Annotated in this window: 50 protein-coding genes and 1 pseudogene (1 of these 51 running past the window's edge); 26 read left to right on the top strand and 25 right to left on the bottom strand. The window is 71.5% G+C overall.

The genetic code is table 11. From position 1 onward, the window contains the following. The 3 genes in view from ID574_RS15720 to ID574_RS15710 are tightly spaced (at most 27 nt apart) and all read right to left on the bottom strand, a layout consistent with a single transcriptional unit that may run on beyond the window. On the bottom strand, positions 1-562 hold the 5' end (the start) of the coding sequence (locus tag ID574_RS15720) for a bis-aminopropyl spermidine synthase family protein (protein WP_223166728.1). 1,010 nt of this gene lie to the left of the window's left edge; the window shows 562 of its 1,572 coding nt (coding positions 1-562); its start codon is at positions 560-562; the stop codon falls past the left edge of the window. A 27-nt stretch (positions 563-589) separates the two neighbouring features. Continuing rightward, complete coding sequence (locus ID574_RS15715) at positions 590-1,846, bottom strand: aminotransferase class III-fold pyridoxal phosphate-dependent enzyme (RefSeq protein ID WP_188189646.1); 1,257 nt, start codon at positions 1,844-1,846, stop codon at positions 590-592. A gap of 14 nt (positions 1,847-1,860) precedes the next feature. Continuing rightward, a complete protein-coding gene (locus ID574_RS15710) occupies positions 1,861-3,402 on the bottom strand; it encodes an FAD-dependent oxidoreductase (protein ID WP_188189645.1) in 1,542 nt (513 codons plus the stop codon). Positions 3,403-3,717: 315 nt separating this feature from the next. On the opposite strand from ID574_RS15710, the gene ID574_RS15705 reads away from it, so the two are divergent. Genes ID574_RS15705 through ID574_RS15655 form a run of 11 tightly spaced genes read left to right on the top strand, consistent with a single transcriptional unit; the run spans position 3,718 to position 14,583 of the window. Beyond that, a complete protein-coding gene (locus ID574_RS15705; protein ID WP_223166727.1) occupies positions 3,718-4,686 on the top strand; it encodes a ParB N-terminal domain-containing protein in 969 nt (322 codons plus the stop codon). Then, on the top strand, positions 4,674-6,101 hold the full coding sequence (locus ID574_RS15700; protein ID WP_188189643.1) for a condensation domain-containing protein: 1,428 nt from the start codon (positions 4,674-4,676) through the stop codon (positions 6,099-6,101). Before ID574_RS15705 ends, ID574_RS15700 begins: the two co-directional genes overlap by 13 nt. Further along, positions 6,098-6,973, top strand: a complete 876-nt coding sequence (locus ID574_RS15695) for a hypothetical protein (RefSeq protein ID WP_188189642.1) — start codon at positions 6,098-6,100, stop codon at positions 6,971-6,973. The genes ID574_RS15700 and ID574_RS15695 overlap by 4 nt, the downstream gene beginning before the upstream one ends. Before the next feature lie 5 nt (positions 6,974-6,978). After that, positions 6,979-7,266 carry an acyl carrier protein gene (locus tag ID574_RS15690; protein ID WP_223166726.1) on the top strand — a complete coding sequence of 96 codons (288 nt, stop codon included), beginning with the start codon at positions 6,979-6,981 and terminating at the stop codon, positions 7,264-7,266. After that, positions 7,263-8,396 (top strand): acyl-CoA dehydrogenase family protein, encoded by a 1,134-nt coding sequence (locus ID574_RS15685; RefSeq protein ID WP_188189640.1) that lies wholly within the window; start codon positions 7,263-7,265, stop codon positions 8,394-8,396. The genes ID574_RS15690 and ID574_RS15685 overlap by 4 nt, the downstream gene beginning before the upstream one ends. Beyond that, entirely contained in the window at positions 8,396-9,547 is a 1,152-nt protein-coding gene (locus tag ID574_RS15680; protein ID WP_188189639.1) for a glycosyltransferase family 4 protein, read from the top strand. Before ID574_RS15685 ends, ID574_RS15680 begins: the two co-directional genes overlap by 1 nt. Then, entirely contained in the window at positions 9,544-10,350 is an 807-nt protein-coding gene (locus tag ID574_RS15675; protein ID WP_188189638.1) for a PIG-L deacetylase family protein, read from the top strand. Before ID574_RS15680 ends, ID574_RS15675 begins: the two co-directional genes overlap by 4 nt. Before the next feature lies 1 nt (position 10,351). Next, positions 10,352-11,248, top strand: a complete 897-nt coding sequence (locus ID574_RS15670) for a phytanoyl-CoA dioxygenase family protein (protein ID WP_188189637.1) — start codon at positions 10,352-10,354, stop codon at positions 11,246-11,248. After that, complete coding sequence (locus ID574_RS15665) at positions 11,245-11,817, top strand: GNAT family N-acetyltransferase (protein WP_188189636.1); 573 nt, start codon at positions 11,245-11,247, stop codon at positions 11,815-11,817. Before ID574_RS15670 ends, ID574_RS15665 begins: the two co-directional genes overlap by 4 nt. 31 nt (positions 11,818-11,848) lie before the next feature. After that, complete coding sequence (locus tag ID574_RS15660) at positions 11,849-12,796, top strand: phytanoyl-CoA dioxygenase family protein (protein WP_188189635.1); 948 nt, start codon at positions 11,849-11,851, stop codon at positions 12,794-12,796. Further along, positions 12,793-14,583, top strand: a complete 1,791-nt coding sequence (locus ID574_RS15655; protein WP_188189634.1) for an ABC transporter ATP-binding protein — start codon at positions 12,793-12,795, stop codon at positions 14,581-14,583. The genes ID574_RS15660 and ID574_RS15655 overlap by 4 nt, the downstream gene beginning before the upstream one ends. A gap of 28 nt (positions 14,584-14,611) precedes the next feature. On the opposite strand, the gene speB is transcribed toward ID574_RS15655, so the two are convergent. Continuing rightward, positions 14,612-15,457 carry an agmatinase gene (gene speB / locus ID574_RS15650; protein WP_188189633.1) on the bottom strand — a complete coding sequence of 282 codons (846 nt, stop codon included), beginning with the start codon at positions 15,455-15,457 and terminating at the stop codon, positions 14,612-14,614. A 272-nt stretch (positions 15,458-15,729) separates the two neighbouring features. Here speB and ID574_RS15645 point away from each other — a divergent pair, with 272 nt between their 5' ends. Both ID574_RS15645 and ID574_RS15640 read left to right on the top strand, forming a co-directional pair. Then, complete coding sequence (locus ID574_RS15645; protein ID WP_188189632.1) at positions 15,730-16,860, top strand: YcaO-like family protein; 1,131 nt, start codon at positions 15,730-15,732, stop codon at positions 16,858-16,860. Next, positions 16,848-18,587 (top strand): TfuA-like protein, encoded by a 1,740-nt coding sequence (locus ID574_RS15640; RefSeq protein ID WP_188189631.1) that lies wholly within the window; start codon positions 16,848-16,850, stop codon positions 18,585-18,587. Before ID574_RS15645 ends, ID574_RS15640 begins: the two co-directional genes overlap by 13 nt. Here the strand turns inward: ID574_RS15640 and ID574_RS15635 are convergent. From ID574_RS15635 to ID574_RS15615, 5 genes are read right to left on the bottom strand one after another with little or no spacing between them, the layout of a single operon-like run. Next, on the bottom strand, positions 18,559-19,929 hold the full coding sequence (locus ID574_RS15635) for a hypothetical protein (RefSeq protein ID WP_188189630.1): 1,371 nt from the start codon (positions 19,927-19,929) through the stop codon (positions 18,559-18,561). The genes ID574_RS15640 and ID574_RS15635 overlap by 29 nt on opposite strands. Continuing rightward, positions 19,926-21,359, bottom strand: a complete 1,434-nt coding sequence (locus tag ID574_RS15630) for an asparagine synthase-related protein (RefSeq protein ID WP_188189629.1) — start codon at positions 21,357-21,359, stop codon at positions 19,926-19,928. The genes ID574_RS15635 and ID574_RS15630 overlap by 4 nt, the downstream gene beginning before the upstream one ends. After that, positions 21,356-23,164, bottom strand: coding sequence for a S9 family peptidase (locus tag ID574_RS15625; protein WP_188189628.1), 1,809 nt, complete (start codon positions 23,162-23,164; stop codon positions 21,356-21,358). The genes ID574_RS15630 and ID574_RS15625 overlap by 4 nt, the downstream gene beginning before the upstream one ends. A gap of 1 nt (position 23,165) precedes the next feature. After that, the gene (locus ID574_RS15620; protein WP_188189627.1) at positions 23,166-24,578 is read right to left on the bottom strand and encodes an asparagine synthase-related protein; all 1,413 of its coding nucleotides are present in this window, start codon (positions 24,576-24,578) and stop codon (positions 23,166-23,168) included. Positions 24,579-24,585: 7 nt separating this feature from the next. Continuing rightward, positions 24,586-24,765 carry a hypothetical protein gene (locus ID574_RS15615; RefSeq protein ID WP_188189626.1) on the bottom strand — a complete coding sequence of 60 codons (180 nt, stop codon included), beginning with the start codon at positions 24,763-24,765 and terminating at the stop codon, positions 24,586-24,588. Positions 24,766-24,908: 143 nt separating this feature from the next. Here ID574_RS15615 and ID574_RS15610 point away from each other — a divergent pair, with 143 nt between their 5' ends. Beyond that, on the top strand, positions 24,909-26,714 hold the full coding sequence (locus tag ID574_RS15610) for an AMP-binding protein (RefSeq protein WP_223166725.1): 1,806 nt from the start codon (positions 24,909-24,911) through the stop codon (positions 26,712-26,714). A gap of 429 nt (positions 26,715-27,143) precedes the next feature. Further along, complete coding sequence (locus tag ID574_RS15605; protein WP_188189624.1) at positions 27,144-27,920, top strand: hypothetical protein; 777 nt, start codon at positions 27,144-27,146, stop codon at positions 27,918-27,920. A 12-nt stretch (positions 27,921-27,932) separates the two neighbouring features. On the opposite strand, the gene ID574_RS15600 is transcribed toward ID574_RS15605, so the two are convergent. After that, positions 27,933-28,751 carry an aminoglycoside phosphotransferase family protein gene (locus tag ID574_RS15600; protein ID WP_188189623.1) on the bottom strand — a complete coding sequence of 273 codons (819 nt, stop codon included), beginning with the start codon at positions 28,749-28,751 and terminating at the stop codon, positions 27,933-27,935. 350 nt (positions 28,752-29,101) lie between these two features. Here ID574_RS15600 and ID574_RS15595 point away from each other — a divergent pair, with 350 nt between their 5' ends. Next, the gene (locus ID574_RS15595) at positions 29,102-29,419 is read left to right on the top strand and encodes a cytochrome P450 (RefSeq protein WP_223166724.1); all 318 of its coding nucleotides are present in this window, start codon (positions 29,102-29,104) and stop codon (positions 29,417-29,419) included. Here the strand turns inward: ID574_RS15595 and ID574_RS15590 are convergent. After that, on the bottom strand, positions 29,375-30,400 hold the full coding sequence (locus ID574_RS15590) for a TolB-like translocation protein (protein ID WP_188189622.1): 1,026 nt from the start codon (positions 30,398-30,400) through the stop codon (positions 29,375-29,377). The two genes, ID574_RS15595 and ID574_RS15590, sit on opposite strands and share 45 nt — an antisense overlap. Before the next feature lie 537 nt (positions 30,401-30,937). Between ID574_RS15590 and ID574_RS15585 the strand changes: the two genes are divergently transcribed. Next, positions 30,938-33,991, top strand: a complete 3,054-nt coding sequence (locus tag ID574_RS15585; protein WP_188189621.1) for a tetratricopeptide repeat protein — start codon at positions 30,938-30,940, stop codon at positions 33,989-33,991. 104 nt (positions 33,992-34,095) lie between these two features. Here ID574_RS15585 and ID574_RS15580 read toward each other — a convergent pair whose 3' ends face one another. The 5 genes from ID574_RS15580 to ID574_RS15560 all read right to left on the bottom strand — a co-directional run bounded on the left by ID574_RS15580 (position 34,096) and on the right by ID574_RS15560 (position 38,504). Continuing rightward, entirely contained in the window at positions 34,096-35,046 is a 951-nt protein-coding gene (locus ID574_RS15580; protein WP_188189620.1) for a hypothetical protein, read from the bottom strand. Then, positions 35,043-35,495, bottom strand: coding sequence for an RNA polymerase sigma factor (locus ID574_RS15575; protein WP_223166843.1), 453 nt, complete (start codon positions 35,493-35,495; stop codon positions 35,043-35,045). Before ID574_RS15575 ends, ID574_RS15580 begins: the two co-directional genes overlap by 4 nt. A 358-nt stretch (positions 35,496-35,853) precedes the next feature. Next, positions 35,854-36,363 carry a GerMN domain-containing protein gene (locus ID574_RS15570; RefSeq protein ID WP_188189619.1) on the bottom strand — a complete coding sequence of 170 codons (510 nt, stop codon included), beginning with the start codon at positions 36,361-36,363 and terminating at the stop codon, positions 35,854-35,856. Beyond that, a complete protein-coding gene (locus tag ID574_RS15565; protein WP_188189618.1) occupies positions 36,360-37,823 on the bottom strand; it encodes a sensor histidine kinase in 1,464 nt (487 codons plus the stop codon). Before ID574_RS15565 ends, ID574_RS15570 begins: the two co-directional genes overlap by 4 nt. 6 nt (positions 37,824-37,829) lie before the next feature. After that, the gene (locus tag ID574_RS15560) at positions 37,830-38,504 is read right to left on the bottom strand and encodes a response regulator transcription factor (protein WP_188189617.1); all 675 of its coding nucleotides are present in this window, start codon (positions 38,502-38,504) and stop codon (positions 37,830-37,832) included. A 190-nt stretch (positions 38,505-38,694) separates the two neighbouring features. Here ID574_RS15560 and vanY-N point away from each other — a divergent pair, with 190 nt between their 5' ends. Further along, the gene (gene vanY-N / locus ID574_RS15555; protein WP_188189616.1) at positions 38,695-39,267 is read left to right on the top strand and encodes a D,D-peptidase/D,D-carboxypeptidase VanY-N; all 573 of its coding nucleotides are present in this window, start codon (positions 38,695-38,697) and stop codon (positions 39,265-39,267) included. 215 nt (positions 39,268-39,482) lie between these two features. Then, positions 39,483-41,483 (top strand): ATP-binding protein, encoded by a 2,001-nt coding sequence (locus ID574_RS15550; protein ID WP_188189615.1) that lies wholly within the window; start codon positions 39,483-39,485, stop codon positions 41,481-41,483. A gap of 186 nt (positions 41,484-41,669) precedes the next feature. Here the strand turns inward: ID574_RS15550 and ID574_RS15545 are convergent, their stop codons facing one another. After that, on the bottom strand, positions 41,670-43,049 hold the full coding sequence (locus ID574_RS15545; protein WP_188189614.1) for a UDP-N-acetylmuramoyl-tripeptide--D-alanyl-D-alanine ligase: 1,380 nt from the start codon (positions 43,047-43,049) through the stop codon (positions 41,670-41,672). Further along, entirely contained in the window at positions 43,046-44,002 is a 957-nt protein-coding gene (locus ID574_RS15540; RefSeq protein WP_188189613.1) for a D-alanine--D-alanine ligase family protein, read from the bottom strand. The genes ID574_RS15545 and ID574_RS15540 overlap by 4 nt, the downstream gene beginning before the upstream one ends. Positions 44,003-44,738: 736 nt before the next feature. Between ID574_RS15540 and ID574_RS15535 the strand changes: the two genes are divergently transcribed. Then, positions 44,739-44,972 (top strand): hypothetical protein, encoded by a 234-nt coding sequence (locus ID574_RS15535; protein ID WP_188189612.1) that lies wholly within the window; start codon positions 44,739-44,741, stop codon positions 44,970-44,972. A 1,084-nt stretch (positions 44,973-46,056) separates the two neighbouring features. Here the strand turns inward: ID574_RS15535 and ID574_RS62775 are convergent. Both ID574_RS62775 and ID574_RS62255 read right to left on the bottom strand, forming a co-directional pair. Beyond that, positions 46,057-46,285, bottom strand: a pseudogene (locus ID574_RS62775) (IS982 family transposase); the annotation flags it as partial. 121 nt (positions 46,286-46,406) lie between these two features. Continuing rightward, a complete protein-coding gene (locus ID574_RS62255) occupies positions 46,407-47,369 on the bottom strand; it encodes a golvesin C-terminal-like domain-containing protein (RefSeq protein WP_270094301.1) in 963 nt (320 codons plus the stop codon). Positions 47,370-47,730: 361 nt separating this feature from the next. On the opposite strand from ID574_RS62255, the gene ID574_RS15520 reads away from it, so the two are divergent. Then, positions 47,731-48,981 (top strand): vanadium-dependent haloperoxidase, encoded by a 1,251-nt coding sequence (locus ID574_RS15520; RefSeq protein ID WP_188189610.1) that lies wholly within the window; start codon positions 47,731-47,733, stop codon positions 48,979-48,981. A gap of 224 nt (positions 48,982-49,205) precedes the next feature. On the opposite strand, the gene ID574_RS15515 is transcribed toward ID574_RS15520, so the two are convergent. Then, positions 49,206-50,204: an SDR family NAD(P)-dependent oxidoreductase gene (locus ID574_RS15515; RefSeq protein ID WP_188189609.1), complete on the bottom strand. Its 999-nt coding sequence runs from the start codon at positions 50,202-50,204 to the stop codon at positions 49,206-49,208. Between the two features lie 83 nt (positions 50,205-50,287). Between ID574_RS15515 and ID574_RS15510 the strand changes: the two genes are divergently transcribed. The 3 genes from ID574_RS15510 to ID574_RS15500 all read left to right on the top strand — a co-directional run bounded on the left by ID574_RS15510 (position 50,288) and on the right by ID574_RS15500 (position 53,619). Beyond that, a complete protein-coding gene (locus ID574_RS15510) occupies positions 50,288-50,890 on the top strand; it encodes a TetR/AcrR family transcriptional regulator (RefSeq protein ID WP_188189608.1) in 603 nt (200 codons plus the stop codon). A gap of 716 nt (positions 50,891-51,606) precedes the next feature. Further along, positions 51,607-52,518 carry a hypothetical protein gene (locus tag ID574_RS15505; protein WP_188189607.1) on the top strand — a complete coding sequence of 304 codons (912 nt, stop codon included), beginning with the start codon at positions 51,607-51,609 and terminating at the stop codon, positions 52,516-52,518. Between the two features lie 834 nt (positions 52,519-53,352). Continuing rightward, positions 53,353-53,619: a helix-turn-helix domain-containing protein gene (locus tag ID574_RS15500; protein WP_188190248.1), complete on the top strand. Its 267-nt coding sequence runs from the start codon at positions 53,353-53,355 to the stop codon at positions 53,617-53,619. Positions 53,620-53,632: 13 nt separating this feature from the next. Here the strand turns inward: ID574_RS15500 and ID574_RS15495 are convergent, their stop codons facing one another. Then, positions 53,633-53,869: a hypothetical protein gene (locus ID574_RS15495; protein WP_188189606.1), complete on the bottom strand. Its 237-nt coding sequence runs from the start codon at positions 53,867-53,869 to the stop codon at positions 53,633-53,635. Between the two features lie 250 nt (positions 53,870-54,119). Between ID574_RS15495 and ID574_RS59695 the strand changes: the two genes are divergently transcribed. Further along, positions 54,120-54,545 carry an aminotransferase-like domain-containing protein gene (locus ID574_RS59695; protein WP_223166723.1) on the top strand — a complete coding sequence of 142 codons (426 nt, stop codon included), beginning with the start codon at positions 54,120-54,122 and terminating at the stop codon, positions 54,543-54,545. 90 nt (positions 54,546-54,635) lie between these two features. Here ID574_RS59695 and ID574_RS15485 read toward each other — a convergent pair whose 3' ends face one another. From ID574_RS15485 to ID574_RS15475, 3 genes are all read right to left on the bottom strand, one after another. Then, positions 54,636-54,953 (bottom strand): hypothetical protein, encoded by a 318-nt coding sequence (locus ID574_RS15485; protein ID WP_188189605.1) that lies wholly within the window; start codon positions 54,951-54,953, stop codon positions 54,636-54,638. Between the two features lie 258 nt (positions 54,954-55,211). Then, positions 55,212-55,403 (bottom strand): hypothetical protein, encoded by a 192-nt coding sequence (locus tag ID574_RS15480; RefSeq protein WP_188189604.1) that lies wholly within the window; start codon positions 55,401-55,403, stop codon positions 55,212-55,214. Between the two features lie 464 nt (positions 55,404-55,867). Next, positions 55,868-56,218: a hypothetical protein gene (locus ID574_RS15475; RefSeq protein WP_188189603.1), complete on the bottom strand. Its 351-nt coding sequence runs from the start codon at positions 56,216-56,218 to the stop codon at positions 55,868-55,870. Between the two features lie 879 nt (positions 56,219-57,097). Between ID574_RS15475 and ID574_RS15470 the strand changes: the two genes are divergently transcribed. Then, on the top strand, positions 57,098-57,409 hold the full coding sequence (locus ID574_RS15470; RefSeq protein ID WP_188189602.1) for a hypothetical protein: 312 nt from the start codon (positions 57,098-57,100) through the stop codon (positions 57,407-57,409). Positions 57,410-57,671: the final 262 nt, after the last annotated feature.

Genomic DNA, 57,671 nt, shown 5'->3' with positions numbered 1-57,671 from the left:
GGTCGGCCGCACAGCGGTCGATGTAGGCCAGGATGCGCTCGTCGACGTCGGTCACCGCGATCTCGGCGTCGGGGTGGAGGGAGGCGATGGCCAGCGACGTCAGGTCGTGGTCGCCGACGCACAGCATGCGCGCCCCGTGCGGCCAGAGGCGGGCGCCGACCAGCAGCGCCCGCCGCACCACGGTCTCCGGCGTGGCGGAGACGTGGTCCAGCGCCTGCTGGGCGCGCGGCGCGCCCGCGATCAGCTTCGCCATCCGCTCCACGACGCCGGCGTGGCCGGCCAGGAGGTGGTCGACCGGTCCCGCCGGTCTGACGGGGCGGTGATCGCCCCCGAGCAGCCCGCGCACCCGCTGGGGCGACAGGCGGAAGCGGTCGCCCGAGCGCTCCGGATCGAGCTCGCGGAGCAGGGCCTCGACCGAGCGCCTCGACGTGGCCGTCCGGCGCACCAGGTCGGGCAGCCGCCACCACGAGCCGTCGGCCAGCACGGACAGGACTTCGGCGGCGCGCCTGGGGTCGAGTCCGGTGGCCGCCGCCAGGTCGCCTACATTCTGCTCCGGTTCCACAGCGGAAACCTTAGTGGATCTTCGTGATCATGCGGGGGCGGGCCACCAGCGCTCGACCGTCTCACGCGTGGCCGCGAAGTGGTCGGCGGCGTACCGGACCGCGGCCTCCGTGCCCTCCCCCCGTGGGCGCGGGCCCCCGTCCGGCAGGACGCGGGCGGCCGTGTCCAGGAAGCCGGAGATGTCGTCGTCCGTCAGCGCCGCCGACGGCATGAAGCGCTGGCCGTACGCCATCGGGTAGCCGCTCTCCCGCAACGCCGCGAAGAAGCGCCGCCCCTGCTCCGGATCGGCGAAGACGACGTCGAACATGGTCGGCCAGGACCGCGCCCACGCCGCCACCGACGCCTGCTCGAACAGGCGGTCCAGTCCGTGCATGAGCCGCTCGCCCGCCGCGCGCATCGCCGCGATCGCGGCCCCGCCGGCGCTGGCGTCCAGCGTCGCCAGCGCCGCCGCGAACGGCGTCGTCTCCCGCTGGTAGGTGTTGCCGAGATGCGTGCGGCGCGCCGCCGCCATGACCTCGGCGTCGCCGGCGACGGCCGAGAGCGCGAAGCCGTTGGCCAGGCCCTTGCTCAGCGTGATCAGGTCGGGGTGCACCCCGGCGGCGGCGTGGTAGCCGCCCCAGGCGTAGCGGAAACCGGTCATGACCTCGTCCACGATCAGCAGGCCGCCGTGGGCGCGGGTGACGCGCTCGACCTCGCGGGCGAACGCGGGCGGGAAGACGTTCACCTCAGGCGTCACGATCACCGCGGCCAGGTCGCCGCGCCGCCGGATCAGCCGGTCGAGCACGTCCAGGTCGTAGCCGAAGTCCGCGGTGTCGGGATCGCGCTCGGGCAGCGCCATCTCGGGGCGGTACTGCAGCTGCCAGTCGTGCCAGCCGTGGTAGCCGGAGGTGAGCACCGTGCGGGCGCCGGTGTGCAGCCGGGCCAGGCGGACGGCGGCCGTCGTGGCGCACGACCCCGTGCGGAAGAACTCGACCGACTGCGCGCACGGGAAGATCTCGACGACGCGGCGGGCCACCTCCTCGCGCAGCGGCGAGGTCGCCTCCGGCAGCACGCCGCCGCGCTCCAGCTCCGCGATCGCCGCCGCCACCACGGGCCGGTAGCCGGCGCCGAGCGGGGCGGCGCCGGAGCAGGACGACAGGTCCACGTGGCAGCGGCCCTGCGTGTCCCACACCTGCGCCCCGGACGCCCGCTCGAACGCCGGCCCCGAGGCGGGCAGCGCCAGCGCGCTCGCCTGCCCGTCCGGTCCGGCGAGCGGGGTCGTGGGCCTGGCGGCTGTGCGGGCCATGGGTCTCCCTCGAGTCAGATCGAAGCCGTTGCGAGGTCCCGGGCGATCCGCCGGGCGATTCTGGACGCGTTCGCCAGAATGGTCAGCGTCGGGTTCACACCCCCGGGATAGGGGAAGAATCCGCCGTCCACCACATAGACGTTTTCCTGGTCGTGGATCCGGCCGCCGGCGTCCACCACGGAGGTGCGCGGATCGTCTCCGGCCCGGCATCCGCCGTGCAGATGGCGGCTGCCACGTTCGTATCCGGACGCTTCGAGCCTGATATCGGTTGCTCCAGCGGAAACGAGCAGTTTTGTGGCTTGTTCGGCAAGGTAATGGAGCCGTGCCGCATCTAATGGGTGCGTTTCGTACTCCATCAGCAGTTGTCGTGCGCCGAGTCCGTTTCTCTTGTTGGAAAGGCGGACCCTGTTTCGCCACATCGGCTGGTCGGCGGCCAGATAGTGCACGCGCAGCGGCATTTTCCCGTCGCGCGGGGCGCGTTCCGCGGGGCTGGCCTCGTACAGGATGCCGCCCAATCCCTTGGGGCAGGAGTCGTCGAGGTAGTGGTCGGAGAAGGACACGGTCGAGAACGGCCCGCCGCAGCCGTGGACGGCCCGCGCGGGCGCGGCGACCGTGCCGGACGCGTAGCCGCTGACCTTGAAGCACAGGCCGCGGCCCACGACGTCGTGGCGGTTGCCGAGCCCCGTGGGCGACCAGCGCGAAGGCGAGCGCAGGAGCAGGGCCGAGGACTGCACGGCGTTCGCGGCCAGCACCACGCACCGGGCCCGCGTCGTACGCCGCACGTTGGCGCGCTGGTCGAGCCATTCGATCGCGCCCGCCCTGTCGCAGGCGGCGGCGTGCACCCGCAGCGCCCTGCCGCCGGTGGCGACCACGAGCGAGCCGTCCTCGACGGCCGGGTCCAGCAGCGTGGAGACGAGGTCCGCCTTCGCGCCGGAAGGGCAGGCGTGCTCGTTGCACGGGCCGCAGCGGTGGCAGGCGGGCCGGTCGCGGTAGGGGGCGGAGTTGATGAGCAGGGGCGTCGGGAAGGGGCGCAGGCCCAGGCGGCGTCCGGCGCCGGCGAGCAGGCGGCCGTGCGGGCTGTAGGCGTGGGGCGGCAGCGGGGGAGCGGCGCCGTCGGGTTCGAGCGGGTCGGCGCCCCTGGTCCTGGCCATGCCCATCAGGCGCTCGACCTCGTCGTAGTGCTCGCGCAGGTCGGCGTAGGCGATGGGCCAGCGGGGGTCGAGGGCGTCGTCGGCGACGTGGGCGCGGGCGTCGAAGTCGACGTGTCTGAGCCGGAAGCCGATGCCGGCGAACAACCCCATCCCGCCGCCCAGGCCCCGCGCCGACCACGGCCGTCCGGTGAGGGTGGGCCGGCGGTGTCCTGACCGGACGAGCGCGGGCTCCCAGCCGGGTTCGAGAGTTTCGAGCGTCGCGCCCGCGCCGATCCGCTCGCCCTCTTCCAGCAGCAGCACCCGCAGGCCGCTGCGGGCCAGGAGGTGGGCCGTCACGGCTCCGCCGGGGCCGCTGCCGACGACGCACACGTCGGCCGACCGGAAAACGGCCGAGCTGTGTCGCACCGCATTCACCCGCACCCCCGACTGTCCCATTTCTCGCAATAGCCGCAGGTTAACAACGAACCCGGCGCTCACGTCAACAGCCAACCATTACGAGTTGTCACGAACACATGACACAAAGCATCTAATTGAAAGATTGAGCACAGCCTGACCATTGCGCGGGTTATGGACTGAACGGATCTTGTGTGCTCTTATATGGCACTTGCGGGCCGACGTCCACAGGGGCGCAGGTTCGCACCGGTGGCCGTCTCACACACCGGGGGTAATGTGGGAGTTCAGCTGGACCGTGAAAGTGAAGAGCCGCGCCGCGTTTTCGCGGTGCACATCAAGCTTCTGAAAAGGGGAGACTCGCCGCGCGTCCTGGGAATGGACGACGACCACGTCCGCCGGCTGGCCGAGGTCGACGCCGAGCTTCCCCCGATCCTGGTCCACCGCGAGACCATGCGGGTGATCGACGGGATGCACCGCCTGGGCGCCGCGATACTCAACGGCCGCCAGATGATCGACGTGCGGTTCTTCGAGGGCAGCGACGAGGCCGCCTTCCTGGCCGCCGTGCGGGCCAACACCACGCACGGGCTGCCGCTGTCGCTCCAGGACCGGCGCGTGGCCGCCCTGCGCATCATCGAGTCCCACCCGAGCATGTCCGACCGGGCGATCGCCGAGGTCGCGGGCCTGTCAGCGAAGACGATCAGCAATCTCCGCCGGTGTTCAACCGCGGATTCTCCACAGTTGAACGGCCGCGTCGGCAAGGACGGCCGCCGCCGCCCGCTGAACGCCGAGGAGGGGCGGCTGCGCGCGGCCCGCGTGATCGCCGCCAACCCGGACGCCTCCCTGCGCAAGATCGCCCAGGACGCCGCCGTGTCGGTCGGCACCGCCCACGCCGTACGCCAGCGGATCCGGCGCGGTGAGGACCCCATGGCGCCCCGCACGATCCCCCAGCGGCCCGCCGGCGACCCCGCGCCCGCGCCGCCCCCCGAGTCCGCCGCCAGGAGGGGCCCCGAGCGCCGCCGCGACGACCAGCGGACCGACGCGCTCCTGCGGCTGCAGTCGCTCCAGCGCGACCCGTCGCTGCGACTGTCGGAGGCGGGCAGGCACCTGCTGCGTTGGATGCACAGCCACGTGATGGCCAAGGACATGCGGCCGGACCTGCTGGACGCGGTGCCCTCGCACCTGGCCCCCATCGTCGCCGACATGGCGCTGCAGTGCGCCGAGATCTGGATCGACTTCGCCCACGACGTCAGGGAACGGCTGCGGGACCAGGCAGAGGAGCGGCAGTGGAACGGCTGACGCGCCGATCGGCGCCGTTCACCGGCCAGAGCACCGGATCGGGGCCCGCCACCCGCGGGCAGGTGTCCATGTGGCTCGACATCACCGACAAGGACCCGCGCGAGGCGTTCTTCAACCCCTCAGGCGAGGTCGAGGTGCCCTCCGGGCTCACCGTCGAGGACGTGCTGGACGAGCTCGGCGCGCTGATGTGCCGGCACGAGTCGCTGCGCACCTTCCTGACCGCCGGCCCGGACGGCGAGCTGACGCAGACGGTGACCGGCTCGGGCCGGCTGCCCGTGGACCTCGCCGACCTCGGGCCCGGCGGAGCCGGGATGTGGGAGGCGCTCGCCGAGCGGCGGCGAGTGGTCGAGCGGTTGCCGTGGGACCTGTCCGCCGAGCTGCCGTTGCGGCCCACCGTCTTCCACGCCGCCGGTGAGCCCCTGGCCGTCCTGCTGAGCGTGGCGCACACGGCCGCGGACGGCACGGGGATGAGCAACCTCGTCGCCGACCTGGCCGCGATGGTCGAGGCGCGGGCCAAGGGGCTGGACCGGCCGCCGCCGCCCGCCGCCCGGCAGCCCCTCGAACAGGCCCGCTACGAGAGCTCTCCCGAGGGTGAGCGCCGGCTGGCCGCCGCGCTGGACCACTGGCGGGCCAAGCTGGACACGGTGCCGCACACGATGTTCCCCACGCCCGTCGAGCCGGGACCGCCTGCCTACCACGCGGCGGTGCTCTACTCCAGGGCCGCCGACCTCGCCCTGAACCTCCAGGCCCTGCGGCATGACGTCAGCGGGACGGCGGTGCTGCTCGCGGCCACGGCGCTGGTGCTCGGCGCGTACACCGGGATGCCGGCCTGCGCCATGCGGCTCATCTGCGCCAACCGCACCCAGGAGACCGAGCGGCGCGCGGTCGCCTGCATGATCCAGGGCACGCTCGTCTCGCTCGACCTGGGTGGGAGCGACTTCGGCGACGTCGTCAGGCGCGCCTGGACGGCCTCCCTCCGCGCCTACCGCCACGGCCTGTACGACAAGCGGGAGCTGCGCCGGATCATCCGGGCGGCGGAGGAGCGGCGCGGCGTGCGGCTCGACCTGTCGTGCGTGTTCAACGACATGCGCGAGGAGACCCGCCCGGACCGCCGGCTGACCGGCCCGACCGGCGAGGTGGAGGTGCGGGCCGCGCTGAAGGACAGCGTGTTCCGGCCGGAGCCCGCCGTGGAGCAGGAGAAGTTCGCCCTCTACGCCGAGGACACCGCGGAGATGCTGCGGCTGACCCTGCACGCCGACGCCCGTCACCTGGACGCGGGAGCCGTGCGCGAGGTGCTGTTCGGCATCGAGCGGCTGCTGGTCGAGTCGGCCTTCGGCGACGTCCGCCCGGACGAGGTCGGCGCGCTGCTCGGCCTCGCCCGGGCGCGGCCGTCGACGGCGGGAGACGCGCGATGAGCACCCAGGCCACGCTCGTCCCTGACGACACCCTGCGCCGGCTGTCGCTGGTCCCGGACGAGGTCAGGGATTTCGAGGTGCCGTGGAGCTCGGCCGAACGGGACTACGGCCTGCCGCGGGACGTGCTGCGCGCGATGCTCGCCGCCGGATTGGGCGATGGCGCCGGCTTCGACCATTTCGACCTGCTCAACGTCTCGCTCGACCTGGGCGTGCGGTCCCTGTGGACGTTCGGCCCGGCCGGCTGGGCGAAGGGCCTGCGGGCACCCGCGGGGACCGTCGTGCATGCCGAGGTCGAGTACGTTCCGGAGTGCGCGCACCAGCCGGGTCACGACTGCGACTTCCAGGTTCTGCTGCCCACCGGATGGGTGCCCTGCGCCGGCGGCCCGGCCGTCGCCCGCTTCGAACTGCCCACCTCCTGGCCCCCGCCGCGGCCCGCGGCCGCCGAACTGCTCGAGGAGTTCGGCCGGACCAGCTTCGTCCGCCTGCCCATGAGGGTCGGCCTGGACCCGGGGTTCGTCGAGCGGACCGGCATCGCGGACTGCACGGGCGGCTCGCTCTTCCTGGTCCGGGAGGGGCGCCGCCGCGGCCTGTCCATCCGGCTGGCCCAGGGCGTGATCCTCTCGCCGCCGTTCTCCGTCCTGCACTACTGGGTGGAGATCGAGAGCGACGGCGTGTGGGTGCCGCACGACCCGCTGATCGTGGGGGCGATGCTCCGCTGGAGGCTGCTCGACCCCATCGAGTGGGACGTGCTGCGCTCCACCGGGGCCGTCCTCGCCCGCATCTCGGGGGAGATGGGGCCCGTCGGCCTGGACGCCGGCCACCCGGCCGGGGTTTCCTTCGCGACCGCTGTGCGGATCGGATCGAGAGGATGACAACGGTGCCTGCCAGAGCCGTACACGGCAACGAGCGAATCTCCGTCGAGCGCCGGGTGCGCGACCTGCTGGTCAGGAAGGCGGTGCTGCCCGGCGTCGTGGAGTCCGTGGACGCCGACGCGGACCTGTGGGAGCTCGGCATGGAGTCGCTGGCCATGGTCGGCGTCATGGTCGCCGTCGAGGACGAGTTCGGCATCGAGTTCCCCGACGAACGGCTCACCCGGGAGACGTTCCGGTCGCTGTCGATGATCACCGATGCGGTCATGAGCCTGACCGAAGAAGACCGCCCGTGAGGCCGCAGGACGCGACCGGGATCTGCGCGGAGCTGGCCAGAGGTGTGCTGGCCCGGCACGCGGCCGAGGTCGACAGGGACGCGCGCTTCCCCAAGGAGGCGGTGGACGCCCTGCGTGCGCACGGCCTGCTCGCCGCCGCCGCCCCCGCGGAGCGCGGCGGGCTCGGCGCGGACGTGCCCACGCTGGCCCGCATGGCCACGGCCCTGGCGCGCGGCTGCGGAGCCACCGCGATGATCTGGGCGATGCACCAGGTGCAGATCGCCTGCCTGCTCGCCGCGAACGCCGGGGGCGAGCTGGCGGAGGCCGTGACCCGCGTGGTACACGACCAGCTCCTCGTCGCCTCGGCCACCAGCGAGGCCGGCATCGGCGGCGCACTGCGCACCAGCGCCTGCGCGGTCGAGCGCGAGGGCGCCGCCGCGCGCCTGGACAAGCGGGCCACCACCGTCTCGTACGGCGTCGAGGCCGACGCCCTGCTCGTCAGCGCCCGCCGGGGACCCGGCTCACCGCCCGCCGACCAGGTCGCCGTGCTCGTCGACACCGCCGACGCCCACCTGGAGGTGCTGGGCGGCTGGAACCCCCTCGGCATGCGCGGCACGTGCAGCCCCGCGCTGAGGATCCGGGCCGGGTTCGAGCACTGGCGGATCTTGCCGGCGCCGTTCGGCGACCTGGTCGCCCGGGTGATGACCCCGCTGTCTCACGTGCTGTGGTCGGGCGTGTGGTACGGGCTGGCCGCCGAGGCCGCCGACCGGGCCGTGAGCCACACCAGGGCCCGCGGGGACGCCGGCGGGCCGCCGAGCGGGAGCCTGGCCGAGATGCGCTGGCGGCTGGCGGGCCTGGAGGCGCAGCTCGGCGCGGCGGCGGCGGAGACGCAGGACGTCCTGACCGGGGCCGCCGAGCCGACCGTCGCGTTCACGCTGCGGGTCAACTCGCTCAAGCTGGCCGTCTCGCAGAACGCCGTGGACGTCGGGCTGGCCGCCATGCGGGTGTGCGGCATGGCCGGCTACTCGGAGGAGGGCTCTCACTCCGTGGCCCGGCTCCTGCGCGACCTGCTGTCGGCGCCCCTGATGATCAACAACGAGCGGCTGGTGGCCATCGGCTCCCAGCTCGCCCTCGTGGCCAGGGAGCGGTGATGGACCGGACCTGGGCGCACGTGCTGCCGCCCGGCGAGGTCTTCTCACCGGCCAGCGGCGGCTCGCTCGGCACGGTCGCCGCCGACCTCACCCGCGAGCACGCCCGGCACGGCGGGACCACGCTGATCGTCGCCGGCAGCGGCGGGGAGCACACCCCCGCGGGGGTGCGGCTGCTGCCGTACGACAGCCCCGGCGAGGTGCTGAACGAGCACGCGCGGCGCGAGGACGACGAGTCCGCCGCCCGGGGCGAGCGCCGGGCCCACTACGCCGCGTTCGTCAGGCCCGCGCTGGAGGCGCTGCCGACCGGGTTCGCCGGTCCCGTCGTGCTGCACAACGCGGTCGCCGCCGTCCCCGAGCTGCGGCTGCTGCGCCCGCACGCCCGCATCTGCCTCTACCTGCACGCCGACATGTTCCGCTCCTTCCCGGCCGCGGAACGGGCGCGCGTGGTGGCCGAGGCCGACGTGGTGGTGTGCGTGAGCCGGTTCGTGGCCGAACGCTTCCTGGACGGCACCGGCCTGCCGCCGTCGTCCGTCGCGGTCGTCCACAACGGGCACGACCCGGCCAGGTTCCACCCCGCGTCCCGGCCGCAGGGCGAACCGGTCGTGCTCTTCACCGGACGGCTCGCCCCCGAGAAGGGGCCGATGGCGCTCGTGAACGCCTGCGTGGAGCTGGCACGGGCCGGCGCCCGCTTCCGGCTGCGGATCGTGGGCAACGCCGAACTGCACGCCTCGTCGGCGCCGGACCGCTTCGAACGGCAGGTCAAGCACCGCGCCGGCCTGCTGGGGGACCGGGTGGAGTTCTCGCCGTTCGTCGACCGTGCCGCCATCGGGCAGGTGTACCGGGAGGCCGACGTGTTGTGCGTGCCCTCGCTGTGCGAGGACGCCAGCCCGCTCGTCCTCACCGAGGGGCTGGCCAGCGGCCTGGCGTGCCTGGTGAGCGCGCGCGGGGGAGTGCCGGAGGTGGGGCGGGACGCGGTGCGCTACTTCGACTACCGGCGGCCCGGCGACCTGGCCAGGCAACTGGGCCGCCTGATCCGCCGGTCGGAGCTGCGGGCCGAGCTGGGACGGCGGGCGCTGCGCCGGGCCGGCGAGCTGACCTGGGAGAGCCGCTATCGGGTGCTGTGGTCGCGCCTGGCGGAGGCGTCCCGATGAGCGCGCCCGTGCTGGTCGTCTCCGCGCACCTCGACGACGCCGTCCTGTCCTGGGGTGGCACGATCGCCGCGCTGACCCGGCGGGGGACGCGGGTGGTGGTGCTGACCGTGTTCGCCGGGTGCGCGGGCGACCCGCTGCCGCCGTACGCCGAGCAGTACCACACCTGGTGGCGCGCCGCGCTGGCCGATCCCGAGCGGTGCGCCGCTGCGGGCACCGCGGCCGGCGGGATGCGGCTGCGCCGCGAGGAGGACGCCACGGCCTGCGCGGCCCTGGACGCCGAGCCCGCGCACCTGGACTTCGCGGAGGCCCTGTACCGGCGCGGAGCCGGCGGGAGGCCCCGCTGCGCCGCAGGGGACGACCTGTTCTCGCCGCCGGGGCCGGACGACCTCGTGCTGGAGAAGGCCGTCGCCGCCGAACTGCGCGACTGGATCGACCGGTTGAGACCGTACGAGGTGCACGCGCCCGCGGCGGTCGGCGGCCATCTGGACCACGTGCTGACCGCCCGCGCCTGCGCGGCCGTGCTGCGCGCGAGCGCCGGCGGGCCACGGGCCCGCTGGTACGAGGACCTCCCGTACGCCCTCGAACCCCCCGAGCACGTCCACGCCCCGGCGGCCGTCTCGCCCCTGACGGGCGGCGACTGGGAACGCAAGATCGAGGCCGCCGCCGCGTACCGGTCGCAGCACCCCATGCTCTGGGACGACGACTGGCCTGACGTGCTGCTCGCCCACGCCCGCGCGGCCGGCGGCGGAACCCCCGCCGAACGTCACTGGCACACCGCCCCCGGCCCGAACGGAGATCATTGACATGCCCGACCAGCCCGTTGATACCATCCTGCCCGTCTCCGGAGCCGGAGGTCACATGGCCGTCGCCCCGCACGCACCGTCCGTCCGATCGTTCGACGTCTCAGCCCCCCAGGACACGTGGCTGGACGCGGCGGGCCAGGCCCTGGCCGCAGACGGCGCGGTGCTGCTCACCGGCACCGGCCTGGCCGGCCGGGCCCGCGAGGTCGGCGAGCGGATGCTCGCGGAGGTCCCCCTGCTGGTGGCGCACCACGACGCCCTCATGGCCTACGACGACGGCCACATGCGCCACCGCCCGCCCGGCGGAGGCGAGGGGCACGTGGCGGCCTTCCTCGGCCACCCGGCCGTGCTCGCCCTGTGCGGCGGAGCGCTCCCCGGGCCGCGCGTGATCAGCTACCACGGGCACACCGTGCTCCCCGGCTCCAGCCCGCAACCGGTCCACGCCGACTGGGAGCCGCTGTGGCCGCAGGGCGGCCATCCGCCGTTCATGCTGGCCGTCAACATCGCGCTGGTCGACACCGGCGAGCACAACGGCAGCATCGAGGTCTGGCCGGGCACGCACCAGCTCGCCTCCCAGGACGTCTACCGGCCGGGCTCCCTCTGTGTGCGCGAGGACCTCCTGGAGGAACGGCGCCACTCCCGGCCGCCCGAGCGCGTCGCGATGCGGCCAGGAGAGGTGCTGGTACGCGACGTGCGCCTGTGGCACCGGGGCACCCGGAACACCTCCGGCACCGCCCGCCCGATGTTGTGGCTGCTGCTGGCCGCCCCGTGGCTGCGCGCCGAGCCGTCGGTGCTCCTGGAGGCCGATGTGCGCGACGCCGTGGAGGAGCTGCCCGTCGAGGTGGCAGCCGAGTACGTCGGCCATCCGGTCGGCGCCCTGTCCGAAGGGGAGGCCCGATGACCGGCCCGCTGTCGTCCCCGTCCCGCCCGCTCTCCCAGGGAGGCCGCTTGTCGCCCGACGTCCGCCTGATCACCGAGCGGGACATCGAAGAGGTGCTCGTGCTGTGGGGGTCGAACGCCGGAGAGCACGTGCCCCTGCTCTCCTACGACCGGTGGGGGCCGGGCGTGGCGGTGCCCGCCAGGCCGGAGGTGACGGAGGTGGAGGCGTTCACCCGCGACCCTCTCGACGGCACCCGCGACCTGCTGCGCGCCGCGCTCACCGACGAGCTGTCGTTCTGCCTGGTGGCCGACACCGGGCACGAGCTGGCCGGGTTCCTCACCGGGGAGATCCACACCCAGTCCGTCAACGACTTCCGCATCGGCTCCATCCGCGAGCTGTACGTCCGCCCGGAGGACCGGCGCCGCGGCATCGGCTCGGCCCTGGTGGAGGGCGCGATCGCGGAGTTCAGGCGGCGGCGGGCGCGCATGTTCCGCGCCGAGGTCAACCCCGACTGGAAGGACGGCATGGCGTTCTGGCGGACACGCGGCGCGTGGCTGCAGGACGCGGTGGTGTTCAACCACTACGAGTGATCGCCCACCCATCCGCGACACGCCAGGGAGCATGATGAGCCTGCAGAACGACGGCGTCACCGTGGTCGCCGAGGACTCCACCCCGATCGCCGGCGACCCGGACGCGCTGCGGAGGCGCCTGCGCGAGGACGGCATGCTGCTGTTCAGAGGCCTGCTGCCGCAGTCACGCCTGACCGAGCTGCGCGCCCGCTTCACCGAGGTGCTGCGCCGCCACGACTGGCTCGACGGCGACGCCTCCGACGCCGAGCCGCGTCCGGCCGCCAACCGCCGCGACGGCAGCCCCCGTTGGTGGCGCATGTACGAGGACCTGCAGCGGGTGGAGCTGATGCACGAACTGTCGCACGCGCCGCAGCTCGTCCAGGTGATGAAGGCCATCCTCGGCAAGCACCTGCTGAACCACACCCGGCGCCAGGTCAGCCTGGTTCATCCCGGCTTCTGGATCCCGCCCCACCAGGAGCACACCTACGTCCAGGGCACCCCGGACGTGCTGACCGCATGGGCGCCGTTCACTGCGTTCCCCGCCGACGGCGGCACGCTCCGCGTGCTGCGGGAGCGCTCGGTGCCGGGGGTGCGCCCGCTGACCGTGCTGGACACGGGCGGGGTGCAGGCCGTGGTCGAGCCCGGCGACGGCGAGTGGTGGCGGGCCCCCGACCTCGGGCCCGGCGACGTGGTCGTGGTGCACGCGCTGGCGACGCGGGAGGTCGAGGAGAACCTGTCGCCGTACCTGCGCGGCGCCGTGGAGTACCGCTACCAGTCCGCCCGCGAGCCGGTCTGCTTCGCCTCGCTGCGCCCGCATCACTATCCCCGGGTGCCCGGCTGGGACGAGCTGGCCGCGGGCTGGGCGCAGAGGCGCTGGCTGCGGGTCCCGCTGCGGGTGCGGCAGGTGGACTTCCTCCTGCCCGAACGGCAGGAGAGCTGGCACGAGCTCCTTCCGCGCCCGGCCTCGCGGCTGCTCGACGTGGAGCCCGGCCGCACGTGACCTCGACCCGCCGGCCCAAGACCGGGGGCGGGGCCGGCGCTGCCAGGGTGGCGATCCGGCTCTGCTTCGAAGCCTCACCCCGGCTGCTGGCGCTGGTGCTGCTGCTGTCCACGGCCGTGTCCACGCTGCCCGCCGCCCTCCTGCTCATCGTGCGGGAGATCGTCGAGGCGTTCACGCGCGGCCAGGACGGCCGGGCGACGACGTGGATCCTGGTGCTGGGCGGGCTGACCGCGCTGCGGGTCGCGCTCGCGGCGCTGCTGTCGGTGCGCCGCGAGGAGCTGACCGAGCTGGTCGGCATCACCGCCGAGCAGCGCCTGCTGCGGGTCACCGGCTTCGCCCCGCTGAGCCGCTTCGACGACCCCGCCTGGTACGACTCCGTCGCGCGGGCCCACGACGGCGTCACCTGGCGGCCGGCGGCCATCGCCGGGATCCTCATCGAGTTCTGCGGCCAGATCGTCTCGCTGGCCGGCATGGTAGGCGTGCTGGCCGTCCTCGACCTGCGGCTCATCGGGCTCGCCCTGCTGGCCGGCGTGCCGCTGCTCGTCCAGCGGCGGCTGGAGGCCAGGGCCGTCTACCTCGCGCGACGGGGCACCACCGAGCTGGAACGCCGCCGCGACTACCTCACCGAACTGCTCGTCCGCCACGACCTGGCCAAGGACGTGCGCAGCTACGGCCTGGCCACGCCGTTCACGCGCATGCACGACGACGTCAGCCGCCGCGCGCTGCGGGCCGTCGTCGCGGCCGGCCGGCACAACGTCGGCCGCGGGCTGGTCGCGGGCGTGCTGAGCGCCGTGTGCCTGGTGGTGGCCTACTACCTCGCCGCCGGCCAGGCGTCGTCGGGCGCGCTGACCGCGGCCGAGCTGTTCCTGGTGTTCACCGCCTTCAGCACGCTGGTCAACAGCACGGTGGACCTGTTCACGATCGTGGTGGACATCGAGGAGCACGCCGCCTACCTCACCGACTTCGTCGCGCTGGCGTACGGGGCGCCGCCCGCGCAGCGGCCCTCCGCGGCCCTGCCCGCGCCTCCCGGCCGGGTCCCCAGGGTCGAGTTCCAGGACGTCGGGTACGCCTACGGCGGCGGCCCTCCGGTGCTGCGCGAGGTGTCGTTCACGCTGCTGCCCGGGGAGTTCGCCGTGCTCGTGGGGCGCAACGGGGCGGGCAAGTCGACGCTCGTCAAGCTGCTGCTCGGGCTGCTCGACCCGGTCCGCGGGCGGATCCTGGTCGACGGGAGCGACCTGGCGGAGCTCGACCCGGCGCGCCTGCGGGAGCTGATCGGCGTGCTCTACCAGGAGTACGGGCGCTACGAGTTCACCGTGGCCGAGTCGGTCCGGCTCGGCCGGGCGGACCTGCCGCTGGACCGCGACCGGCTCGCCTTCGCGCTGCGGGCCGGCGGCCTGGACGGGCTCGTCGAACGGCTGCCGCACGGCGTCGACAGCCCGGTCGGCCGGATGTTCCCCGGGGCCCGCGACCTGTCCGGCGGGCAGTGGCAGCGGCTGGCGCTGGCCAGGGTGCTCTACCGCGACGCGCCCGTGTGGGTGCTGGACGAGCCCACGGCGGCGCTCGACGTGCAGGCCGAGGCTGCCTTGATCCAGCGGCTGCGGGCCGAGCGCGGGCGGCGGACCGTGCTGCTGATCACCCATCGGCTGGAGACGGCCCAGACCGCCGACCGGGTGCTCGTGCTGGAGGACGGGGCCCTGGTGGAGCACGGCTCCCACGAGGAGCTGATCGCGCGGGGCGGCAGCTACGCCCGGCTGTGCGCCGAGTACGCCGCCCGCTCGGCCCCGTGACCAGGCTGCCTGTGACCTTTCCGGGCCGCTAGCCGGCGGCCTTGCGCTGGGCCGTGGCGGCCAGGAATTCCAGCACGCAGCGGTTGGCCACCAGCGCGGTGACGTCGGCGTGGTCGTAGGGCGGCGCGACCTCCACGACGTCCATGCCGACGACGTCGGTGTTGCGGACCAGGTCGCGGATGCCCGCCAGCAGTTCCCTGCTGGTCAGACCGCCGGGCTCGGGGGTGCCGGTGCCGGGCGCGTACGAGGGGTCGAGCACGTCGATGTCGATGGAGAGGTAGACCTTGCCCGTGGCCGTGGAGATCACCTGCTGGACGATGTCCCTCAGGCCGGTCTCCTCCACGTCCATCATGGTCCAGTGCTCGACGCCGTTCTCCGCGGCCCAGGCGAAGGTCTCCCTGGACGGGCCGTAGCCGCGCAGCCCGATCTGGAACACCTGGTTGGTCAGCCCCTCCTCGATCACCCGCCGGACGGCCGTGGCGTGGGTGAGCAGGTGTTCGGGGCCGCCGTCCCAGGTGTCGGCATGGGCGTCCCAGTGGACGAAGCTGACCGGCCCGTGGGCGTCCGCCACGGCCCTCAGCACCGGCAGCAGCACCGAGTGGTCGCCGCCGAGCACGACCACCCGCTCGGTCACGGACATGAGCTCGCGCACCCACTTCTCGGCGGCGTCCAGGTTGCGCTCGTGCTGGCCGGGGGTGACGGGCACGTCGCCCACGTCGACGATGCGCAGGTACTCGAAGATCTCGGTCTCGAGCCCGACGTGGTAGAGGTTGCCGGCGATGAGGGCGGAGGCCCCGCGGATGGCCTCGGGGCCGAAGCGCGCGCCCGGCCGCCCGCCGGTGCCGGAGTCGATCGGCACGCCCAGGACGACCACGTCGCTCGGACGCCCTTGGAACCGGCCATCATTTGACGCGGGAATGTCATGAAACGTTCGAGCGGGCACTCATGTCCCCAATCGCGCACTTGTCTCTTTGGTTATCGGTGGGCAGCATAGGTCAAAGATCGCGCGCACGACACCGTCCGTCGGACGTGGCCATAAGGGGAATTCTCATCTCTCGTTCGATATTTGGGGAAATATCCGGCCGCTGGGCCGGGGAATGGGCGCGGCCGATCCGCAAGGCGTACCGCGACGGCACCGATCGGGCGGTGAGCCCGGCCGCGACGCTCGACCGCGTGTCACCGACGATGGCCACGGCCGGCATCACCCGGGTGGCGAACGTCACCGGCATGGACCGCATCGGGATCCCCGTCTGGTGCGCGATCCGCCCCGCCTCGCGCAGCCTGACCGTCTCGCAGGGCAAGGGCGTCAACGCCGACGCCGCACGGGTGTCGGCGATCATGGAGTCGCTCGAACTCTGGCACGCCGAGACCCACCACCTCCCGCTCCGCTACGACACCTACCGCGCGCTGTCGGCCGGCGGCGAGGCCGTGCTCGACCCCATGACGCTGGTCCGGTGCCCCTGCAGCGAATACACCCCCGACCGGGCCATGCGCTGGACCCGCGGCTGGGACCTGATCGCGGCCGCGCCGGTATGGGTGCCGTACGAGGCGGTCCACTGCGACTGGCGGGTGCCGATCGCGCCCGGCGACCACGCCGTGCAGAACGGCTCCAACGGCCTGGCCTCCGGCAACAGCCTCATCGAGGCCGCCGTCCACGCCCTGTGCGAACTCGTCGAGCGCGACGCCATCGTCGCCGCCCAGGACGCCGGCGACCTGCTCGCCCCGGAACGGCTGGTGAGGCCCGAGTCGATCGCCGACGCCGGCTGCCTGGACCTGCTCGACCGCTTCCGCCGGGCCGGGATCCACGTCCTGGTCTGGGACCTGACCTCGCAGGTCGGCGTGCCCGTCTTCAACTGCCTGGCGGTGGAGACCGACACGCCCTGGTACCACCCGCTGCCCCAGACCCAGGGCTCCGGCTGCCACCCCCGCCGCGCCATCGCGCTGTCGCGCGCGCTCACCGAGGCGGCGCAGGCCAGGGCCACCGTGATCGTCGGATCCCGCGACGACATCGGCCGCGACCGGCAGAGCTGGTACTTCGACCCGGAGCAGCGGCGCGCCGTCGCCGACGGGCTGAGCGGCCGGCCCGCGCGCGACTACGCGCAGGCGCCCGACGTCGACCACCCGACGATCAACGAGGACCTGGAGTGGCTGGTGGCCCGGCTGGCGGCCACGGGCGCGACCTCGGCCGCCGTCGTCGACCTGACGATCGAGGGCCTGGGCCTGCCGGTGGTCAAGGCGGTCGTACCGGGACTGCGGTGGCGGCCATGGGAAGAGTGAGCGCGCCCGCCTCGCGCCCGCCGGTGGTGTTCCTGGGGCCCACGCTGCCGGTCGAGCAGGCCGCGCGCATCCTGCCCGCCGACTACCGGCCGCCCGCCGAGCTGGGCAGCGTCTACCGCGCGGCCCGCGAGCGTCCTCCGGCCATCGGGATCGTGGACGGCTACTTCGAGCGTGTCCCCGCCGTCTGGCACAAGGAGATCCTGTACGCCCTCTCACTCGGCATCAGGGTGTACGGGGCCTCCAGCATGGGCGCGCTGCGGGCCGCCGAACTGGCCGCGTTCGGCATGATCCCCGTGGGGGAGGTGGCCGAGCAGTACCGCCTCGGCCTGCTGACCGACGACGACGAGGTGGCGGTCGTGCACGCCCCGGCGCAGGGCGGGTACAGGCCGCTGTCGGAGCCCATGGTCAACATCAGGGCGACGCTTGCGGCGGCCGTGCGGGAGTCGGTGATCGGCGAGGACCTCGCGGCGGCGCTGACGACCCGGGCCAAGGGCCTGCACTACCCCCATCGGGATTGGGCCGCGCTGCTCGACGGCGACGTCCTCGCCGGTCCCGGGGCCGCAGGACAGCTCGCCCGGCTGCGTACGTGGCTGTCCGCGGGCGCGGTGGACCAGAAGGCGCTGGACGCCGAGCGGTTGCTGACCGAGATGCGACGCTGGCTCGAGGCCGGCGGGGACGCGCCCGCGACGCCGCTCCGGCCGTTCGAGCAGACGGAGAACTGGCGACAGCTCGTCGTCGGCGACCCGCCGCGGGAGGAGGCCGGCAGTGAGGGAGGACGGTCCGCGACCCGCGGCCGGGGACGAGAGGAGTCCGGGGCAGTGAACGGTGACGGCAGCCCGGTGGTCAGCGACAGGCCGGAGGAGGGCGTGCCGCCCAGGTCCGCCGGGACGGCGCTTCGCGCGGCCGAGGTGCCGCGACGCCATGTCTCCGACTTCGCCGGCGTGCGCGAGCTCGAACGCGGACGCCGGCCGTTCCTCATCGAGGGCGCCCTGGACGGCTGGCCCGCGCTCGACCGCTGGAACCCCTCCTACCTGCGCGAGAAGGTCGGCGGGACGCGGGTGCCCGTCGAGTTCTACCCCTCAGGCTCCTACTACGGCGGCTGGGTGCAGACGCCGCTGCGCATGGACCGCTACCTCGACATCCTCACCTCGCCAGGGGAGGCGGAACGCTGCTACCTCGCCCAGGTGCCGCTCCTGGACCTGCTGCCGGAGCTGGCGGACGACCTGTCGGTGCCCGGCTGCCTGGCCGGGGCGCCGGAACTGGGCCTGGCGTTGTTCCTGGGGCGTGACACGGTGACCGCGCTGCATTACCACAGCAACGAGCAGGCCCTGCTGTGTCAGGTGAGCGGGGCCAAGGACGTGCTGCTGTATCCGCCTCAGGACCACCGGTACCTGAATTTCCACCCCTGGTATTCGTACCGGTACAACTTCAGCCGGATTGATTTCTCCGCCGTGCCCGACGGGCCGGGCTCGCCATTGCGGCGTGCCAGGCCGCTGCGGTGCACCGTACGCGCGGGTGAGGCCCTTTACATACCCCTTTACTGGGGGCATTTGGTGGAGGGGCCGGGGACCACCTCGTCGGTGACGTTCTTCTGGCGGCCCACGGCCGGGGGCACCTGGCACTCGCCGGCCATGCGGTTGCGGGCCGCCGTGGGCGGGGCCGTGCGGCGCCGCTTCGTCAGCCCGGTCAGCGAGGCGTTCAACCGCCGCTTCGGCGTGGGCCACTGACCCGCGCGACCCCCGCCAGCCACCTCTCCAGCACCGCCAGCCGCTCCAGCGCCGCCGCCTCCACCGGCACGCCGTCCCCGGCCAGCAGCCCGAGCTCCCGGCAGAGCGCGAACTCGCCCGCGTCCGGGAGCTGGGGGAGAGGCGGCGCTGTGCGGAGCGCGTCGCGGGCGGCCCGAGGCACCAGCGAGACGATCAGCCCATGACGCCGCAGCTCGGGCGTGGGCAGGCGGGCGTCGTAGCGGGCGGCCGCGGGCAGCCGGAGCGCCCATGCGGTGAACTCCGGATCGAGGAACGGTGCCGTGCGCGGCACCGGCGCGGCGGCTGCGACCTCGGCGGGCAACGGCCCGGAGAAGCGCATCATGCGGGCCAGCACGTACGCGCGCACCGGGTCGGAGTCCGCGGCCAGGCACTCCACCAGCCCGCGGATCCAGTCCGCCGTCCACGCCTCCACGTGCGGGCGCAGCGCGGGGGCCAGTGCACCGGGCGCCTTGCCCATCGCCGCCGCGAACGGCGCCAGAGCCACGTGCAGGCGGGCCCGCGCCCGGCGCGCCGCCGGCCCCCGGCCCAGCACGGCGATGGCGTCCGCGAGCGTCGCGGCCACCCCCTCCGCCCGCCACCGATCGGCCACCTGCCGCCTGGCGGCCGCCCACCCCGCGGGCCCGGTGGGCAGCGGCGGGGGGCCGGCCTGGAGGAGTTCGTCGCAGCCGTCCGGCGTGAGCAGCACCGTGGCCCCGAGCTGCGCGGCCCTGGCCTCGGCCGCCCGCACCAGCGATGTCCGCCCGAGGTCGGGCGCGACGGGATTCCACGCGTCGCCGGGAATCGGGCCGGCGTCCAGAGGCGTGTGGTGGCCGCCCCAGCCGGGCAGCCGATCGTCCTCGGCCAGGAGGAAGCGGTGGCGGCCACCGAGGAGCGCCATGAACTGCTGCGTCGGGACGGCCGCACTCGCGCCGTGCGGGTCCGGGTGGTCGGCCACCACGACGGTCACCTCAGCGCCCGCCGCCCGCCCCGCCGCGTCCGCCGCCACCAGCAGCGCCGACGCACCCAGGCCGCCGTCATGCAGGACGGCCACGGTCCGATGCGCCCCGATCGCCCGTCGCACGGCTTTCTCCAGCCGCTCCCTCATCTCGCGTGGGTCGGCCGCGCCGCTCCCGGCCGCGCCCTGCGGATGGAGCGCGGCGCGCCCGTTCCCGTCCGGCGGGGCCGAATCCTTCCAGGGAGCCGCGGGGTACACGCCCAGCGCCAGCGACGGGCGGGACAGGTACAACGCCAGCGCGGCCGCGTCGACCGTCCCCGGCGCGCTCACGGGGAGCCGCCCGGCGGCGTGCGGGACGGGCCGGATCATGCCGTCGCCCCGCGGGCCTCGGCGCCGCGCAGCCACAGCTCCACCGCGCTCGCCGTGGCCACCTCGAAGGTGTCCCGGCACTGCCTGCGCCAGTCCGGCCGCAGCAGCCCCAGCTCCACGGCCCGCGAGGGCTCGACCCGCGTCAGCCGCCAATAGCGGGCGTACGACTGCGAGCCGCGCTGCCGGTACGGCGGCAGGACGTCCCCGACCCCCTCCGGGAGCAGGTCGGCGACCAGCCGTTTCCTGCGCAGATACTCGTTGTCGTACGCCGCCGAGTACCGGACGGTCAGCGGCAGGTGGAAGGCGTACTCGGCGAAGGCCGGATCGTAGTACGGCGCCGCCTCGGGCAGCTCGGTGGCGGGCACCACGACGTCGTACGGGAAGGTCCGGTGGATCATCAGCGCCTCCGCCCATGACGCGCCAGTCCCGGCGGCCACCCGCGCCGCCTCCCGCCGGTAGTCCTCCTCCCACGCGCGCGCCTGCTCGTGCACCTCGTCGGTCAGCAGGGGCGAACCGTGTTCCCGCACCCGGCTCGGCCACGCGGTCGGCCAGTAGAGCGCGGAGGAGATCCGGCGGTTCAGCCGCCCGGCCAGCACCGCCGTCAGCTCCCGCAGCGCGGGCCCGCCGCCCGCCGAGGCGTCCTTGAGGTACGCGGACAGGTTGCCGAGCTCGCCCTGGCCGAGCAGCCGCGCGGCCAGGTAGCCGGGGACCTCCAGCAGCTGGTCGGCGCCGCTGCCGTGGAGCAGGACCTCCGCTCCGGCCTCGGCCGCGAGCTCGGCCATCCCGCGGTGCAGCCGGGGGAAGCCGTCGAAGCGGGGCCCGTGCTCGCACCACTGCGGCTCCGGCCAGCGCCGGGGGGCCGGGTCGACCCGCAGATGGGGGCAGCGCAGCCCCAGGAACTCCAGCAGCCTGTCCACGACCGTCTTGGGGCGGCGGCCCCGGTCGTCCGGGATGTCCATGGTGACGGCCAGGAGCCGCCGGTCGGTGCGGCGGCAGACGCGGGCGGTGACGGCGAGCAGGGCGGCGGAGTCGAGGCCGCCCGAGGTGGCGACGGCCACGTGTCCCCGGTCGCCGATCGCCCGCTCGACCGCGGCTTCGAGGCGGTCGCGCAGCTCGCCGGGGCGGGCGTGGCCGCGGGGCCGGGGCGGCGCGTATCTGACGCGCTCCAGCCCCGTCCACGGCGCCGCGGGGAACAGGTCGGTGCTCAGCGCGGGCCACGTGAACCAGGTGGCCAGCGCGGCGAGGGAGTAGACGCCGCCTGCGGCAGGCGGGCTCGCGGGCCGTCCTGTGCCGCTCTCCCGGTAGACGGGACCGGTCCTGAACGGGGCGAGCCGGTCGGGGGCGGCGGTGTAGCGGAAGGACGGCGCGTCGACGCCGTCCGGGACGGGAACGTGCTGTTGCACGCCGATGGGGGTCTGGGGGGCGGTCATGTGCGCCTCTCTGCGAGGTGGAACGCGAGCTGCCGCCCCACCACCCGGGCGAGCCGGATCCGGTTGGCGGGGCGGGTGATGCCGTGGCCCTCGCCGGAGAACACCAGGCAGTGGTGCGGGTGGCGATGCTCGGCGAGGGCGGCGGCCATGGTGGTGGCGTGCGTCCAGGGGACCAGGGGGTCGTCGCGGCCGTGCACGAGCAGCACCGGTGTGTGGCAGGCCGCGGCGTGGGTGAGGGGCGAGCGGTCGCGGAGCCGGTCGGCGTCGGTGTCCGGGTCGCCGACGCGGTACAGGAAGTGCGCCCGCTCGTGGTGCGACGACCGCTGCACGTGCCGCAGGAACGCCACCAGGTCGGTGGGGGCGCAGACGGCCACGGCCAGCGCGAACGCCTTCGGCCTGGCGGTCGCGGCCATGAGCGCGGCGTACCCGCCGTACGACTGCCCCATGACGGCCAGCCGGTCCGGGTCGGCGTGCCCTTCGGCGACCGCCCAGCGCACCGCGTCCTCCAGGTCGTCGTGCATCCTGCCGCCCCACTCGGCACGGCCGAGGTCCAGGAAGCGGGTGCCGTACCCCTCCGAGCCGCGGAAGTTGACCCGCAGGGACGCGTAGCCGAGCTCGGCCAGCCACTGCGCCTGCGGGGACAGGCCCCAGGTGTCACGCGACCACGGCCCGCCGTGCACCAGCAGCACGGTCGGGTACGGCGGCGCGAGGCCGGGCGGCGTGACGAGGTAGCCGTCGAGCACGAGCCCGTCGCGCGCGGGAACGGCCACGGCGACGGTGGACGCGAGGCGCCGGTCCGCGGGGGCGATCCGGGCGGTCAGGGAGGCGAGGAGGCCCGGCTTGGGCGTGAGGCGGCGGGTGGTGCCCGTGGCGCGGTCCCAGAGCAGGTGGCGGGGGAGGGACTCGCCGTTGTCGAGGCGTACGAGCCAGGCCGCGTTGTCGCGGGTCAGACCCACCAGCTCCAGCTCGCCCGGGTGGCGGGCGGCCAGGGCGGCCAGGTCCTCGGTCAGCTCGGGGTCGAGGGCGCGGAGGCGCTGGCGGGAGGCCGACACCAGCGCGAGCTGCGGGGTCCGCGTCGCTGGGTGCAGGATGACGTCCAGGTCGTGCTCGCCGTCTTCGAGCACGGTGCGCACCGCGCCGGAGCGCAGGTCCAGCAGGCGCAGCCCGAGGAAGCCGCCGCGGCAGGGGGCGGACAGGTAGAGGCCGTGGCCGTCCGCCGTGACGTCGACCGGGTGGGTGACCAGGGAGCCGGGCGGGCCCGAGCGCCACACCTCACGCCAGGCGTCCGTCCCGTCGGCCGGCGCGTACACCACGAGGGAACCGTCACCGGCGCGGGCGGTGGCCGCGACCGGCCGGTCGCGGGCGTCGCTGAACAGGCGGCCGGCCGCCGTGGCCGCCGCCACCGGGCGGGCCGGACCATCGGGGGAGGCCAGGACGTACCAGGCCGGCCGCCCGTCCGCGCCGGTGCCGCCCAGCAGCAGGGTCCGCAGCCGCGGCTGGTCGCGGTCCACGATGTGGATCCCGTCGAGCCCCTCCGGGGTGAGGTCGGTCCTCCGCCCGGTCGCCTCCTCGTACGCGATCACCCGGCCGGACACGACCGCGATCAGGGCGCCACCCCCGGGCCACCAGGCGTGGTCCGTCACCTGCCCACGGCCGAGCGGGACCCGGCGCGTGCCGCTCCCGTGCCGCCAGACGAGCAGACCAGGCTCCCGCTCGCGCTGCCAGCTCACCGCCCGCCCGTCGGGGGAGAGGGCGAGGTGGACGGCCGGTTCGGCGCCGAACCACCTGCGTGCCGCCCCGCGCATGCTAGCGCGCGGCCGTCGGCTCGGCGCCGGCTTCCAGCGCACCGGCCACCCACCGCTCCACGTTGCGCACCACGATGGGCAGCCGCGGATGGATCCGCTCCAGGTCGAGCCGGTCCATGGGCCGGATCAGCCCCAGTTCCCCGATCAGCAGCGGCCCCTCGGGCAGCACGTCGAACACGTACCGGCGGAAGGCGTCGGAGTAGCTCTGCTTGTAGCCGGGCAGCCACGGACGCAGCTCCGCGGGCAGCAGCCGCAGGTGCAGCGCCTTGTACCACTGGTACGGGTACGGGCCCTCGGCCCGGAACCGGGAGGCCGGCGGCAGCCCGAAGGCGTAGCGGACGAACGGCTCGTCGACGAACGGCGAGCGCTGCCGGATCGGCGCCCCGAGCGGATGCGCGTCGTACGCCCAGGGGAAGATCGAGTCACGCAGGCTGGCCGTCGCCCAGTCGCCGCCCGCCTCCTGGAAGGAGGTGAACCGGTCGGCCAGCCAGCGCTGCGTCCAGTCCCCGACGGACTCCCGGTAGACGTCGCTGAGCACCGAGGGGCGTCCGCTGTTGACCACCTCGCGCAGCGCGGTCGCCACGTAGAGCTGGAAGGACAGGTGCGCGGGCAGCCGCCGCGCCGCGATCGCGGCCGCTTCGCCCGCCACCTCCACCAGCGAGTCGCCCCGGCCGAACGCCGCGAGATAGCGGCGCAGGTCGTGCCATCTGCGCCCGCGGACCAGCGAGGCGGACAGGTGGTTCCAGGCGCCGAGCACCTCGTCGCCGCCCTGGCCGCTGAGCAGCACGCCGGCCCCGATCGAGGCGGCGTGGTCGACGGTGGCCTGGTGCAGGCGCGTGTAGTAGTCGTGCCGGGGCCCGAGCGGCGACCAGGCCGGTTCGGGCAGCGCCTGCCACTCGGCGGGCAGCACGTGCAGGTCGCAGGAGATGTCCAGGGCGCGCAGCTGCCGGTGGACGAGGGCGGCGGTGGCCTTGCCGAACTGGTCGCGGAGGTTCCACACGACCGCACTCAGCCGCCGGCCCTCCCGCTGGGCCTGCCGCCAGGCATGGACGAAGACGGCCCACGAGTCCATGCCACCCGACAGCAGGACCACGGCCGACTCGGCGTCGCCCAGGCACCGGGAGACGGCCGCGGCGAACTCCTCGCCGAGGGCCGAGGCGTCGGAGGAGCCGAGAGGGGGCAGGTCGAGGGGCGGGCGGTGCCGTACGACGCCCTCCCAAGGGCACTCGGGCGGGAACTCTGCCTCGAACGGCAGCCCGTCCAGGAGCAGCGCGAGCCGCTCCAGCGAGAACCTTCTGGGGGGCGTGAGCAGGCGCAGCGGATCGCGGTCGAGCGCGCCGTCCTCCGTGCGCGTGTAGAGGGGCTCGGACAGGACGTCCGAAACCCCTCCAAACGAGCGGAGTTCTGATCGCAAGGAGTGATTACCGCTTCTTGTTCAGCATCTTCCTGGACGCCCGGAACGTGGCCCAGAATTCGGACACGGCCCGGACGTTACGGCGGATCGCCGACTCGTTCGGCTGTACGGCGTTGGCGACGAGGAGATTGCCCCCGCACCGGCGAACGCCACCGCAGCTGTCGCGAGGCAGGTCGCTGTGCCCCATTTCGTACCTCCTTTGGGTGCGAATATCCGGCACGATTCTTAGAAATGGCGGTAATAGCGTCAACGATGAACATTTATCGGCATTGAGGGGGCTGATCACGGCGACGGGCGGGTGCGTATGGTGAGAAGGTTGCTCTGTACGCCGTGCACGGGGAGGGACCGCTGTTGCCGGGGTTACTGCATGACGTTCTCGCCCGACGGGCGGCCGCCCATCCGGCGGCGCCGGCGTTCACCGTCGACGGGGTGAGCACACTTGACTATCTGAGCTGGCACGAGGGCGCGCGGCGGGCCGCGGCGGGGCTGGCCGCCCGCGGGGTGCGGCCGGGCGCGCGGGTGGTGCTCGCCTTCGAGGACGACGACTGGCTGTCGTTCGTCACCTGCTTCATGGGCGTGCTGGCGGCGGGCGGGGTGGCCGTGCCGGTACGCGCCCCCGTCCCAGCGGTCCACCTGCTGACCATGGCCACCCGGGTGGAGGCTGCCGGCCTGGTCCTCGGCGGTCGGCAGGGCGGCGAGATCGCCTTCGGTGGCCGGCAGGGCGGCGAGATCCCCTTCGGCGGCTGGCTGGCGCACGCCGGCGACCTGACCGCTTTCACCCGCGCGGCGGCGGTGCCGGAGGTGAAGATCGCCGAGTCGGATCCCGCCGCGGTCGTCCTCACCTCAGGCACCACCGGAGCGGCCAAGGCCGTGCTGAGCACCCACGCCTCGCTCACCGACGACTGGGACGACGGCGACGACGTCCCGCCCCCGCAGGACAACGCCCTGTTCACCTCCGTGGCCGTCGGCACCAACGCGGCGCAGTCGGTGCTGCGGAGCTGTCTGCTCAACGGCGTCCACGTGGTGCTGGGGCAGCCGGAAAGGCTGGCCCACCTGATCGAGGAGCACCGAGTCACCGCGCTCAGCCTGGTGCCGACCACGGCGCGCCTGGCGGTGGCGGCGCTGCGCCGGGAGGGCCGCGCGCCGGCCCGGGTGCGTTCGGTGGTCTCCTCCTCGGCCCCCCTCGACCAGCCCACCGTGGACGGCCTGGCCGAGGTCTTCCCGGAGGCGGAGATCTTCAACGTCTACACGGTGGCGGAAGGCGGCGGCGGGCTGCAGCACCGCTGCCTGCCCGGCCGTCCGCCGGCCCTCGGCGCGCTGGGCCCCGGTGCGCGCCTGGTGGACGACGCGGGCCGGGACGTCGCCCCAGGACAGACAGGGGAGCTCTGGCTGCGCCACACCGGCCCGGCGCTGGGCTACCTGACCCCCGCCGAGCCGGCCGCGACCGGCACGCGGTACCTCGCGGACGGCTGGATCGCGACCGGCGACCTGTGCCGGCTCGGCGACGACGGCCTGATCTACTTCGTGGAGCGGGCCGACGACGTCATCGTCTCCGGCGGGCTCAACATCGCCTCGGCGACGGTCGAGGCCGCCCTGCGCACCCACCCGGCCGTCGCGGACGTGGCGGTGTTCGGCGTCCCGCACGCCGCCCTCGGCCGCGCGGTGGCCGCCGCGGTCGTCCTGATGGCCCCCGCCACACCCTCGGACCTGCGCGAGCACTGCGTGCGGCGGCTGCCGCGGGGCCACGTGCCGGTGGACGTCATGGTGGTGCCGGAACTCCCGCTCACGCCCAACGGCAAGGTCCGCAAACGGCAGCTGGCCGACGACTACGTCCTGAGAGGCGAGCCCGAGCCGGCGCAGACCGCTGAGGAGGAGCAGACCACTGAGGACGAGATGGATCGGGCGGTCCTCGCCGCCTTCCGCGACGCCTTCGCCGGGGAGCCGGTCCGGCGCGACAGCGACTTCTTCCGGCTCGGCGGGCACTCGCTCCTGGCCGTCCGGCTCGCCGCCGACCTGGAACGCCGTACCGGCAGGGGCGTCGAGCCCGCGTTGGTCCTGCGCCATCCCCGGATCTGCGACCTGTCCGCCGCCCTGCGCGGCCGGGCGTCCGAGGGAGAGCCCGCCGCCCGCAGATGACGGAGGCAGCCCGGGAGCGGGGCGGACATCCTCCGCCTGGCGAACCGCGCCACCCCGCCTCGTCTCCCGCCGCCCCTTCGCTCCGGCTCAGCAACGTTGCAAGATCACTACCAGAGCTGTGCAGGGGACGTCAGGTGGCGAAGAGGGTGAGTGTGCCACCAGGTTGATCCGGCTTCGTCTCGGCAGGGATCGCCCTCCCTTGGACAGCAGGATGCTTTCGCCGGGCCAGTCGGGCGTGACGACGTCGAGGGACCATCCGCCGGCGGTGGTCATGTGGAGGCCGCCACCCCAGGAGTCTCATCCCAGCATGTCGACCGGGCTGGGCGACGCTGATGACGAGTGGCAGGCTGAGTTATGGCCAACGACGCATTACGTGGCACAGCCGTCGGCTTGGTCGTGGGTCTGACCCTCGGCTACCCCGTGGGCCTGGTGAGGACTGATGATGGAGGGCTGGAACTCGAAGGCGCCGTGATCTGGGCAGTGGCGTTCGTGTCGATCTGGCCACTCGGCCTCGCGCTCGCGTTGCTCGCCCGCTTCCCCCACCCGCAGTGGGTGCGGGTCGGGCTGTTGTCTCCGTTCCTGCTCGCCGCGTTCGGCAACGCGGCTCTCCTGGTGCTGCCCTGGGGCGCGGAGCTGCCGCTGGCGTTCTCCTACGCCGCGTTCGCCGTGCTCTCCATGGCGAGCTATGCGATCGTGGGCTGGTGGTCGGGGGACGTCAGCCGGAAGACGCGTCTCATCGTGGCGGGCGCGATGGCGCTGCTCGTGCTCCTGACGGTGATCGTGACGAAGCAGCGGGAGAAGGCCGCGGACGCTCAGATCTTCGCCACGTCGGGCTTTCCCCTGGTAATGCCGGCGACCGTCCCCGGACGCACGCTTGTCCGCGCCTCCGTCCTGCCCGAGATCTTCCTCGAACTCGCCTACGCCGAGGAGCCCGATGAGGAGCCCGATGTCTTCGTCCGCGTGCTGCGCGGCGGCGAAAGCCCGCCCATGATCTGCTCGGGGAATGAGCCGCCATGCGAACGACTGGCCGCCGACACCTGGCTGGCCTCGTTCTCGCACGGCAGGAAGACGCTGTCCGCCAAGCGGGGGGACAGCTGGATCGAGGTGGACTCCAGTGCGTTGACCAAGGAGGAGTTGATGGTCTGCGTGCGCGAACTGCGGAAGGTCAGCGCCGACTACCTCGCCCGGTTCCCCCGTCACGGCTAGACCGACACGGCGTCAGCCCAGGAGCTGCAGAACCCGCTCGCCCAGGCGTTCCAGGGTGCCCGCCGGATTGTGCGGCCTCGCCGCCCCATCAGGGCCGAGCTGGAGGAACCAGCACAGCGCGACCAGCCTGCGGAAACCCAGCACCCGCCCGGCCTCTCCCGGGGCGAGGCCAACGTGGTCCAGCAGGTGCTCGCCGTCCAGGCCGCCGTCGATGTGGGAGATGTGTTCGATGATCTCGCCCAGCTCGAAAGCTCGATCGCTGAGGCCGGAGTCTTCCCAGTCGACGAGCCGCACGCGACGCGAGCGGCCATCCCACAGCAGGTTCGCATGGTTGCCGTCCGTGAGACCGAGGACGGGCGGATGAGGGTTCGTCACCAGTTTGTCGGGGTCGCTGGACGCGAGCCAGGCGGCTCCCTCCCGGTATGCCTGCCGCACGCGGGGATCCTCGCCGAGGTCCGGCCGCTTGGCGGAGAGGTTACGGACCTTGTCTACGGCTACGGCGGGTCCCCACGGCGCCGGCGCCACCGTCTCCACCACCCGGGTGGGGATTTGATGGAGCTGGTTCAGAGCAGTGGCCACCGCCCTGACCTGTTCGTCGGTGGCGTGCCGGCCACGCAGGACATGGCCGGGAAGCCTGCTCATCACGATCATGGGCGGGGAAGCGTCGAGCGCGGCTTCCAGGGGGATGGGCGCAAGATCGGGCGCATGCTCGGCGAGAAGCGTCAGCGCCGCCCATTCCCGATGGGGCTCTCCTCGGTCCCATGACGCGTAGTGCTTGATCACGACGTCGTCACCGATCTGGAGGTGGTGGGTGCTGTATCGGTCGGCCACTCGCTTCGCCCCTTCTGTCCCTTGCCCGTGACGCACGCCACTCAATGCCACCGAGCAACCGTGCGTTCTCGACCATCAGCAGCGCATGGATGAGGTTTCGGCAGGCGCAGAGTGCCTCGGGACTCGGGGACCGCCTGCGGCAGGCGTTCCTGATGACGAGCAGGTCATCCGACGGGAACCTCTGGACGTATCACGCATGGGCCCGGGACCGACGTCAAGAGGGAGCTGCGTGATGACCGTGGACGACCGCTTCGGCCAAGGCATCGGAGAGGCGCGGAAGAACCGGCTGCTGGGCACGGCCAGCGAGGTCGTGACCGGTCCAGTCTCGGACTGGGCGACCGACTTCTCCCATGTCGATGGCCGAGCCGGGGCTGCTGCCGGCCGCGATGGAGGAGCTCCTGCGCGTCTACGCCCCATTCGGCCTCGGCATCCACCGTTGCGCGGGCTCGCAGCTGGCCCGTATGGAGCTCCGGGTCGCCCTGGAGGTCTGGCTGGAGCGCATCCCGGCCTTCGCCCTGGCGGACCCGGCGGCGGTGACCTGGTCTGCCGGCCAGGTGCGCGGCCCCCGCACCCTCCCCGTCCGCATCCTCCGACAGCCGAGGCCCTCGTGGTGCCGGGCGCCGTCAGAGGTACCACAGCCCGGCGATGACATCGATCTCATCGAGTGAGCGTTCCACGAAGGTATCGAGCACGCGCATGGCGTCGTTCGCCCTTCGCCAGCGCCAGGTGGTGCGGTCTCCCCGGGATGCGGCCGTCACCGTGGCCAGCACGTCGAGGTGATTCGCGCGGTCCCAGTACAGCTGGCCGCCGAACTCGCCAGGCGGGAGCTTTATCGGGGATCCGGCCGTTCCGCCCGTGGCCAGGTTGAGAAATCGGATGTAGTGGGTCTGTCGGTTGCTGCGATCGATATAGGCGACCGTCGTTCCGTCCATATGCAGCGCGCCGCCCTGAGCGCCCTGCCGGACCCGTACCACCGCCCAGGTCTCAGTCGAATACACCGTGGCGACCTCCTGCTGACGGGTGAGCAGGTATTCGTTGTCCGGGCTGAAGCTCACCGGGATCTGCCCGGCGGGCAGCGTGTGCACCCTGCCGGAGACCGAATCCAGGATCTGGTACGGCTGCGGATAGCCGCGATCCAGGATGATGAAACGCCCGCCAGGGGAAATGTCAATCATGAATCGGCGCGTGGCAGACCAGGTGATTCCGGGCACGACACGCACCTTGCCGGTGGTGACGTCGCGGACGACCAGAGCGTTGTCCTTCAGCCGGAAGTAGGCCGCCGTGCTGCCGTGCGGTGAGAGGGCGAACGGGGCCCGGCTCTTGACCCCCGACCCGGTGAACACCCTGGCCTCTGTCAGGCGGATCACCCTGCCGCTTCTCAGGTACAGCCGCCACGGCGCGCACACGTAGTACTCGCCCCTCCTGTTGCGGCAACTGTCGTCGGCATGGCGGACGAAGTCCTTCTTCGCCGCCGCCGCCTCCACCGGAGGCCCCAGCCCCAGCATCAGGGTCGCCGCAACCGAAACAGCGCTCAATCGTCGCGCGAGCCGCATCGCCGCTCCCTGATAGCCGCTTGGTGAACCCGATTCGAACTGTGCGTCGTTCCCAGAGAGATACGGCACCGCCCCGTTCCTGACAAGACCGCTCATGCCCTGCTCATCGGACCTGCTGCCGGCCGCCCCGGGACGGGCCACCGCGTTGTTCGCCAACACCGCGACGGCCGGCTCGCTCGTGTCCGGCCCCGCGGCCGGCGGCATGTCTCAAGCGCTCGGCCACCCCTCAGCGGGAGGACTCGTGGCCGGCATCGCCGCCGCGCCGGTGAGCGCCGCTTGCGCCGGATCTCCAACCGGCCAGGCCGGCCCCGACGCCGACAGACTCGAACTGGTCCCGCTGCACACTCTCCGCCTGATTCACCTGTCGTCCTCCGCCACGCCGGTGGCTTCTGTCTCCCGCAGCCGATGGAGCCGCGGCATCTTCAGGCGACAGTCATCCCGGCATGACAGCCCATTGCTGCGGACGGCATCCCGCCGGGCCGCGATGCCCACCGACCTGATCGCTAGGCGGACGTTCTCGGGAGGGCTGACATCACCACGCGAAAGAGATCGCTGGCCCGGCGTACTCCTGGTTCGGAACCGTGTCGGGGACGATTCTGTGGGGGCGATCGTTTCAGACGACGGGGTGGTGTGATGTTTTCGCAAGAGATGGGGCCGGAAGCGCTGGCGGAGCAAGGGGAGGCCCACCGCCTGGAAGGGCGGTACGCCGAGGCGATCGAGCATTTCACGCGTGCCATCGAGCTCGCTCCCGATTACGCGTACGCCTGGGGCTCACGCGGTCAGGCGTACAGGGCTTTGGGACGCGAGGGGGAGGCGCTGGCGGACCTGGATCGCGCCATCGAGCTCGACCCCGGACTCGGCTGGGTGAGTGTCGAACGGGCTCTGATCGCCTCCGACGCCGAGCGTTTCGAGGAGGCGCTGGAGATCCTGGGCCGCGCGATCGAGTTCGACTCCGGCAACGAGTATGTGCCTTGGCACCGAGGCTGCATATATGAAGCGCTGGGACGCTACGGCGAGGCGCTGAGCGACCTGGACCAGTTCGTCGCGCGCTGCCCGGACGACGCGGACGGGTACTGGAAGCGCGGTCAGATCCGCCGCCACATGGAGAGTCACCCAGAGGCATTGGCCGATTTCGACCGCGCGGTCGAAATCGATCCCGGTCACTGGAAGGCCTATGCCGAGCGAGGGGCCGTTCACTATTGGATGGACGATTACGAGGACGCGCTCGCGGATCTGGACAAGGCGCTCGAACTCGGCGGTGAAGACACCTTCACCCTGCACTATCGCGGTTTGGCCTACTGGCTGCTGGACCGGGACGAGGAGGCGCTCGCGGATCTTACCCGCGCCATCGAGCTCGGCGGCGACGTAGAAACGACGTACTACGAAAGAGGCAGGCTTCACGTTGTCGCGGAGCGGTACGAGCCGGCGCTGTCCGACTTCGACCGCGCTCTCGAACTGGATCCCGAGTATGTGTCCGCCATGGCGCAGCGCGGCCGCGTCAACAGGTATCTGGGGCGCATGGAGGAGGCGCTGGCCGACCTCACCAGGGCGATCAGGCTCGACCCGGAATACGGCTGGGCGCACCTTGAACGGTCGCGGGCTTATGGCGGGATCGGCAGGCTCCCGGAGGCGATCGCGGATTTGACCCGTGTGATCGAACTCGATCCCGAACATGTCATGGCACATGTCGAACGCTCTCTCGCCTTCCGCGTCATCGAAAGTCATGGGGAGGCGATCGCGGATCTGACCCGCGCCATCGAACTCGACCCCGGCTTCGACCTGTCATACCGGTACCGGGCTGACCTCTACGCTGACCTGGGCCGCCACGACGAGGCCATGGCCGATTACGACCACTACATCGCGCGCGTCCCGTACGACGGTGAGGGATATCGCGGGCGCGGCCGCCTCTACGATCAGCTGGACCGCACTGAGGAGGCGCTGGCGGATCTGACCCGCGCCATCGAGGTCGCCCCTGACAACGCCGACGCCTACGAAGATCGCGGAGGTATCTCGTGGGAGACCCGCGACGAGGAGGCGGTGGAGGACTACACCCAGGCGATCGCGTTGGATCCGGACCGATTTTGGAGTTACGCCGGGCGCGGCGCCCTCTTGGACGCGATGGGACGCCCTGAGGAAGCCCTGGCGGATCTCACCAAGGCCATCGAACTCGACTCCGCGAATGCGTTCGCCTTCACGGTCCGCGGTGACGTCCACCTGACCCTGGGAAGCTACGAGGAAGCGCTCGCGGACCTGAACCGAGCGATCGAACTCGACCCGGAGCAGGGGAATGCGCATTCCCTTCGCGGCAAGGCCCTGTACTACCTGGATCGCTACGAGGAGGCGCTCTCCGATCTGGATAAAGCGATCACCCGCAAACGTGACGACGTCGATCTCATCGTGCTGCGGGGCGCCGTGCTGAAAGCCATGGGCCGCTATGCGGAGGCGCTGACCGACCTCGACCGAGCGGTCGTTCTCGACCCCGCCAGCAGCAGGGCGTACACCGAGCGAGGCGATGTCTACTTCTATCTCGATCGCTACGAGGACGCGCTGGGCGATCTGGACCTGGCGATCGAGCTCGACCCGGACAACGGCTTCGCCCTTCAGAACCGCGGTTTCACCTACTCGATGCTGCGGCGCGACGAGGAGGCGTGCGCGGATCTGACCAAGGCCATCGAACTCGGCTACGACATTGCGGGGGTGTACGTGGCGCGCGGTCAGGGTTATCTGTCGATGGAGATGCACGACGAAGCGATATCTGATTTCGACCACGTCCTCGGGTCGGATCCGGGCCATGTGCGTGCCCTGGTCTCCCGCGGCCTTGCCTACTCCGACCTGCACCGCTACGAGGAGGCGCTGGCGGACTTCGACAGGGCGGTCGAACTGGACCCTGACCGCGACGATGTCGTGGAGCTGCGCGACCAGCTGTCTCTGCTGCTCCTCAGTCCCGCTGAAATGTTCTCGCTGTTCGCGCATCACCTGGTGATGGGTACGTGGTCTCTCGCGGGCGAGGACCCCGAGGAGTTCGTCGAGGCCCTGGACGGCTGGGCGAATCTCTGGAAGATCGCCGGGGACGAGGAACTGCGCGCGAAGGAGCTCCAAGCCCTGGACCAGGCGATCTCAGAGAATCCGGACGACGTCGTGGCCCTGGCGTCCCGGGCTCTGCTTCACCGCGCGGCCGGCCGCTACCAGGCGGTGCTGACGGATCTCGACCAGGTCCTCCGCCTCGAGCCGGAAAGCAACTGGGCTCGCGGCCTCAGGCGTGCGGCCCAGTTCGACGGCGGGCGGCCCGATGACGAGGACTCCGACTTCGACTGGGCATTCCGGCTCTATCACCTGGGGCTGCCGAGCTCCCTCGAGGTGATGTGCGCGATCGCGTTGTCGGAAGGGCCCGAGTATCTGACGGAGGTCATGCGCGCGGACCTCCTCCGGAGAGAACAGCGGATCATCTCGGGACGCGAGGGCGCCGCCGCCGAACTGCTGGAACTGGCCCGCGAATACGCGCTCGTGGGGCCGGAGGAGGAGATGGAAAGGGTGCAGGCGCGGGCTCGCCGGGAGCCGGACTACGACTCGGCGAAGCCCGCTTGCATCGCCGCCGCCAGGGACATCCTGGAGAAGGCCGAGGAAGACGGCGAGGAGTTTCCGCAGTTCCGCAGGCTGAAGCACCTGCTCGCACTGCTGATGGAGTGACGGGCCACCGGCAGGGCTGTCCGGGTCTGTACGGACAACCTGCGGATGCGCCGGTGGCACGTCACCGCCACCCCCGAGCGCCCAGGCGTTCCAGACGGCCGCGATCAGTTCAGACCGGTGAGATCGTACGCGACGTCGGCCATTCTGATCGCGCGGACCTGGGGGTCGTCGATCAAGGCGCGGAGGTCGCCGACGCGGGCGTGCTGGGTGATGTAGGCGTACGCCAGGCCGTCGTCGGCCGACTTGCGCAGCAGCTTCAGACCGAGTCCGAATTTCTCCAGGTTGACTGCGTCATGGTCGCGTAGGCCTCCGACCCAGCGACGGAACCCGGCCAGCCCGTTCCGGGGTAGTTCGCCGGAGGCGAGCTCCGGGGCGTCGCCTTCTGGCGCGTCGGGCAGCGGGGTGTCCAAGCGCCAGCTGATCGGGGTCCCGCCGGTCCGCCCGTCGTAGATCGCCGTCTCCGGTGGAACATTTGCGTGCCGCTGGACGAATGCCGAGAACTCGCTCTCTCCCAACGGCTTGGCAAAATCGACTACCGCCAGGGCGTACATCGACTCGGGCAGCCGGCCCAGGATCCTCTTGGTGTCCGCCTTGCTCGGAGGGGCATCCGTGCCGACCGAGTCGAGCGCCGTGAACAGGGGCGTCTCCTTGATGAAACCCGGAGGCGGCCATTCGACCCGCCCGAACTGGCTCTGACTGACGGTGAAGACGGCGCCGCCGGAGAACTGGTTCGAGGAGGAGTATCCCCCGGCCCGGAGCGGGGTGAGCCGCACGGTGAAGGAGAGTGAGAACGCGGTGGTGTCGCAGCATCTCATGACGTCGGTCCAGTAGCCGGGGTTGGCGACCTGCAGGGCCGTGCCGAGCACGTTCAGCATGCGGTCGTCCCGGTCGCCGCGCCGCTGAATCCACTGGGCTCCCAGGTTGAGCAGCAGCACGGTGACGAGCAATATCACGGTGGCGGTGAGGGCGGTGCGCAGCACACCCCGCCGTACGGCTCGTCTCGTCCTGCCTGGATCGAAATCCGGGATCGGGGGGATGTCTTCCTGTTCGGTCATCGGTGTCCTCCATAGCCTTCGGCGAAGGCCGCGCGGGCACGCCACAGGGCGGTTTTGACCGACGAGACGGAGCGGCTGGTCATCGCGGCCACCTCAGCCAGGGAGAACCCGTCGAAGTAGACGAGCGTGAGCAGCTGTCGCTGCCGCTCCGGCATGCGGTCCAGCACGTCGTGGACCGCGACGGCGTCCTGGGTGAGCTCGGGGATGCCCAGAGCGTCGGGCGAGGGCAGCGGGAGGGAGATCCGGCTGCGCCGTGCGTGGTCGAGGAGGACGTTGCGGGCGATGGCGAGCAGCCACGCGGCTGGGGACTCGCCGCGCCAGCCGAGCATCGCGCGGGTGGCCTTGACGAACGTCTCCTGAGCAAGATCTTCGGCGAGGTGCGGGTCACGGGTCCGGCGCATGAGATATCCGCAGACCAGATGCCAGTGCTCGCGATAGAGCTGCTCGATATGGCTGCCGATGGCGTCCTCCGCGAACGGGATATCGTCTTCACACCATCACAGACGAAGCCATCCGCCCCATGGTCACATCCGAATCCGTGCCGCAGCACAGGTGGCGAGGACGCCGCCGCGAACGCCGCGGGCGTACTGCCATGCCGAGTGGTGGGTCCGCACTGTACGGGCCGAGTGCACCGATCGCCTGCTGCTCTACGGCGAACGTCACCTGCGCTGGGTCCTGTACGAGTACATCTCTCACTACAGCAGGCATCGACCGCATCAGGCTCGTGTGCAGCGAGCAAGCCGCCTGGCTCGACTGATGAAATCCCAGCTCATCCCAGGTGAGCGAGTTCTGACGCCCTACAGGTCGCTACCGTTGCCCCGGGCAGTTCCGGGGGCCGACGCTCTGCCCGGCACCGACGACGGTTACCTGAACCGGGCTTTCCGGAGCCGTGGCGGCTGCGGCCGTGCACACGATCTGCTCGACGGCCAGTGTGGACAGGTCGCCGGCCGGAGTGGACAGGGTCACCACCACGTGGCCGCCCGGATTGGCGGTCACCGAGAACGGGCCGGCTTCGGGCGGGACGTCGGTGGTCAGTCCGCGCGCCTGTTCCTCCGCGGTGGGTCCGGCCGCCAGCAGCGCGAGCGTGTCCGCTGGGAACATCGGACGACCGTGGGACACTCGGCCACCGAGCCGCGTCACCGCGCTGAGCCGGCCGTTCTTCACCAGGTAGAGGGTGGTCGTCGTGGGTGGTGCGACGCCTCCGCTCGGCGGGTCGCCGGCGGGGATGGCGTCGCTGGGTCGCACGCCGCAGCCGGCCACGGCGACGAGCGATACGAGTCCCGCGGCGAGCACGCGGCGGGCGCGCCCGGTCCTCATTCGGGGCCTCCGTCCGGATCGTGCGCCCGGCGTGGCAGGCGAAGCGTGAAGATGGCGCCGCCGTCCCGGGCGTTGGTGACGGTGAGATCGCCTCGGTGCAGGCGCGCGTTCTCCCGCGCGATGGCAAGGCCCAGGCCGCTGCCCTCGGACCTGGCTCTGGCCGCGTTGGCCTTGTAGAACCGGTCGAACACGTGCGGCAGCACCGCTTCGTCAAGCCCCGCTCCATGGTCGCGGACCTCCAGAGCGATCCAGTGCGGGTCGGCGGACAGCCGTACCCACACCGGTGGCTCGCCGTGCCGCAGGGCGTTGCCGACCAGGTTCGCGAGGATGACGTCCACTCGGCGCGGGTCCAACCGTGCCGTCACCGCGGGTGCGAGCTCGGTGTGCACCTGCTCCGACCAGCCCCGGACACGCAGGGTCTCGCGCACCAGCTCGGCCACGTCGACCTCGTTCAGCGCGAGGGCCGCGACGCCGGAGTCGAACCTGCTGATCTCGATGAGGTCGTTCACCAGCCCGGTGAGGTTGAGCGTCTCCTGGCCGACCAGCCTGGCGGCCCTGCCGGCGGGCTCGGGCAGCTGGGCCGCCTCCTCGTCGAGGACGTCGGCGACCGCGGCGAGCGCGGCCAGCGGGGTGCGCAGCTCGTGGGACACGTCGGCCACGAACCGGCGGGCGTCGGCCTCCATCTCGCGCAGCTGCTTGACGTGCCGTTCCAGCTCCGCGGCGGTGTTGTTGAACGTGCGGGCCACGTCGGCCAGCTCATCGGAGCCGCTGACCGCGATCCTGGTCCGCAGCTCGCCCTCGCCCAGCAGGCGTGCCGCCCGGCCGAGCTCGCGCACGGGGCGCAGCACACTGCGGGTGGCCAGGAGCGCGAGGACGACCGCGAACGCCAGGGCCGCCCCGCCGGTGAGCCAGGCGCGTGCGGCGAGCCCGTCGATGCTGCGCTGTTCGGGGAGCAGGCTGCGCACGGTGTAGACCTCGATGCCGGACAACCGGGTCGTCCGGCCCCGCTCGGCGATCAGCAACGGCGCGCCGATGATCAGGAGGGGCCTGCCCCGCCACACCACGCGTTGCCACGCGATCTTGCCGCCGGCCACCACCCGCCGCAGCTTCGGTGGAATCACCCCCGGATCCAGGATCTGCCCCGCGAGGCCGGGCGGCCCGGGCGGGCCGGCCAGCGAGTACACCTCGTGGTAGACGGCGACCGCGCGGCTGTTCCCGTCGGTCACTGCGCGGGCGATCTCGCCGAGCTCGTCCGGGCCCGGCGCCGCATTCCGCAACGGGAAAAGCGCCTCCAGGCGGCCTCTCATCGCCTGCACCGCGGCATCCTGGGCCCGCTGCAGGATGTCGTTGCGGGCCTGGACGTACATCCCGCCGGCCACCGCCGCCGCGGTGACCACACACAGCAGTGCGAACGCGAACAACAACCGGGCACGCAGCCCCAGGCTCGGCCGAGGTGCCACCGGCGGCTACACCGGCCCGAACCGGTACCCGAACCCACGCACCGTCTGCACGTAGACGGGCGCCGCCGAGTCGTCCTCGATCTTCGCGCGCAACCGCTGCACGCACGCGTCCACGAGACGCGAGTCGCCGAAATACCCGTGCTCCCACACCGACTCCAGCAGCTGCTGGCGGCTGTGCACCCGGCCCGGCGTGCCGGAGAGCTCGAGCAGCAGGCGCAGCTCGGTCGGGGCGAGGCTGACCGGCACGCCGCGGTTGGTGACCACCAGAGCGGCCCGATCGATGGTCAGGTCCCCGTGCCGCTCCAGCTCCGCCTGGTCCCGGCCGATCCGCCGGAGCACCGCGCGAATGCGTGCCTCGAGCACCCTGGGCTGCACCGGCTTGACCACGTAGTCGTCGGCGCCCGCCTCCAACCCGGCCACCACGTCCATGTCGTCGCCGCGCGCGGTCACCATGATGATCGGTACCTCCCCGGCGGCCCGGATGCGGCGGCAGACCTCGAACCCGTCCATGCCAGGCAACATCAGATCGAGCACGACGACGTCGGGAAGGTCCGCACGCAGCCGGTCCAGCCCCTGCTCGCCGGACTCCACCGCGCGCACCCGGTGCCCATGCCGGGTCAGGGCCAGCTCAAGGCCCTCCCGCACGGCCGGGTCATCCTCGATCAACAACACTCGCGACACGCCGCCGAGTATCACAGCACGCTCCGTAATTCGCCCGCCAGTCAACCCCATCCACTGTCGGCCTGACGTGTCCCCGCCTCGTCCGCGCCGTGTCATGGTTGTGTCACGGTCGCGCCGGCGGTGGCCGCCGTCGATAAACCATGACATCCGGCGCACAACGCACGCACATTCGGCGCCAATCGTAATCGCCATGAGCGAACCACGCACCATCCCACCTCGGCCCCGAGACCGGCTGTTCGCCGCGGTCACGCTGGTGCTCGCCGTGCTCCTGCTGCCCGTGGCGTTCGTCCGACATCCCGGCCGCGCCCGCGAACTGGCCTGCAACTGGGCGTTGCGGATGCGATTCCCCGCCGAGGACCTCGCCGGGCTCACCGACGGCGCCTTGGCGGCGTTCACCGCGGCGCGCGCCGAGGCGCTCTGGCGTCACGGCCAGCTCATCGGCCTCACCTCGGGGTACCGCGATCCCCTTGTCCAGCAACGGATGTTCGACGAGGAGGTGCGCCGCTCCGGCTCTCCTGCCTCGGCGCGCATGCTGGTGTTACCGCCGGCGGAATCCCCCCACGTCAAGGGCATCGCGCTGGACGTGCGCCCCCACGAAGGCGCGCGCTGGCTCGAGGAACACGGCGCCCGCTACGACCTCTACCGCATGTACGACAACGAGTGGTGGCACTTCGAGTACCGCCCCGAGTGCGGCGGCACGCCACCACGACGACGACCCCACCCCGGCGTGGGCTACGTCATCGAGAACGGGGACCAGATGTAGCCCAGGGCCGGGGTCCACCCATGTGTGCGATGTGGGGACGTTGACGGGTTTGCGCCCGAGAGCCGAACCGCCAATCCGACCAGCGCGCCCAAGGGTTAGACCCGGGCATTCGACAGCGGTATCGACCGGACGTTCGGAGAGGGGTTAGGGGTATGTCACCGGCGAGTGACAACAAGTCCGGATTGCTGGGACGGCGCCTGCAAGCAGCGCGCGACATGGCGTTCGTCGGGCGGGAGGAAGAGCTCGCGGTTTTCAACGCGGCGTTGTACGGCGGCGGCTGCAGCGTTCTTTACGTGCACGGTGCCGGCGGCATCGGGAAGTCGGCCTTGTTGCGGCGGTTCGCTCACGAGGCCGCCCTGGCGGGGCGGCCGGTGTCCCTGGTGGACGGGCGCACGTCGGAGCCGTCGCCGGCGGCGTTCGAGGCCGAGGCCGAGCCGGTGCTTCATGACGCGGACGCGGTGCTGCTGGTCGACGACTTCGAACGCATTCAGGGCTTGGAGGGATGGCTGCGCGAGCGGTTCCTGCCGCGGGTGCCCATGGGGGCGCTGGTGGTCATCGCGGGGCGACACCCGCCGGATATGCGGTGGCAGGCGGATCCGGGATGGGCGGGCGCGCTGGAGGTGCTGCCGCTGCGCGACCTGCGGGCCGGAGCTGCGCAGGCCCTGATGGACTCCTGCGGGGTGCCGGCCGAGCTGCGCGAGCCGCTGCTGGCCTTCGCCGGCGGTCATCCGCTGGCGCTGCTGCTGGGGGCGGCCGTGGCGGTGAAGGACGGCGCGGCCGGCCGGCGGTGGATGCCGAATCAGGACGTGGTGGCCACGTTGCTGGATCAGCTGGTGGGCGAGTTGCCTTCGGCGGCGCATCGGCATGCTCTGGAGATCTGCGCGCATGCGTACATGACGACGGAGAACCTGCTGCGGGCGGCCTTGCCGGAGGACGCCGGGACGTTGTTCCGGTGGTTGCGGCGGCTGCCGTTCGTGGAGTCGACCAGCCTCGGGCTCTTTCCGCATGACGTGGTGCGGGAGGTGCTGGAGGCGGACCTGCGATGGCGGGATCCCGAAGGGTACGCGGTGATGCACGACCGCATTCATGCGCATCTGGCGGAGAGGGTGCGCACGGCGAGCGATGTTGACCTGCCCGGCGCGGTGGCGGCACTGCTCTACCTGCATCGCGACAACGGGGCGCCGGCCGATGTCCACGGCCGCCACGACGAGGGCGAGTTCCGGGAAGAGGTGTTGCGGGAGGAGGATGCCGGCACGCTGGTCCGGGTGGCGACGGCGGCGGAGGGTGCGGCGTCCGCGGGCTGCGCCGCCTTCTGGGCCGTACGTCAGCCGGAGGCGTTCCGGCTGTACCGGCGGACCGAAACCGGCGAGCCCGTGGCCTTCTCCGCGTGGTTGCGGTTGGCGGAACTCGATGAGGAGGAGCTGACGGCCGATCCCATCGTGGCCATGGCGTGGGCGCATGCGCGTGCCACCACGCCGTTGCGCGCCGGTGAACATTTGGCGGTCGGCCGGCACTGGGTGCTGCCGCAGTATCGCGAAGACTCGCCGGTGATGGATGTGATCCAGTGGCGAGTGATCGGCAATTGTTTGCGGTCCGAGCGGATGGCATGGTCATATATCGAGATACGGCACCCGAACCACGCGTGGGTGGAGCGTTTACGGCATTACGGGATGCGTGACATCTCCGAGCAGCCGCGGCCGGGGGATGACGCGTACACCCTGTTCGTTCATGACTGGCGCGCGGTGCCGGCGCAGGCGTGGCTGGAGCGGATGAACCGGCTGCTCGTCGCGGGGCCTGCCGGCGGCCCGAGTGCCGCGACGGCGGAGCTGGCGGTGCTGTCGCAGGCGGAGTTCGCCGAGGCGGTACGCAAGGCGTTGCGTCAGTTGTCGCGGCTGGACGCGCTGGCCGCTTCCCCGCTGACGCGCACCAGGCTGATCGCCGAGCGGGCCGGGCAGGATCCTGCCACGGCACTGGGTGACCTGCTCCGCCAGGCGGTCGACGATCTGCGTGAGGATCCGCGGGCGGTCAAGTTCCACCGGGCGCTGTCCGTCACCTTCCTCCGCAGCACGCCCAACCAGGGGCTGGCCGCGGAACGACTGGGCCTCCCTTTCACCACCTACCGCCGCCATCTGACGGCCGGCATCGAACGTGTCTGCGCCGACCTTTGGCGCCGGGAGCTGTATGGCACCAACGCACCGGCGTACCGATCCACGTGAGCCGCCACATCGTGCCGGCGCGGCGGCGCCGCAGGGTGCCCACGCTGAGCCGGACGATTCCCGGAGCACCCCACGCACCGGTTCGCCGGAGATCGCACGATGGACCAGTTCCCGCTGCTCACGCGGCGGGCACGGTCACCGCCCGCTCCACGTCGTCACTAGGGGCCTTCGGCGATGTGCCAACGGTCAGGCGCCGGCCAGCGCACGGGCGCAGGCACCGAGCCCGATCTCGCTGGAGGCCTTGACGAACACCACGTCTCCCGGTTCGAGCAGCGCGGTGGCCAGCCTGACGGCCCCGGCCACGTCCTCGGCGGTGTGGACGGCCACGCCCCGGTTCGAGGACTCCGCCGCCTCCGCCATCGCGAGCGGGTCCCCTGCTCCGACCGTGATCAGCACGTCGAAGCGGAGGTCGGCGACGAGCCGGCCCATCTCCGCGTGCCGGGCGCGGGAGGCGTCCGCCTGCTGCCCCATCGCGCCGAGCACCGCGACGGTACGACGGGTGCCGGCCAGGGCCTTCACCGCCCGCAGCCCGGCCCGCATGGATTCGGGGTTGGCGTTGTAGGCGTCGTTGACGATGGTGACGCCGTCAGGTCGTTCGACGATCTCCAGCCGACCCGCGGAGCGCCGCCGTGCGGCGTTCAGCCCGTCGGCGATCTCGGCGACTCCCAGGCCGAGTGCGGTGGCGACGGCGGCGGCGGCCAGGGCGTTGCTCACCTGGTGCTCGCCTATGAGGTCGAGCTCGACCGGGGCGCGGCCGGAGGGTGTCACCAACTCGAACGCGGTTCGCGCGCGGTCGTCCATCCGCTCGTGTTCGGCTCGCACCGCCGCCTTCGCTGACCTGCCGTACAACAGGATCTGGGCTCTGGTGCGGCCGGCCATGCCCATGACGTACGGGTCGTCGGCGTTGAGCAGTGCGAACCCGTCCGCCGGAAGTGCCTCGACCAGCTCGCCTTTGGCCTCGGCCACGTCGGCCAGCCCGCCTCCCATACGCTCTACGTGCGCGGTGCCGACATTGAGCACCAACCCCACCTGAGGTGGTGCGAGCCCGGTCAGATACGTCAGGTCGCCCTTCCGGCCCGCACCCATTTCCAGCACCAGGTATCGCGTGGTCGCATCGGCACGCAGCACCGTGAGCGGCAGCCCGAGCTCGTTGTTGAACGACCTGTCGGTGGCGACCGTCGCGGCGTGCCGTTCGAGCACCTGGGCCAGCAGGTCCTTGGTCGTGGTCTTGCCCACGGAGCCGGTCAGGCCGATCACGGCCGGGCTGATGTGCTCGAGCAGGTGCTTGGCGAGCAGGCCGAGCGCGAGCTGGACGTCCTCGACCACGAGGGCGGGCACGCCGACGGGCCTTGAGGCCAGCACGGCGACGGCGCCGGCCGCGATGGCACCGGCCGCGTAGTCGTGACCGTCGACGTTGGCGCCGACCGTCGCGGCGAACAGGCCGCCAGGCACCACCTCGCGGGAGTCGACCGCTGAGGGCGCCGTCACCAGCGCCTGCGGGTCGCGCACGTCGTGCAGGCTAGCGCCGACGACCTGCGCGATCTTGTCCAGCGTCATGGGGATCATGAGCCGCTCCTGGCGAACGCGAGGTCGATGAGGCGGCGCAGCAGGTCCGGGTACGGGACACCGGTCGCGGCCCAGGCCCTGGCGTAGACGGAACGCGAGGTGAAGCCCGGCATGGTGTTGATCTCCAGCACGTACAGGCGTCCGGTGTCCTCCTCGTAGAGGAAGTCCACCCGGGACAGGCCGTAGCCGCCGATCGCCCGGAAGGCGCGCAGGGACAGCTCGCGCACGTCCTCGGCCACGCGCTCCGGCAGCGCGGCCGGGATGGTGGCGATCTCGGCCTGGCTGAGGTATTTCGCCTCGTAGTCGAGCCAGTCGCCGGGCACGATCAGCTCGCCGGGCACCGAGACGTCCGGCGTGTCATGGCCGCCGAGCACGCCGCAGATGAGCTCGCGGGCCGTCACGCCCTGCTCGACGACGATCACTCGGTCGTAGGTCAGCGCCAGCTCCACGCCCGCGCGCAGCTCCTCCATGGAGGTGACACGTGAGATGCCGATGGAGGAGCCCATGCTGGCCGGTTTGACGTACATCGGCCAGTCGAGCGACTTCACCAGAGCCCAGTGGTCGGTGGTGGTGCGCCATTCGTGCTCGGTGAACCACACGTGCGGGGTGACGGGGATGCCCTCCGCCAGGAACGCGCGCCGCATCGCGACCTTGTTCATGGCCACGGCCGAGGCCAGGACGCCGCAGCCCACGTACGGGATGCCCAGCGTCTCCAGGTGCCCCTGGACGACGCCGTCCTCGCCGAACGGCCCGTGCAGCACGGGAAAGACGACGTCCGCCAGATCGCGTCGCAGCTCCACCGGCCACCTGCCCTGCCGGTCGATGATGACGGCGACGGGCTCGTACCGATCCTTCGGCAGAGCATCGAGCACGGCCTGCGCCGACTGCAGCGACACCTCATGCTCGGCGGACGGCCCACCCGCCAGCACAGCCACGCGTACGCGTTCACTCACGATCGATCAGCCTTCCTCAGTGGCATGGAGACAGCGCCGCTAGCGGCTCGGTGTTCGCCGTCGCAGGACCGGCCTGCCGAGTGTCGGCTCTTCGCCTGACCAGTTGCCAGGCCATTCGCTGTCCAGTTCCTGACCAAAGCGCACCCGCGGTGTGCCGCGACCGGGCCGATCCTGGACGCTCCGACCCTCTGCTCGAGTGATACTGATCGTGCTGCCCGAGTGATGCTGCCCGAGTGATGCTGCCCGTGTGACGCTGATCGTGCCGCGCCCGGCGGCCGTGCCCGCGCTCGCACCGGCCGTCACGGGCCTGGGCCGCAGCCTCGTGACCGACGCCTACCGTTGGCCGTACGGCGCCGAGCCTCGGGCCCAGCGCGATGCCCAGCATGTGATTTTCGAAACAGCCCTCACAGTCAGTGACGCCTCAAATTCGGTATGGCCATGGGAAGTCGCGCACACTATGCCACTCTGCAGGACGGCACTTTCGGGCTCTACAACTCGCAATGGGGCGCCCACCACCTCGAACTCGACTTCTGCCCGGCCCCGAACCGGCAATCCGGTTCGCCCGCCGCCAGCGCGAGGAGAGCTCATGGATGCGGGAGGCCGAATGCTACGGCGCATGCCTGATCGACCATGACGAACGGCAGACTGCTGTTCTTCTGCCACTGCGGCGGCGATCAGAGCTACCGGCTCGCGGCCCTGGCCACACTCACTCGCCCGCACCTGGCCCGGGTGGCGTGTGGAGTGGGCCTATGACGGCCTTCAGCAGATCCAGATGGCAGTCGGCCACGCCGCCGAGGTCACCACACCATCCCCTCAGGCTCCGCAGGCGGGCGAAGAATGGTGCGACGTGTTGGTCACCATGATCCACGAAGGCCGGACACACGCCGCCGACGCCGGACCGCTGAAGACCGTTCGTGAGCGGGATACCTCCTTGCCGATCAACTGGCGGGCGACGGTCTCGAAGCGATAGCCGCGGGCACAATCTCGCGCGTCTTGCCGTCGTACCAGCGGGTGGTGGCGCTACGCCGAGGAAGTCGGACCGCCGCTTCTCCACCGTCGTGCGCAGCGCCTCGGTGAACGCCTGCGCACCGGGCGCCTGCGGGTAGGCGATCGACCAGGCGCAGCGTGGATCGTTGCTGCTTTCCCGGACGATCCGCAGCCCGTCGATCCACCCTGGGGAGACCGTCGAGATCTCGTGGCTTCGGGTTCCGGCCGTGCGGAGACCGGCCGAGGCACCGGGCGTGGCCCGGGTGCCGTTTTCACAACCGTCGCAACTCCGCTCCTGTTAATTAATAAGTGCAACAACGCATAAGGTCGCAAACAGGTAGACGCACGGTTCCGGCCGCTTGTTCAGATCTGCCGCTCAGAGGTCGTGATCAAGCGCCCCTGGCCGCCCCCCGGTGAGCACCGCTGTCGGCCTGATATAAGGACACGCCAGGGCGGTGGCATCTATGCGACCGAAACCAAAGAAGTCTAGGTATGCCGCAACAGGCTCACCGTGACCGACGGTCGCAAGCTCGACCAGACCTGCGGCCACGCGGGCGAAGCTGGAGGGCCGCGGCGGCGATGCGCTCGTGGTTACGGCGGGCGTCGGTGCGGTGGCCGGACCAGTCCGTACCGTGCTCGTCCCCCGGACAGGGACCGTGCACGCTCATGGCGTGTGCATGGGCTCAAGTGTGCGGTTTGCCGTTGTCGTCGGTGGTGCGGGCGGGCTCGGGAAGCGGAGCGGCGGCACCGGCCTCCTCCAAGGCCGGCACTTGGGCGTGGTGTCGCGGGCGGGCGATGAGCAGCGTGACGGCCGCGGCGATCAGAGCGCCTGCACCGCCGACGAGGAAGGACCCCGTGTAGGCGTGCTCAGTGGGCAGCGGGTTCGACGCGGTGACCGCTGTGCGCGAGGATGCTGGCGATCACCGGGCTGCCGAGCGGGGAACCCACCGACCGGATGAGGGCGTTGACCCCGGTGGCCTCGCCGGGCTTGGCCGCGCACGAGCAACCGCCGAGCAGCCGTTGGCAGGCAGTTCCTGTCCGTGAGCCGGGGCGTTTGGGAGTGCACCGGGTGTGGAGCCGGCCACCCGGACATCGTCGCTCCACAGCGAGGTGTGCCGGGTCAGGATGCGGCTCAGGCGGAGCACCAGACAAGCGCAGGCGCTTGTTGTAGCCGGAATGGCCGGGCAGGTAGGGGACAGGCAGAGCGGGTGCGCGGGCATGGCGCGGCCGGCGCCGCTCGGAGGTGAGGCCGAGCAGCAGCGACAGCACCGCGAGCGTCACCGGTTCGGTGTCTGCGGCGGCGAGGGTGTTCACTTACGGATTTAGGACACCCTCGCCACCGCTGCGCGGCCGAACAGCTGATTTTTCATCCGTTGGAATCATTGCTCGGGCGCCGGCGGGCCGGCCGGTGACGCCCTTAGCCGAGCGGAATGACCGGCTCTGTCGACCGGCTGGCGTAGAAGCAGCCCGTGGTGGGCAGGCTGCTCGCCGCGGGCGGGGTGGCGCCGTCGTAGATGGCCAGCAGGAAGTTCTGCGGGCACCGCCGGGTGCTGCCGGTGCGGATGCCGAAGTGCAGATGCGGACCGGTCGAGTTGCCGGTGTTGCCGGTCAGCCCGATCTGTTGCCCGGCGCCGACCGACGCGCCGTTGGAGACCGACCACGATGAGAAGTGGCAGTACGTGTAGATGGCCCCGTCGGTTCCCGTCAGGTTCATGCCGCGCCCGCACAGGCTGTCGTCGATGATCGTCACCGTGCCGGCGCGCACCGCGTATGCCGGGGTGCCGGTGCCGACCGGGAGGTCGATCGCGGGATAGTCGTGGTGCGGGTCGTCGTACTCGCTGCGCGGCAGCGCGTTGCGCGGAAGGGGGAGCGAGAACGAGACCGCTCCGGTGGACGAGGTGATCCGGACGGCGTCGGCCACGACGTAGCCGGGCTGGCTGGTCCAGCGGCTGACGCCGACCACGTTGTAGTCGCCGGCGGCCAGGGTGAACGTGCCGAGACTGACCCAGCGGCCACCGTTGGCCCGCTGGTCGACGACCACGGTGCGGGTGCCGTCGGTGGTCGCCACCATGAACGGGGTGGCGCTGTTGTAGCCGGGGTCCGCCGGGTACCAGACCTCGACCAGGTGAGCTCCAGCTGCTGCGATCGACGCCTTGAACCAGGCGGCGTCGCTCGCGACGGCGTTGGGTGTCGCGAACCGGTAGTCCGCGCCGTACCGCTGCGTGGACCATGTCGATGTGCCCCAGTCGGCGCCGGCGATGAATCGTCCGGCGGTGGCGTTGTCGACCGTGGTGGTCGCGGCCGCCGCGGGCGCCACGGTGCCGACCAGAACCAGAGAGGCCGCCACGACGGCGGCCGATAACAGAGTGATGATTTTCACGAGCTGGTCCCTCCGGGGGTTGAGGGGAAGCGCGGGCGAAAATATTTAACCAACATGCGAACATCAATGAAAGATATCTACATAGATCGGTTTCTTGGCCCAGGGGCAGCGGCCGGAGTCCAGACCGGCCAGCCGAGCCCGTTCCTCCGCGATGACGGGGCTCGCGGCCGGCGGCCGTGCGGCGGCCGACCCCGACGTGCCGGCCGGTCACCGCGGTCAGGCGCGCGAGGGTGCGGGCGTCGGTCGGGACGGTCCCGCAACCCAATGGAACGGCGCCGTTTGCCGGCCGGTCTTACGCCCTGCCTACACTCCAGGACGGAATCGCGGTATGGACTGTCGTTCGTAGCCTCTGGGAGGGCATGTGACCAGCCACCGGACCACCCGATTTCCCTTACGCCTCTTAGCCGTCGCACTGGGCATCGCGCTGCTCGTGTCGGCCACCGCGGCGCCGGCTCGATCCACAACCGGCACCAAGCCAGGACTCGACACCGTACTGGAGTGGTTCGACCAGACCAATGCGTCCATGGCCGCACCCACACAGATCACCAACATCCGCACCTGGGTGATCAGCTGGGTCGCCGCCAGTCGCGCGATCGGCTCGCGCAAAGACGGCGTCTTCGCCGAGGCTGCCCTTGCCTCCGCCGTGCACGACTCGCTGGCCTCGATCGTGCCGCACCGCAAGAGCGAGCTCGATGCGGCGCTGAACTCCACCCTCACCCGCCTTCCCGACGGCCCCGCCAAAGCGGGCGGCGTCCAGGCAGGCCGCATCGCCGCCGCCAAGGTCTTGGCCGAACGGGCCGGGGACGGCCTGGACCCGGCCTCGGTCAACGAGCCGTTCACCCCGCCCCCGGCCGCCCCAGGGATCTGGCAGCCCACCCCGCCCGCGTTAAACCCGGCAACCCAGGCTGGTCAGGGCAAGGGCAAGCCCTTCATCCTCGGCCGCTCCGACCGCTTCCGGCCCGGACCTCCCGTGCCCCTCACCTCCGCCCGGTACGCCCGCGACTTCGCCGAGACCAAGGCCTACGGCCGCGCGGACAGCACGGTCCGCACCGCCTGGCAGACCAACATCGCGCTGCTGTACCGGCCGGGGATCCTGTCCAGCTGGACCCAGATCCTGCGCCAGGTCCTGACCGACGGCTCAAACCGCTCGATCCGCGACAGCGCCCGGCTGCTGGCGACCTTCCACGCCGTCACGGGCGATGCCTACAACGCGGTATACGACGCCAAGTACGCCCACCTCTTCTGGCGCCCGGTCACCGCGATCCGGCAGGCCGGCGCCGACGGCAACCCGCGCACCGAGCCGGACCCGACCTGGATGTCGCTCTTCCCCGCCCCCGACAACCCCGAATACCCCAGCGGCCACAACGGCTATGTCGGCGCAGCGGCCACGGTGATGACCACGCTGCTCGGCCCCGCTCCGGCCCGGCCGGTGACGCTCACCTCGCCGGACGCGCCGGGCTTCGCCCGCACCTACACCTCCTGGGCACAGGCCGTCCAGGACGTGATCAACGCCCGGGTCTGGGCGGGCATCCATTTCCGCAGCTCCGACGAGACCGGCATCCGGCTGGGCGAGCAGGTCGCCCGCTACGATCTGGCCCACCTGACCTGGTAGCAAGCCCGTGGACCCCGTCACCGGCGACGGCCAAGGGCGCCACACCTTAACGCTTCTCGTCATGTAGGGGCGTCACGCCACCGGCGTCTTGATGGTCCCGGATAAGGAACTCCACAGTGCCCATCGCGGTGCCCATCCCGCGATGGGCCCTGTGCCCATCAACGTCCTCGAGCTCCTTTGATCCCCCCGTCAGCTTTCGATACCGTGGGGTTGGTGGACTACGGCTACGCGGAGGCCGCGTCGGAGCGGACTCCCTGGTCCAGCAGGGCGTTGATCATCTCCTGGAGTTGGTCGCGTCCGACGGTGCCGAGTGCGCCGGTCAGGGCTTGGGCGAGCTTGTCGAACGGGTCGTCCATCGGCAGCTCCTTCACCTTCTCGGCCAGTTCCTCCACGCTCCACAGCCCGTCTTTGTGGATGTGGCCGCCGAGGGACCAGCCGTGGTTGACCGCGACCGTTCCGCCCCGCACCGACAGCACCTGGCCGGTGAGCGGGCAGGTTGCGCCGGCCAGGTAGGCGGCAACAGGCGCGCTGGCGGCTGGGTGCAGGGGGTCGAACCGGCCCGCCGGCGGTTCCTGGCTCATGCCTGGTACGGCGAGAGTGAGGCGGGTGCGGGCCATCGAGGGCGAGATGCAGTTGACCCGCACGCCGTAGCGGCCGAGTTCAAGGGCGGCCACGGTGGTCAGCGCCGCGACCCCGGCGTTGCCTGCCGCGTAGGAGACCTGCGCGGGCAGCGGGTTGAGCAGCCCGGAGCCGGAGGAGGTGTTGACCACGGCGCGGTCGGCGTGGACCCCTGCCTGATACCGGTCGCGCCAGTGGCGGGCCGCCCAGTGCGTCACCGCGAAGGTGCCCTTCAGCTTGACGGCCACGACGTCGTCGAAGTCCTCCTCCGACAGATCGGTCAGGCCCGTGTTCCGTTCGATGGTCGCGTTGTTGACCACGACGTGGAGGTCGCCGAAGGACTCCAGGGCCGTCTCCACCATGCGGCGGGCGCCGTCCCAGTCGGTGACGCTGTCGGTGTTGGCCACGGCGTGTCCGCCGCGGGCAGTGATCTCTTCGACGACCTTCGCGGCTACCCCGGCGTCGCCCCCGGTGCCGTCGATGGCGACGCCGGGGTCGTTGACAACGATCTTGGCGCCTTCGGCGGCGAAGAACAACGCCTCCTCCCGCCCGATGCCGCGTCCTGCTCCGGTGATGAGGACGACGCGTCCGTACAGACTTCCCATGGATGATCACCTTTCATTTCACTGCAGTCTATGTAGCGATTCACAGTATGCATCAATGCGGAAGATGCAATAAGCTGCCCTGCGTGGTGGAGAAACGCGGACTGCGGGAGCGCAAGAAGCAGCGCACCCGGCAGGCACTGATCGAGGCGGCGGTGCGCCTGTTCGAGGACAAGGGCTACGACCATGTGACCGTGGCCGAGATCGCCGACGCCGCGGAGGTGTCCCCCCGCACCTTCTTCCTCCACTTCCAGGCCAAGGAGGATGTGCTCCTGGCCAATGCCGACGTGCGCGTCGATCTGGCGCTGCAGGCGATCGCCGAGCGCCGTGCCGGAGAACGGCTAGCCGAAGTGCTGGTGCGGGCGATGGACCAGATGATCGCCAACACCTGGGACAGTGACCTCCCCAGCGGGCTCGCGGCACTCCGCGCACGGCTGGCGGCCTCGGTGCCGGCGCTGCAGGCCCGGCTGCTGCAGCGTTACCTCACCGTGCAGGCCGAACTGGCCCAGGCGCTGCAGCGGGCATTCCCCGACAGACTCGACACGATCACCGCCTCCGCCCTGGTCGGCGCGATGGTGGGCGCGATCAGCGCATCCGCACTGACCGCGCTGCAGCGCGGCGACGGACCCGACGAGGTACGGGACGCCATGCGGCAGGCCATGGCCTTGGTGGCGCAATCCGTCACCTGACCCCGTCCATCCCAGCCATGATTCGTTCAGAACTGCGCGATGAGCCGCCAAATCTCCTGTGAGCTGGGATTTCGATGCGCCCCTGCCGGTCCTCCCGGGCCCCATGCCGAGGCCGGTGTAGCTGGTTGATCAGGTGTGTGACCCTGACGGTGACGACACCGACGATGAGGATTGACCGGGCCTCACCCGCCTTGGCCCGTTCGATCAACGCCTCATCCGTCTTGATCTTCGCGCGGGACTGCCGCTCCAACCCCAACCGGAAAGGCGCGCGGCGCGGACCACGCCTACCCAGCCGACGCCGAACCTGATCTCCACCAAGAAGCACCGCAGGTTCTGCGAGTTCGCCGACACCGTGCGCGGCACCGTAGACGCCATCCCTGCAACACGCCTAGACCTTCTGGGGAAAGCCGTGGGCGGCATTCAACCCGCGGACCGGTAGGCCCCCGGACGGCGACAACGCCCGGGACGAGTTCGATCGCCGGGCTCAATCAGCCGGGAGCGACGAATGTCCGCAGATGGCAACGTCCTGATCAGGGTCTGACATCTCAGGCGCGTCGGCGTCAGCGACTTTGCCCTGGTATGTCATCGTGGCCGTTCCACCAGCGCCCCCGCAGACCGTCGCTCGGCCGTCATCGGTAGCCGTCACTGGCCTGGTCGCCGCGCCGTCCATCACACCGATGATCTGGCCGCGGCCCGGCCCCGGTTCCGGACCCTCGATGGATCTTCCATGGGCGGGCGCCGAGCACCACGAAACGCGCGGCGGCGCACCCGCGCCCGATCACCAGGAAAGGCTGGCCAGCGTAGGCATGACCGGCAGGCAACAGACCCCGGCCAAGAGCAGGAACACAAGCAACAGCAACCGCAGGAATGAGAGCGGGAAGGCGTGCGGTGTGCGGCTGAGCGTTGTTCAGATCGCAGGCGGGGCCCTGGCCGCGCTCACCGCCGCCATCGCTGCCTCCACTCTCGGGGTGGCGGGAACGGTGATCGGCGCGGCGGTGATGAGCGTGGCCACCACGGTCGGCACCGACATCTACACCCACTACCTGCGGCGCACCAGCGCCAAGGTCAAGCAGCACAGCACAAGCGGCCGACGGCAGCGCCCGACCAGGTTCGAGGCGGCAGAACAGACGGCCGGGGCGCCCGCCACCGTGCCGCACGCGCCGCGCGGACGGCTGGGCTGGCTTTCCCTGGGAGCGGCCGCCGCACTGGTGTTCTCGATCAGCTTCGGCGGCGTCCTGATCTACCAGGTTCTCGCCGGGCATACCGTGGCCGACCAGGTGAACGGCACGACCGGCAAGAAGGCCCAGCGCGGCAAACGGCACGGCCCCACGGAGCGGCGTGCCGAGCCCGCCGTGCGCTGGCAGCAGCAGCCCCGCTCGGCCACGCCGACGGCTTCCGGTTCCCCACCGGCCTCCCCGTCGCCCACGCCGTCTGCGACCGGTACGCAAGCCACTCCCACCCCTGACCTGAGCAGCGGCACGGCGTCCGTCACGCCCGCACCCACAGGCAGCCCGTCGGCGACCGCCGGCCCTGAACAGCCGACAGCCACACCGCCCACCGTGGCGACCTCTGAACAGCCGCCGCCGAGCGCGCTTCCCTCCCCGGCAGCCGAAACCGCCTTGCGATAGGGGGCTCGATCCCAGCCGGCTACAGCACACCGGCGCCGGACAAAGGATCTTGGCGAGCACGGCGAAGATCCGCTCTGGTCAGCGGTGCACGGCCAGATCGGCGCCAGGGACGAATCTATGCACGGAGAGCGCGTCCCCGCAGGTACGGCGCAGGCCGGAAAGCTACCGTTCCTGGAACCGGAAATCTGTACTCGCCACGGTAGACATTTGCGCGTGTGGGCGCTAAGGTTTCTGACATCGCAAGGAACGGATCCACCGGGCAGCAGAAAGTAGTTACTGGCATCACGACGAACTGCCCGGAATGAGGATGAAGTTGGTTGGTTGAGGCAGAAGGTCGGACGTGACGGGCCAGCGCAGTAGATGGGGCCCTGATCGTGGACGCGCTGCCGAAGAGGAAGTGGACGCCACGTCCAGAAGATAGGGAAGGGAGTGTTGAACGCCATCGAAGGATCGCCCGTTGCCGGCTGAGTTCCGCCGCTCGGGTACCGCAGTTCCACAAGATTGGAAGGTGGTCTACGGTCACGCATCCGCGATCCCCGCATCAGCGCCGCTCAGTACGGCGGATGCGGACGACAGTAAGCCGGCCGGATGGCCGGTAGATGGTGTTGAACCTCTTCGGGGCCCCGGCGCAACAGGCGCCGGGGCCCCCTGTTCGCATGATGAAAGGCATCTATGGATCAAACCCACCCACCCCGCGCCCGTCGCGGTGGCAAGCAGGCGTCGCCCGCCGGTGCCGCAGACAGCGGTACGCACAGCGTCACGGGCAGCGCCGCGGCCGGTGCCGCGCACAGCGCCGAGGACCGGTTCGACGATGAGGACTATCCCGCCTACAGCATGGGCATGGCCGCCGAGATGCTCGGGGTCACCCCGACGTTCCTGCGGGCCCTGGGCGCCGCCCATCTGATCGAGCCGAAACGTTCCAGCGGCGGCCACCGCCGCTACTCCCGCTACCAGTTGCGCCTGGCAGCCAGGGCCCGGGAACTCGTCGATCAAGGCACCCCTGTGGAAGCCGCCTGCCGGATCATCATCCTGGAAGACCAGCTCGCCGAGGCGTTGCGCATCAACGCCGAATACGAACGCGAGCGCACGGCCGGAAACTGACACGGCGGCTTCGTTACCCTGCGGCCTGGTCTTCGACCGCGCTGACCAGGCCACACCGCATCCCATCAGCCGCGGCCCCGGCCACAACCCTCGGCAGAGCCCCGGGCTCGCAACCTTCAACGGCGAGTCGGATTCGCCGGCCGTCTGCAGCGATGCCGCTGACCGAGGCGCTCGCCTCCTGCACGAGCTGGATGGCCTCCTCCACCGACCCCTCGGCCTGGAACGCGGTCCACAGGCCGACGATCGTCAAGATGCGCTCCAACCGGGCCGGGATGTGCGACAAGACCAGGTTGCGCCCTGTTCCCGGCTTTGGTCTCCAGCCGCTGAACCGCGACGCCGGGGTGCCACTGCATCGGCAGACTGAGGCGTCCATCCGCGCAAGCATCCGGGCCGCCGGCTGCAAGCGGGCGCGTCGCTGCCACCCACCCGCACCCTCGCGGCCGGCCTCGGGGTTTCCCACGGGGTCGTGGAGGCCTACCACCTACCTCGACGGGCGTGGCGTGCCGGAACTGCACGAGGCCCTGTGCGACTACCTCAACCGGGTGCGCGGCACATCGGCCGTCCCCGGCAACGTGGTGATCTGCAACGGCTATGGGCAGGACATCTCGCTGCTGATCCAGGTGCTCGTCCAGCACGGCGCCAGGCGGATCGCCCTGGAAGACCCGTCGTCCAACGACGACGCCCGGGTGCTGGCCGGTGCCGCCGGTCTGGACGTGGTCGGCATGGGTCCGGACGGCGTTCAGGCCGATGCGCTCCATCGGGCCGACGCCGATGGGGTCGTGCTCACGCCGTCGCACCAGTGGCCCACCCGAGGGAGTGCGGTCGGCTGCGGCTCGGCCGGCTGGTGGTGCCTCCCCAACTGGTCGCCGACGTCGCCGCGGCAAAGGTGCTCGCCGACCGCGGTTCGCCGGTCACTGACCAGTTGACGTTCGCCGACTTCCTCGCACGCGGCGAGTTCGACCGCCACCTGCGCCGGATGCATCCGATGTACCGCCGCCGTCGACGTGGCCTGCTGATCAGCGTGGGCGGCTGAGGGCGGCCTCGGCCAGATCCGTCCATTTCTCGGCCGAGGAGTGGGGCACGACCACCCAGTCCTTTATCACCCTGCCCTGCCCCGAGGGGTCGAACAGGGACGCCCCGGCCAGCTGGAGCGCGGCTGTGTGTTCGGGGGTGTCCCTGACCAGCCGGAACACCATCGCACCGTCGCGCTGCAGGCTTGCGAACACCCTCCCCGCCTGATCTTTGAGCGCGGGACTCCCCATCATCGTGGAGATCCGTACACCCAGGTCGGCCAGCTCGGCGCCGACCTGCTTGAAATCCTCTTCCGCGCTCATCGTCAGTCGGTCCCAAACTCCATGGTGGCGTGGTCGAATAGCTCGTCGTGGTCGGGGCTCTTCCCGCGTGACGCGTTCGCCTCGGCCCCGCCTTCGGGCAGAACGGCGATCAGGCTAGTCGTCCGGGCGGCACCGATCAAGACCGGATGCGAGGTGCCGACCACGCCGAGCCCCGCCGCCGGTCCTCGACCATGTGCGATAGATCACCATCAACGCCGGCCAGGGCAAATGTGAAGATCAGTGGTAAAAGACAACCTGTCAGTCGTTCAGAGTCATCAGGTCACCGGTGGCGCGATGCAGGTCGGCGTCCTTGGCTGCCTCTTCCAGCGCGGCCATGGCCCTGACGAGAGCTTGGCCCGCCTCGGCGGCCTCACCTGGGCCACGCCTGGGGTTGGCAGCTGTCGGGGCGGCAGCGGCCATCGCGGACAGGGCGGCGGCGACCAGGCGCATCGTGCGGATCAGCGTGTCTCGCCCGAGCCGTTGCGCTTGATAGGGCAGGGGAAGTCCAGAGTTCCGAGCACGCCCGACCAGCCGGGTGGCCCGCCAGGAGATGAGCGCCAGTTCGCCGGCCGCCGGCAGTTGATTCCGGCGAAGGCCATGAGCGCGGTCTGGGTGATGTCGTCGTGGACCTCGCGGGGCTCAGTGTTCCGCGTGGCGGCGGCCCGCGGTATGCGTCTTCGGCGCGCCAGGCGTGCGCCTCGACCACCCCGACCAGTGCGTGCGACATCTGCATCGCCATGTACTTCCGGTCCGTCTCGGGGTCTGCACGATCATCCCGAACGGTGCCGGCATGGCGGCCAGTTCCTCCAAGAGGATGACGGTGTCCAGATACTCGCCTGGCCTATTGGCTGCCACCACAGTCGACCTTTCCTCCGATACCCCGCGAACACCGCTGAGCTATGGCTGCCCCGCTGTCAGACCCCGAGATCATGTAGCTCAGCCTGGTAATCGGTGTCGTCATGGCGTGCCCGTTGTACCCGGGCCGCCCAGTCCCCTTCGCGCCTGGCCGTGCGGGCGTCAACGGTGCGGCTCTCAGACCGGGCAAGAGAGGTGAGCAGTGCTTCCCGCAGCTCGAATTGGATCGTGTCGAGGACTGCTCGAAGGGCCAGTCGCTCGTGCTCGCGAAGGAACGCCTCATCGGCGCGCCGCCGCTCTCGCGTGGCCGGATCGTCGAGGTGGGCAACCTGCCTGGCGAGCTCGTTAACCCGATCTGTCGCGAAGTCGGTCCGCCTGCCGTCACCGGAGGCGTCGAGGGCCTCATCCATCAGGGAGAGCAGGTGACGCGAAGCGGTGCAGGGGTCGTCCGAGTCGGGGTGACACGCTCGTACAGCTCCTTCTGGCAGAAAACCCGGACCGGGAAGCTGGGAGGCGTGGTCGTGGTGCCCCGATTCGTCGTCCGTCCGGTTGCCGCGCTCCATAGCGCCGTCTGGGCCTCCCGAAAACGGGGAGGTGGTGGTTTCGCCGTAAATGCGCCGGATCGCCGAGAGCACGGTGTGAATTGCCGGCGTCGCGCCCGCCGATCAGCACGTTGAGGCCAGGGGAGAACGCGAGGTTCAGCCCTTGCCGAGAATTGCCGAGCGTGTGGACGGGCGAACGCCCTTGGGAGACGCTGACGTAGTGACGGACGAGCGTTGCATTCATGACCTCATCTTGGGCCAATGCGCTGACTGTGCGCCGATCCCTCGGGGCCTTACCAAGATTGTCTACGTGACGAAGGGCGGCTCAGTCTTCCACCGCCACCCGGACTGTTCGGCCTTACTGGAAGGGCAACGAAAGGCTTCACGATTCGGCCAGCAGATCCATGATCCCTTACCGGTCGCCCTGCGTGACGCTCAATCGGCTGGACGCGGCGCGTGCATCCCATGTTGCTGCGAAGGCTGGCGTCGTCGCCAGCTGAATCGCCCAGGATTCGGTGGAGATTCAGGGGTGCCGATGACGGCTGGTCCATCGTCAGCTCGTCCAGTCCCACACCTAGGCCTCAAAGAGACCTGGACCGGTTCCGTTACCTGATGGATGAGCTCGTGGCAGGTCTGGCAGGTGGTCCAGTCCATGACCCTCGACTACTTCGGTGCCGTAACTGTCCAGGGCGGCTGGCCCAGCGGCGGCACGGTGCAGTACTGCCCAGGCCAGGACACGCGGGACGTGTGTCGGGCACTGTCTACCCCACCTCCCACCTGACCCCCCGATTCAACACCGACGGGTGGACCCGGAACTACTTCGACAACAGACAGGTCAGGGTCAGGTCGATCGCCACCGGCGACGTCCGCGGCACGGGCAGGCAGCAAATGGCCATGATCATCAGTAAGTACATGTCCGACGGTCAGGAGGAGTCCCCGTACCTTTGGCTGCAGGACGACCTGAAGCAGCAGCCGACGACGCGCGATGACAGCCTGTGGGCCTGGGGCGCTCTGTGCACCCCCGAGAACCGCGACCAGCCCAAACGCAATCCCATGTAACTGGCTGGGACCAGTCTTACCGACACCCCGCCTCGCCGCGGATGCGTCCGCGGCCGACGGGGTCGGCGTCGGGCTGTGGGCTGGCGCGGGTCTGCTGTGGTCTCACGTTGGCGGGTCGTACACCAAGAGGCACCCTGAGGTGCCCCGGATCTTCCGGACAGGTCCCCAACTAAGGTTGAGGGAGAACCGGAAGGGAAGGCTGTGGCGGGGCGTAACCGACGATTCAGCCAGGAGTTCAAGGACGAAGCCGTCCGCATGGTGC

Origin of the sequence: Nonomuraea sp. SYSU D8015 (assembly GCF_008065375.1) — a bacterium.
GTDB lineage: Bacteria > Actinomycetota > Actinomycetes > Streptosporangiales > Streptosporangiaceae > Nonomuraea.
This window is presented reverse-complemented; position numbering and strand designations above follow the sequence as displayed.

What these genes read in the sequence shown, in the direction of transcription:
- ID574_RS15715 (WP_188189646.1), bottom strand. Translation starts at nt 1,846, where the DNA reads ATGGCCCGCACAGCCGCCAGGCCCACGACCCCGCTCGCCGGACCGGAC.
- ID574_RS15695 (WP_188189642.1), top strand. Translation starts at nt 6,098, where the DNA reads ATGAGCACCCAGGCCACGCTCGTCCCTGACGACACCCTGCGCCGGCTG.
- ID574_RS15680 (WP_188189639.1), top strand. Translation starts at nt 8,396, where the DNA reads ATGGACCGGACCTGGGCGCACGTGCTGCCGCCCGGCGAGGTCTTCTCA.
- ID574_RS15675 (WP_188189638.1), top strand. Translation starts at nt 9,544, where the DNA reads ATGAGCGCGCCCGTGCTGGTCGTCTCCGCGCACCTCGACGACGCCGTC.
- ID574_RS15670 (WP_188189637.1), top strand. Translation starts at nt 10,352, where the DNA reads ATGCCCGACCAGCCCGTTGATACCATCCTGCCCGTCTCCGGAGCCGGA.
- ID574_RS15665 (WP_188189636.1), top strand. Translation starts at nt 11,245, where the DNA reads ATGACCGGCCCGCTGTCGTCCCCGTCCCGCCCGCTCTCCCAGGGAGGC.
- ID574_RS15660 (WP_188189635.1), top strand. Translation starts at nt 11,849, where the DNA reads ATGATGAGCCTGCAGAACGACGGCGTCACCGTGGTCGCCGAGGACTCC.
- ID574_RS15640 (WP_188189631.1), top strand. Translation starts at nt 16,848, where the DNA reads ATGGGAAGAGTGAGCGCGCCCGCCTCGCGCCCGCCGGTGGTGTTCCTG.
- ID574_RS15635 (WP_188189630.1), bottom strand. Translation starts at nt 19,929, where the DNA reads ATGATCCGGCCCGTCCCGCACGCCGCCGGGCGGCTCCCCGTGAGCGCG.
- ID574_RS15630 (WP_188189629.1), bottom strand. Translation starts at nt 21,359, where the DNA reads ATGACCGCCCCCCAGACCCCCATCGGCGTGCAACAGCACGTTCCCGTC.
- ID574_RS15625 (WP_188189628.1), bottom strand. Translation starts at nt 23,164, where the DNA reads ATGCGCGGGGCGGCACGCAGGTGGTTCGGCGCCGAACCGGCCGTCCAC.
- ID574_RS15615 (WP_188189626.1), bottom strand. Translation starts at nt 24,765, where the DNA reads ATGGGGCACAGCGACCTGCCTCGCGACAGCTGCGGTGGCGTTCGCCGG.
- ID574_RS15595 (WP_223166724.1), top strand. Translation starts at nt 29,102, where the DNA reads ATGTCGATGGCCGAGCCGGGGCTGCTGCCGGCCGCGATGGAGGAGCTC.
- ID574_RS15590 (WP_188189622.1), bottom strand. Translation starts at nt 30,400, where the DNA reads ATGAGCGGTCTTGTCAGGAACGGGGCGGTGCCGTATCTCTCTGGGAAC.
- ID574_RS15585 (WP_188189621.1), top strand. Translation starts at nt 30,938, where the DNA reads ATGTTTTCGCAAGAGATGGGGCCGGAAGCGCTGGCGGAGCAAGGGGAG.
- ID574_RS15580 (WP_188189620.1), bottom strand. Translation starts at nt 35,046, where the DNA reads ATGACCGAACAGGAAGACATCCCCCCGATCCCGGATTTCGATCCAGGC.
- ID574_RS15570 (WP_188189619.1), bottom strand. Translation starts at nt 36,363, where the DNA reads ATGAGGACCGGGCGCGCCCGCCGCGTGCTCGCCGCGGGACTCGTATCG.
- vanY-N (WP_188189616.1), top strand. Translation starts at nt 38,695, where the DNA reads ATGAGCGAACCACGCACCATCCCACCTCGGCCCCGAGACCGGCTGTTC.
- ID574_RS15550 (WP_188189615.1), top strand. Translation starts at nt 39,483, where the DNA reads ATGGCGTTCGTCGGGCGGGAGGAAGAGCTCGCGGTTTTCAACGCGGCG.
- ID574_RS15545 (WP_188189614.1), bottom strand. Translation starts at nt 43,049, where the DNA reads ATGATCCCCATGACGCTGGACAAGATCGCGCAGGTCGTCGGCGCTAGC.
- ID574_RS15515 (WP_188189609.1), bottom strand. Translation starts at nt 50,204, where the DNA reads ATGGGAAGTCTGTACGGACGCGTCGTCCTCATCACCGGAGCAGGACGC.
- ID574_RS15505 (WP_188189607.1), top strand. Translation starts at nt 51,607, where the DNA reads ATGGATCTTCCATGGGCGGGCGCCGAGCACCACGAAACGCGCGGCGGC.
- ID574_RS15500 (WP_188190248.1), top strand. Translation starts at nt 53,353, where the DNA reads ATGGGCATGGCCGCCGAGATGCTCGGGGTCACCCCGACGTTCCTGCGG.
- ID574_RS15485 (WP_188189605.1), bottom strand. Translation starts at nt 54,953, where the DNA reads ATGAGCGCGGAAGAGGATTTCAAGCAGGTCGGCGCCGAGCTGGCCGAC.
- ID574_RS15480 (WP_188189604.1), bottom strand. Translation starts at nt 55,403, where the DNA reads ATGCGCCTGGTCGCCGCCGCCCTGTCCGCGATGGCCGCTGCCGCCCCG.
- ID574_RS15475 (WP_188189603.1), bottom strand. Translation starts at nt 56,218, where the DNA reads ATGGATGAGGCCCTCGACGCCTCCGGTGACGGCAGGCGGACCGACTTC.